A 57671-nucleotide genomic window follows, 5' to 3' on the forward strand; every position below is an offset into this window, starting at 1 on the left:
CGAAGAATTGCACGCTGGTAAATAACCCTGGCGCTGCCATTGAGTGGCTGGCAAGCCCCGCCATACCGGCAACCGCGCCGCAAATAAAACCGCTGATAAGACTGGCGATAAGCGGACGTTTCAGGCGGATCGCCACGCCGTATAACGCCGGTTCGGAAATCCCCGCCATAATGGCTGATGCCGCCGCAGCCAGCGCCGTCTGGCGCAGTTCCGGGTTTTTCGTTTTCCACGCCACCGCCAGTGATGAACCGCCCAGCGACAGGTTAGCGCCGATCTCTGACGGCATGACCATCCCTTCTTTGCCGGTTTCGGCAATGGTCTGAATGATGGTTGGCGTAAAGACGCGGTGCATCCCGGTCATTACCAGCAGAGGCCACAGCGCGCCCATAATGGCGACTGAAAGCCAGCCCAGATAACCATGAATGGTGTAAACCAGCGCCGAAATGGCGCTACCGATCCAGATACCAATCGGGCCAATCAGCAGGATTGCCAGCGGTGCGGCAATCAACACAATCAGCATTGGCTTGAGGAAGTTTTTGGTCACCGCCGGTGTAATGCGATCCACCCAGCGTTCGATATATGACAGGCACCAGGTCATCACCAGCGCCGGGATCACTGTGTAGGTGTATTTCACCGCGGTGACCGGAATCAGGGCAAATTCGACATGTTCACCCTGGGCCGCTTTCGCCATCAGTTCAATAAAACTCGGATGTACCAGCACACCCGCGATGGCAATCGCCAGCGACATATTGGTTTTAAATTTGATGGCGGCAGATGCCGCGACCATCAGCGGCAGGAAGAAGAAAGCACCGTCACCAATCACATTCAGAATGGTTAAGGTCGGCGATCCTTTTGTCAGCACGCCGCTCATCTCGAGGATCATCGCCAGCAGTTTGACCATCGATCCGCCGATAATCGCCGGGATCAGCGGTGACATGGTGCCGATCAGCGCATCGAGGATCCCCGCACCAATGCGACGCAGCGTGAGTTTGGGTTTACCCACGGGCTGTGCGGGCTGCATATCTCCCGGCAGCAGGCTGACGACTTCCTGAAAGGCTTGTGAAACGGTATTGCCGATAATCACCTGACACTGGTTGTCACTACGTACCACGCCGAGCACGCCGGGGATGGTTTTTAACGTCGGGCTGTCGATAAGCTGGTCATCTTTGATAACAACGCGCAAACGCGTCATACAGTGCGTGACCGCCGAGATGTTATCAACGCCGCCCAGTGCCGCTATCACCGAGCGTGCCAGCGCCGCATAATTTTTGGCCATCGGATTTTATCCTGTTATCAGTAGGGTAGATGTAGTTGTTATCAGTCGACGTAACGGAAAAATGCCGATGCTGAAACGGAATTAGGAAACCGGTTTCACAAAATCATGAATAGTTGTCACTAAATAAGCAAGAGAGTTAATTGTTCATTTTTTATATTTGTGAAACCGGTCACCTGAATATTTTTCCCGCCGATTGCGCAAGGACAATCGGCAAACGGTGCAGTACACTGCGTTGATTGCGTGTAAAGGGATGAAAATGATGACGACGATGCTGGAAGTGGCGAAGCGCGCCGGGGTTTCAAAAGCGACCGTTTCCCGCGTGCTTTCAGGTAATGGCTACGTCAGCCAGGAGACTAAAGATCGCGTGTTTCAGGCGGTAGAAGAGAGCGGTTACCGCCCAAACTTGCTGGCGCGCAATCTGTCGGCGAAGAGTACTCAGACGCTGGGGTTGGTAGTGACCAACACGCTTTACCACGGCATTTATTTTAGTGAATTACTCTTTCATGCCGCGCGAATGGCGGAAGAGAAAGGGCGGCAGTTGCTATTGGCAGATGGTAAACACAGCGCCGAAGAAGAGCGCCAGGCGATTCAGTATCTGCTGGATTTGCGCTGCGACGCCATTATGATTTACCCGCGTTTTTTAAGCGTGGATGAGATCGATGACATCATTGACGCGCACAGTCAGCCGATAATGGTGCTTAATCGCCGCCTGCGCAAAAACAGCAGCCATAGCGTCTGGTGCGATCATAAACAGACCAGCTTTAATGCCGTGGCAGAGTTGATAAACGCCGGACATCAGGAGATTGCTTTCCTTACCGGCTCGATGGATTCCCCCACCAGCATTGAACGTCTTGCTGGGTATAAAGACGCGCTGGCGCAGCATGGTATTGCGCTCAATGAAAAACTTATCGCTAACGGTAAATGGACGCCCGCCAGCGGGGCCGAAGGGGTAGAAACGTTGCTCGAACGTGGGGCTAAATTTAGCGCGTTAGTTGCCAGTAACGACGATATGGCGATAGGTGCGATGAAAGCGTTGCACGAGCGCGGCGTAGCGGTGCCAGAGCAGGTGTCAGTTATCGGATTCGATGATATCGCAATTGCCCCCTATATCGTTCCGGCGCTCTCCAGCGTAAAAATTCCGGTGACTGAGATGATTCAGGAAATTATTGGACGGCTGATTTTTATGCTCGATGGCGGGGATTTCTCACCGCCGAAAACCTTCAGCGGAAAACTGATCCGCCGCGACTCACTCATTGCTCTTTCGCGATAAACATTGTCATCACATGTCATCGTCACTAGTGTCGATGACATCTTTTTTCCTGCATTACAGAAATTAATTTCCTTAAATAACAGTGAATTAAAACTGGCATGATTTGTGAATGTATCGGCGCATTAACTGTCATTGCTGGAGAATTTGATGAACCGTTTCATCATTGCTGACGCGAGTAAATGTATTGGTTGCCGTACCTGTGAAGTGGCGTGCGTGGTTTCTCATCAGGAAAATCAGGACTGTGCATCGCTGACCCCGGAAACATTTTTACCGCGTATCCATGTCATTAAAGGTGTGAACATTTCCACGGCGACAGTTTGCCGTCAGTGTGAAGATGCACCGTGCGCTAACGTCTGCCCGAATGGTGCTATCAGCCGTGATAAAGGGTTTGTTCATGTGATGCAGGAACGTTGCATTGGTTGCAAAACCTGCGTTGTGGCTTGCCCGTATGGCGCGATGGAAGTGGTGGTACGTCCGGTGATTCGCAACAGCGGCGCGGGGCTGAATGTACGGGCTGACAAAGCCGAAGCCAATAAATGTGACCTGTGCAACCATCGTGAAGACGGCCCGGCGTGTATGGCGGCTTGCCCGACTCATGCGCTGATTTGTGTCGATCGTAATAAACTTGAACAACTGAGTGCAGAAAAACGCCGCCGTACGGCGCTGATGTTCTAAAAATCTTACAGAACTGTTCTGGCATCAAAGGAATTCCCGGAAATATTCGTAGAATACGGAGCTGGCGGTATCGCCGACCTGAGACTGCCGGATACGACGCAGTCGTGTCCGGCAGGACGGGTTACGCAATTCATGATGGCGGGAATAACTCAATGGCAAAAAACACATCTTGCGGTGTCCAACTGCGTATTCGTGGCAAAGTGCAGGGCGTCGGTTTTCGTCCGTTTGTCTGGCAGCTGGCACAGCAATTAAATCTTCACGGCGATGTCTGTAATGACGGCGATGGCGTAGAAGTCCGGCTGCGGGAAGACCCGGAAACGTTACTTGTTCAATTGCATCAGCACTGCCCGCCGCTGGCGCGTATTGATAGCGTCGAGCGTGAGCCGTACATCTGGTCACAACTGCCCACTGAGTTCACCATCCGCCAGAGCGCGGGAGGTGCCATGAATACGCAAATTGTCCCGGATGCCGCTACTTGCCCTGCTTGCCTTGCCGAAATGAATACCCCAGGCGAACGGCGTTATCGTTATCCGTTTATCAACTGTACCCACTGCGGCCCGCGTTTCACCATTATTCGCGCCATGCCTTACGACCGCCCGTTTACCGTGATGGCGGCGTTTCCGTTGTGTCCGGCTTGTGACAAAGAGTACCGTGACCCGCTCGATCGTCGCTTCCACGCCCAGCCGGTGGCCTGCCCGGAGTGTGGCCCACATCTTGAATGGGTAAGTCATGGTGAACATGCAGAACAAGAGGCGGCATTACAGGCGGCTATCGCACAGTTAAAAATGGGCAACATTGTCGCCATCAAAGGGATTGGCGGATTTCATCTTGCCTGCGATGCACGTAACAGTAACGCGGTGGCGACACTTCGGGCGCGCAAACATCGCCCGGCGAAACCGCTGGCGGTCATGTTGCCAGTGGCTGACGGTTTACCAGACGCTGCGCGCCAGTTGCTTACCACGCCCGCCGCGCCGATTGTGCTGGTGGATAAAAAATACGTTCCTGAGCTTTGTGATGATATCGCCCCTGACCTTAACGAAGTCGGGGTAATGTTGCCTGCGAACCCGCTCCAGCATTTGCTGTTACAGGAACTGCAATGCCCGCTGGTGATGACCTCCGGCAACCTGAGCGGTAAACCACCAGCTATCAGCAACGAACAGGCGCTGGCGGATTTGCAGGGCATTGCCGACGGATTCTTGATACATAACCGCGACATCGTGCAGCGGATGGATGATTCGGTGGTGCGCGAAAGCGGCGAAATGCTGCGCCGTTCGCGGGGGTATGTGCCGGATGCGCTGGCTTTGCCTCCGGGCTTTAAAAATGTTCCGCCTGTGCTGTGTCTCGGCGCGGATCTGAAAAATACCTTCTGCCTGGTGCGCGGTGAACAAGCGGTGTTGAGTCAGCATCTGGGCGATTTAAGTGACGATGGCATCCAGATGCAGTGGCGCGAAGCGTTACGCCTGATGCAAAACATCTACGATTTTACCCCGCAATACGTTGTGCATGACGCGCATCCGGGCTATGTCTCCAGCCAGTGGGCGCGTGAAATGAATCTGCCGACGCAAACGGTACTGCATCATCATGCCCATGCAGCGGCGTGTCTGGCAGAGCATCAGTGGCCGTTGGATGGCGGTGATGTCATTGCTTTGACGCTCGACGGTATCGGTATGGGGGAGAACGGCGCTTTGTGGGGCGGCGAGTGCCTGCGGGTGAACTATCGCGAATGTGAGCACCTGGGCGGCTTGCCTGCAGTGGCGCTTCCGGGTGGCGATTTGGCAGCGAAGCAGCCGTGGCGAAACCTGCTGGCGCAGTGCCTGCGCTTTGTGCCGGAGTGGCAGAATTACCCTGAAACAGCAAGTGTGCAACAGCAAAACTGGAGCGTGCTGGCGCGGGCCATTGAGCGTGGAATTAACGCGCCGCTGGCGTCATCGTGTGGGCGGTTGTTCGATGCAGTGGCGGCGGCACTGGGCTGTGCGCCAGCCACGTTAAGTTATGAAGGTGAAGCGGCTTGTGCTCTGGAGGCGCTCGCAGCCTCATGCCACGGAGTGACGCATCCGGTGACGATGCCGCTGGTGGACAATCAACTGGATCTCGCCGCTTTCTGGCAGCAGTGGCTGAACTGGCAGGCACCGGTTAATCAACGCGCGTGGGCGTTTCATGATGCGCTGGCGCAGGGTTTTGCCGCGTTGATGCGTGAGCAGGCCACGATGCGTGGTATCACTACGCTGGTATTTAGCGGCGGGGTTATTCATAACCGTTTGCTGCGTGCACGTCTGGCGCATTATCTCGCTGATTTCACATTGCTCTTTCCACAGAGTTTACCGGCGGGTGATGGCGGTTTGTCTCTGGGGCAGGGGGTTATTGCTGCGGCGCGTTGGTTAGCGGGTGAAGTCCAGAACGGATAAAACGTGTTGCATTTGGACACCATTGCCGGATGCGGCGTAAACGCCTTATCCGGCCTACACATGCGTCCCCGTAGGTCGGATAAGACGCGCCAGCGTCGCATCCGACATTTTAGGCACAGTAGCCCACCTACATCGGCAATGTTTTCAACAATCCAAATGCCTCTTTCATCCGATCCTCACTGACCACAAAGGCGCGAAGCTGGTCAGCATCGTCAACACCGCGAGCCACCATTCCCTGGCGTTCGGTATTAATTTGCCAGCGTAAATCCTGACGCTGGGTTTCGCCTGCCAGATGCAGCGGTAATTCCGGCGTTTTGATTTTCACCAGCATCGCCGGTAGTTTCAGCGGCGTGTTATTGCCGAGAAGATTTTTTGCCAGCACCATCGCGCTAAGTTGAATCGGCTGCAGGAATGGCAGTACCTGACCGTTGATTTCCGCGCAATCGCCCAGCGCATAAATATCGTCATTACTGGTTTGCAGATAACTATCGACGCAAACGCCGCGATTAATCGTCAGCCCGGCGCGTCGTGCCAGGGCTGTTTCCGGGCGCAGTCCGGTGGCGGCAATTACCGCATCCACTTCGATACTACGCTGGTGGTCCAGCGTTGCCAGAATGCCAGAATCCGTTTTTTCCAGCCCCTGCAACTGAGATTTCAACAGCAGATGAACGCCCATCTCCGTCAACCGATGCTGCAAGCGGCTGCTTACTTCTGGTGGCATTAATGACGCCAGAATACTGGCAGCGTTGTCGATTAGCGTGACCGCTTTGCCTGCACGACAAAAATCCATCGCCAGTTCGCTACCAATCAAACCACCGCCGACAATCAACACGCGTCGGGCATCCCGCAGTTGCGTTTCACAGGCGCGATACTCTTGCTGACTATTTAACGTCAGCATTAACTCACGCCCAGGCACTGGCGGGACAAAGGCACTGGCACCAGTTGCCAGCACCAGCTTGTCGTATTGCCACTGATTATTCTGGCTTTTCACCACATGGGCTTCGGCATCGATATCCGTCACCCAGGTGTGCGGAAACAGGTGCAGATTAAACTGCCCGGCAAATTCACCCGCCGTCTGGCGGGTAAGGTCGTCGGCACGTTGCCCCTGGCTGATAACATGGCTGAGGTCCGGTTTGTTGTACTCATCCATGCTGTCGGCGGCGATCAGGGTTAATGGAATACTGGCGTCCTGTTTGCGAATATTTTTCACCAGTTGGCGGGCGGCGAAGCCCGAACCAATGATCACAATGCCGTTGCTCATTTTGCCTCCGATGCCAGTTCGTCAAAGACGTCTTTGCCGAGAGAGCATTCCGGGCAGAGGAAGTTATCCGGAACTTCACTCCACGGCGTTCCTGGCGCAACGTCCTGCATTGGCTCGCCTTTTGCCGGATCGTAAATCCACTGGCAGACGCTGCACTGCATCCGTGGGCCGAGGTCGGACTTCGTGGTGGCAGAGGTTTCTTCTTTAACCACCGTATTCACCGTGCTCTGCGGCAGCGGCGCGAGCGCCCACTGACGGGCGATTTCGCGACCGTGTTCACGGCATAACTCCAGAGCGTCCTGGTCTGGTCGCCATTTGGCTTTCAGGCTAAGCGACATTTCGAAACCCGCATCCTGCAGGCGCGTGGAAAGACGATCCACCGCACCGCCGCTCCAGCCGTGAGAGCCGAAAGCACTGGCGCGTTTGTTACGGAAGCGTAATCCGGTCATCTCCTCCACCAGACCGGCGATTTTCGGCATCATCACGTTATTCATCGTCGAAGTGCCGACCAGCACGCCTTTTGAGCGGAAGACATTGGTCAGGATTTCGTTTTTATCGCTTCGGGCGACGTTGAAAATTTTCACCGCCACGCGTGGGTCGGTTTCCGCAATCCCCTGGGCGATAGCGTCAGCCATCATGCGGGTGTTATTCGACATGGTGTCGTAGAAAATGGTGATTCTGTCTTCCTGATAATCAGCCGCCCATTTCAGGTACAGCTCGACAATTTGCGTCGGGTTATCGCGCCATACCACGCCGTGAGAGGTCGCTATCATATCGACTGGTAAGTTAAAGCCCAGGATCTCGGTAATTTTCGGTGTTACCAGGCGGCTGAACGGCGTCAGGATATTGGCGTAGTAACGCTGGCACTGCTCGAAAAGCTCCGTCTGATCCACTTCATCGTTGAACAGATGCTCGTCGCAGTAGTGCTGACCGAAAGCATCGTTACTGAACAGCACCGCGTCGCCTGTCAGGTAAGTCATCATGCTGTCCGGCCAGTGCAGCATTGGCGTTTCGACAAAAATGAGCTGTTTGCCGTTGCCGATATCCAGCGTGTCACCAGTTTTCACCACATTAAAATTCCACTCCGGATGATGATGATGACCATTTATCGAGTCGATAGCGTTGGCAGTACAGTAAATCGGCGTATCGGGAATTTGCGCCATCAGTTCGGTCAGCGCCCCAGCGTGGTCCTCTTCTGCATGGTTAATCACGATGTAATCGATATCCGCCAGATCGATTTCATTACGCAGGTTCTGCACAAATTCGCGGCTGAATTTATGGTCGACGGTGTCGATCAGCACGTTTTTTTCTTCGCGGATGAGGTAGCTGTTGTAACTGCTGCCGCGTAGCGTTTTATATTCCGTACCGTGAAAATCACGCACTTCCCAGTCACGTTGACCAACCCAATGAATGTTATTTTTCACCACAATAGACATAGCAACCTCAATTTATTCAGCGTGTTCTAAAAAGATGTCTTGCTAATTGCAGATTACGTGCCAGTTTTTTATCTGATTGTTTTTACTCTATAAATAAAATTATGCTCATTAATGAGTAGTCAAAATGACTATCAATCAAATGGTCGATATGACAATATCTATAGTCAAATTGACAGTGAGGCAAAGATGAGTTTTTCCGTTGATGTGCTGGCGAATATCGCCATCGAATTGCAGCGTGGGATTGGTCATCAGGATCGTTTTCAGCGCCTGATCACCACGCTACGTCAGGTGCTGGAGTGCGATGCGTCTGCGTTGCTACGTTACGATTCGCGGCAGTTTATTCCGCTTGCCATCGACGGTCTGGCAAAGGATGTACTCGGTAGACGCTTTGCGCTGGAAGGGCATCCACGGCTGGAAGCGATTGCCCGCGCCGGGGATGTGGTGCGCTTTCCCGCAGACAGCGAATTGCCCGATCCCTATGACGGTTTGATTCCTGGGCAGGAGAGTCTGAAGGTTCACGCCTGCGTTGGTCTGCCATTGTTTGCCGGGCAAAACCTGATCGGCGCACTGACGCTCGACGGGATGCAGCCCGATCAGTTCGATGTTTTCAGCGACGAAGAGCTACGGCTGATTGCTGCGCTGGCGGCGGGAGCGTTAAGCAATGCGTTGCTGATTGAACAACTGGAAAGCCAGAATATGATGCCAGGCGATGCCACGCCGTTTGAAGCGGTGAAACAGACGCAGATGATTGGCTTGTCCCCTGGCATGACGCAACTGAAAAAAGAGATTGAGATTGTGGCGGCGTCCGATCTCAACGTCCTGATCAGCGGTGAGACGGGAACCGGTAAGGAGCTGGTGGCGAAAGCGATTCATGAAGCCTCGCCACGGGCGGTGAATCCGCTGGTCTATCTCAACTGTGCTGCACTGCCGGAAAGTGTGGCGGAAAGTGAGTTGTTCGGGCATGTGAAAGGAGCGTTTACTGGCGCTATCAGTAACCGCAGCGGGAAGTTTGAAATGGCGGATAACGGCACTCTGTTTCTGGATGAGATCGGCGAGTTGTCGTTGGCATTGCAGGCCAAGCTGCTGAGGGTGTTGCAGTATGGCGATATTCAGCGCGTTGGCGATGACCGTAGTTTGCGGGTCGATGTGCGCGTGCTGGCGGCGACTAACCGCGACTTACGCGAAGAGGTGATGGCAGGGCGATTTCGCGCTGACTTGTTTCATCGCCTGAGCGTGTTTCCACTTTCGGTGCCGCCGCTGCGTGAGCGGGGCGATGATGTCATTCTGCTGGCGGGGTATTTCTGCGAGCAGTGTCGTTTGCGGCTGGGGCTCTCCCGCGTGGTATTAAGTGCCGGAGCGCGAAATTTACTGCAACACTATCGTTTTCCGGGGAACGTGCGCGAACTGGAACATGCTATTCATCGGGCGGTAGTGCTGGCGAGAGCCACCCGCAACGGCGATGAAGTGATTCTTGAGGCGCAACATTTTGCTTTTCCTGAGGTGACGTTGCCGCCGCCAGAAGCGGCGGCGGTGCCCGTTGTTAAGCAAAACCTGCGTGAAGCGACAGAAGCGTTCCAGCGTGAAACTATTCGCCAGGCACTGGCACAAAATCATCATAACTGGGCTGCCTGCGCGCGGATGCTGGAAACCGACGTCGCCAACCTGCATCGGCTGGCGAAACGTCTGGGAATGAAGGATTAAATAATCCCGGCCTGATAGAAATCCTGCAGGTTAATTGCGCCGGTGAGTTTGCCGTTTTCATCCACCACCGGTGCGGCAGTGATTTTGCGCTTCATCAGGATCTCTTTGGCGTCGATGGCGCGACTTTGCGCCTGTAACGTGGTGCCGCCTGTCGTCATCGCTTCATTAACTGGCGTGGTGAGTGCGCCGCCGCCTACCAGCCAGCGACGTAAATCGCCGTCGGTAAAGACGCCTTGTACCTGTTGTTGAGCGTCACATACCGCCACCAGCCCCAGACCGGTGCGGCTGAGTTCCAGCATCGCATCCATCACGCTGGCGGTTAACGCCACCTGTGGGATGGCATCGTCACGGCGCATCAGATGATGCACTTTATTCAGCAAGCGAGCGCCCAGTGCCCCGGCTGGGTGGGAGCGGGCAAAATCTTCTTCATTAAATCCGCGCGCCTGCATGACCGCCATCGCCAGCGCGTCACCCATCATCAGGGTATTGACGGTGCTGGAGGTCGGCGCAAGGTGCATCGGGCAGGCTTCGCGTTCTACGGAGATATCCAGCACCGCTTTTGCCGCCAGGCCCAGCGGTGACGTCGGTTTGCCGGTCATCGCCAGCAGCGCGATAGATTTATCTTCCAGACGCGGAATAATCAGATCCAGTTCCTTCGCGCCACCGGAGTAAGAGATAAACAGCATCACATCGCGGCTTTCAATCATCCCCAGATCGCCGTGCAGTGCTTCTGCCGGATGGACAAAAAAAGCCGATGTGCCGGTACTGGCAAGTGTTGCGGCGATTTTCTTACCAATGTGGCCCGATTTGCCAATTCCCGAAACCACCACTTTGCCTTCGCAGTGCAGGATGATATTGGCGGCGCGAACAAAATCATCGCCCAGACGTTCCGGTAAACGGCTTGCTTCCTGCAACTCCAGCATTAACGTCTGACGTCCCGCGTTCAGTAGTGCTTCACTCATTGCTCTCTCCGGTTATGATCACATCGATCCCTTTCTCTTCCAGCGCCTGACGAAACGCCGGATCGATACCTGCGTCGGTAATCAGCTTATCGACGCTTTCAAGACTGCAAACTACGTTGGGGCTTTTACGGCCAAACTTTGATGAGTCCGCCATCAAAATCACTTCGCGCGCGGCATTGCACATTGCCTTACTGACGGTATAAACCTCGTTAAAGGTGGTTACGCCCGCATTGAGATCGATGCCGTCGGTGCCCATAAACAATTTATCGAAACTGAAATGTTCGAAGGCATTCTCTGCCAGCTGTCCGTGAAATGAGGCCGATTTTTTACGAAACGTTCCGCCTGGCATCAGGATAGTTTGTTCGTTATCCAGTTCAGATAGCGCATTGACGATATGCAGACTGTTGGTCATCACCGTGATGTTATTAAAGCGCGAGAGCAGGGGAACCATCTGCAAAACGGTACTGCCAGCATCAAGAATGATCGAATCGCCATCATGAATAAAACTAACGGCAGCTTCTGCTATCAGCTCTTTCTTGTGGGTGTTGATGAGTGTTTTATGATCGATAGGCGGATCGGATTCCTCTTTATTCAACACCACTCCGCCATAAGTACGAATGACGGTTCCTGCATGTTCCAGAATGACCAGATCTTTGCGAATGGTTGTGCCTGTGGTGTCAAAGTATTGCGCCAATTCTTCAACCGAGCATTTACCCTGCTTTTGCAGATACTCCAGAATGGCGGCCTGACGCTGACGAGGTTTCATGGGCGTGATTACCTGATTTAGGTTTCAAAATGATAACTTCGCAAGCAAGTAACATTCACAACGAAATTATCCACGTTTCAGTTTAAGCGCCAATGATAGAGCATTCTGTGATAGTGGATCATGGGGAAAGATCACATCGGGCTGTAAATCACCCGCATGCATACCGGTAATTGCGGGAATTTTTTGCGGTCGTGCGAAGACGGTCAGTCCTTTCATAAACAAGGTGTCGACGATGCGCTGCTGATCGTCCAGGGCGATGGCGACCACGACCCGTGGTTTAAAGCGCCCGCTGGAACGGCCCACGCCAACCCGCCCTTGCTGGCATAGTGTGTCGAAGGCACGGTTAAAACGAGAAATTTGCCAGCCGCCTAAGGCCAGTTGCGCACACCAGGCGATAACGGCGACGGTGATGAGTGCGGATACCATAACTTTTCCTTAATGTAGTGGCGGAAGTCCTGTATGCCTGATGAGCGTAGCGCATCAGGCATTCTATTAGTCTCACGGAGATCCTTAACGGATCTCCGCTGTTGATTAGAACATCACCTGACCGCCGGTGACATTGATCGACTGTCCGGTGCAGTACGACGCCTTAGGACTGGCATAGAGCAGCAGCATATTCAGCACATCCTGATAATCGCAGCCGCGTTTGAGCGGTACTTTGTCGATGTAATACTGCTCGACTTGATCCGGTTTGATACCCAGCTTGGTCGCGTATTGGGGTAACAGTGACTGGAACATAGGCGATTTCAGCAGGTTACCGAGCATCAGTGAATGCACCGTAATGCCGTACTCCGCCAGATCCAGCGCCAGTGATTGAGTCAGCCCGACGCCACCAAATTTCGCTGCGCTGTAGCCAGAGTTGTGTTTGCTGCCCACTTTGCCGGATTTCGAGTTGATCTGAATAATGCGACCCTGAATCCCGTCGCGGATCATCAAACGAGAAAATTCACGGGCACACAGGAAATAACCCACCAGATTCACGGTCAAAATCGCCGAGCTGGAAGTCGCTGATAAAGGCTGCTTTTGCTATTCCGGCGCTGTAGACCAGCAAATCCACGCGACCAAAGATTTCATCTACCCCACGAGAGAGCGCCAGGACGCTTTGCTCGCTGGTGGCGTCAGCACCAAAACTATACGCTGTTCCTTCACCATATTCGGCGTTAATTTCTTGTGCCACATTTGCGGCTTTGTCGCTCTGAATATCGACAACCGCGACGCGATACCCCTCGGCAGCCAGACCGTGGCACAGGAACGCGCCTAAGGTTTGCCCACCACCGATGACAACGGCAACCTGATTCATTTTTTACTCCTTAACAGATTCAAACTTCAAAACCGATCCCGGCGCGATATCGTCGGGTACAGGGCCTGCCACATGGACAGTGCCCGGAAATTCCGCTTCGTTTAAACCATCGAAGCGCAGGGTGACATGACCCAGTTCGCGAAGGTTGTCTTCCGCCACGCTGCCAACAGCGGTCACCGGATAGCGATGCTGCCCGAGCGTAAATTGCAAACCGGGATGGAGTGCACCTTTCAACTCGCCGTGGCAATGAATGAAGCAATACTCTTCGAGGTCCGCTGGCGCGCCTTCACGAAAGGTGATGAGCATCTGGTCGCTGAGGGCGTCAGTGGCACTCGCGCCGATACGGGTGATGGTGGTCTGATAAATAACGGTCATGTTTCAGCCTCTATTGATAGATAAAACCGGAGACAAACCAGGCGATCAGTACAGTCGGTGCGCCGGTTAAAAAGTGGCTCACCAGTACAGAAGGGACACCGACGCGAACCGTGTCCTGACGGGCTTCCGCCAGCGACAAACCGACCGGGATGAAGTCGCAGGCCGCCTGCGCGTTGATGGCAAACAGTGCCGGTAAAGCCAGATGCGGCGGAATATTGCCGAGACCAATCTGCACGCCAATCAATACGCCGATAACCTGTGCGATAACTGCGCCTGGGCCGAGGAAAGGTGAAAGCAGCGGGAAGGAGCAGATGAGCGCCAGCATGACCAGACCCAGTGGATGGCTCGCCAGCGGAGCAAGACCGTGGGCAATCCAGTCACCAAGGCCAGAAGCCATAATGATGCCAATGAGCGCCGAGACGAACGCCATAAACGGCAGAATGGTTTTTAATACAGTGTCGATGGTGTCACGACCAGATTGAAACAACACGGCAACGGCAGAACCCATACCCATTCCCACCTTCGCCAGTAAACCATCGCTTTGTTCGGTGATTTTCTTGCTGGTGTCATAGTCACGGCCCACGGAAGAGGGTTGTGGTGTCGCATCACCCACTACAGTGATGTTTTCTTCTTTTACGCCAGAGACATAAATATCTTCCACAATGTACTGCGCCAGCGGACTGGACTTGCCCGTCGAGTGGATATTAATGGTGGGAATACGTCGTTTCGGATAGATGCCGCAGCGTAATGTGCCGCCACAGTCGATTACCGCGACACCAATTTCCGCCTCCGCGGGTTCACCTTCTTTAAATCCGTCAATAGCCTGCCAGCCAGTAAGTTGTGCCAGTTTGTCAACAATCGCAGGCCGGGTACCGGCGGTGATATAGACGATTTTTTTGCCCGGCGTGGCTTCCAGCTCAAGCGGGCCGCCCCAGCCACCCGTTCCTTTTTCGATCCGAATACGCGTCATGATGTTGCTCCTGCCAGGTGAACTTTTTGTTCAAGTTGAATGCCCATCTTTTTCTCAAAAATGGCGGTGGTCAGATCGGTCACCCAGCCGCGAAAGAAGTTGGTGACCAGACCAACCAGCAGATAGCTCACCGCCAGTGGGCCAAGTGGCAGGTTCAGCGTTGTCAGACCGCTGGCAATGCCAAGATAAACAAACAGTTCGCCAGGGTTGATATGGGGAAAGAGGCCATTCATTGAGTGGCAGCTATAAGAGGCTGCCGCGTAGTAGCTGGGTTTGTACTTTTCCGGCATAAAGCGACCCAGGCTTAAGGTCATCGGATTGCAAAAGACAAACGTGCCAATGCACGGTAGCAGCAGGTAACGGGAAACAGGGTTACCGGCGCAACGTTGAGCAAAACGTTCAATACGATGCTGACCGATAAAATTAATCAGTGCGTTCATGATAACCAGCAGGCTAATCAACAGCGGAAGAATGCCGGTCACCATCCCGGTAAACACCTCTCCGCCCTTTTGGAACAGCCCGATAAACCACTCTGCACCATGAGTAATGGTTTCTATCATTGTTCTCTCCTTCAGGATTTATTGTTTTATTACCAAACGGCAACCTAATCTAATCAGATTGAAAGATTTAAAAGTGTTATTTTGATCGCAAAATGAAAGATAAATATTTTAATTTGAAAGTTTGAATAAAAGGATAGCGAGGGGAATGAGTTGAGTTATGTAAAGTCCGTATCGGGCAGTGACTACCGCTTCCTTGTGCGGGGCGTGATGCTTTACCATACTTGCCCCTGGTTGAATCTGTTAAATGGACCCCTCATGTTCAAGCGTCGTTATGTAACATTGCTTCCCCTTTTTGTGTTGCTTGCCGCCTGTAGCAGCAAGCCAAAACCTACTGAGACTGAAACGACCACCGGAACGCCGTCTGGCGGCTTCCTGCTTGAGCCTCAGCACAATGTGATGCAGATGGGCGGCGATTTCGCTAATAACCCGAATGCCCAGCAGTTCATCGACAGAATGGTGAACAAACACGGTTTCGATCGTCAGCAGTTGCAGGAAATTCTCTCCCAGGCGAAGCGTCTGGATTCGGTACTGCGGCTGATGGATAACCAGGCACCAACCACATCGGTGAAACCGCCATCAGGTCCGAACGGCGCATGGCTGCGTTATCGCAAAAAATTTATTACGCCGGACAACGTGCAGAACGGTGTGGTTTTCTGGAATCAGTATGAAGATGCGTTGAATCGCGCGTGGCAGGTGTATGGCGTACCGCCGGAAATTATCGTCGGGATTATCGGCGTTGAAACCCGCTGGGGGCGCGTGATGGGGAAAACTCGCATCCTCGATGCGCTGGCAACGCTGTCATTTAACTACCCACGCCGCGCGGAGTATTTCTCTGGCGAGCTGGAAACCTTCCTGTTGATGGCGCGCGACGAGCAGGACGATCCGCTCAATCTGAAAGGTTCCTTTGCCGGGGCGATGGGCTACGGACAGTTTATGCCGTCGTCTTACAAACAATATGCGGTAGATTTCAGCGGCGACGGGCATATCAACCTGTGGGATCCGGTTGATGCGATCGGTAGTGTGGCGAACTATTTCAAAGCGCACGGCTGGGTGAAAGGCGATCAGGTCGCGGTAATGGCAAACGGTCAGGCTCCAGGCTTGCCAAATGGCTTCAAAACCAGGTACAGCATTTCGCAGCTTGCCACGGCAGGTTTAACGCCACAGCAGCCGCTGGGCAACCATCAACAAGCCAGCCTGCTGCGTCTGGATGTCGGTACCGGTTACCAGTACTGGTACGGTCTGCCGAACTTCTACACCATTACCCGTTATAACCACAGCACCCATTACGCAATGGCGGTCTGGCAGTTAGGACAAGCCGTGGCGCTGGCGCGCGTGCAGTAACTATTTGCAAGAGGGGGGCGTGAGCTTCCCTCTGGCTAATCAGCTTTTTTCTGAATCCTCCTCGTAAAATTGCAACGCCAACACCATCTTCCTGACGAAAGTGCTATCTTGTCCGGCATAAATTTTTGACTGACTGAGGTTGTGATGACTGACAGTGAACTGATGCAGTTAAGCGAACAGGTTGGGCAGGCGCTGAAAGCCCGTGGCGCAACCGTAACAACTGCCGAGTCTTGTACCGGTGGTTGGGTAGCGAAAGTGATTACCGATATTGCCGGTAGCTCCGCCTGGTTTGAACGCGGATTTGTCACCTACAGTAACGAAGCCAAAGCGCAGATGATCGGCGTACGCGAAGAGACGCTGGCGCAGCATGGCGCGGTGAGTGAACCCGTCGTGGTGGAAATGGCGATAGGTGCACTGAAAGCGGCTCGTGCTGATTATGCCGTGTCTATTAGTGGTATCGCCGGGCCGGATGGCGGCAGTGAAGAGAAGCCTGTCGGCACCGTCTGGTTTGCTTTTGCCACTGCCCGCGGTGAAGGCATTACCCGGCGGGAATGCTTCAGCGGCGACCGTGATGCGGTGCGTCGTCAGGCTACTGCGTATGCATTGCAGACCTTGTGGCAACAATTTCTACAAAACACTTGATACTGTATGAGTATACAGTATAATTGCTTCAACAGAACATATTGACTATCCGGTATTACCCGGCATGACAGGAGTAAAAATGGCTATCGACGAAAACAAACAGAAAGCGTTGGCGGCAGCACTGGGCCAGATTGAGAAACAATTTGGTAAAGGCTCCATCATGCGCCTGGGTGAAGACCGTTCCATGGATGTGGAAACCATCTCTACCGGTTCGCTTTCACTGGATATCGCGCTTGGGGCAGGTGGTCTGCCGATGGGCCGTATCGTCGAAATCTACGGACCGGAATCTTCCGGTAAAACCACGCTGACGCTGCAGGTGATCGCCGCAGCGCAGCGTGAAGGTAAAACCTGTGCGTTTATCGATGCTGAACACGCGCTGGACCCAATCTACGCACGTAAACTGGGCGTCGATATCGATAACCTGCTGTGCTCCCAGCCGGACACCGGCGAGCAGGCACTGGAAATCTGTGACGCCCTGGCGCGTTCTGGCGCAGTAGACGTTATCGTCGTTGACTCCGTGGCGGCACTGACGCCGAAAGCGGAAATCGAAGGCGAAATCGGCGACTCTCACATGGGCCTTGCGGCACGTATGATGAGCCAGGCGATGCGTAAGCTGGCGGGTAACCTGAAGCAGTCCAACACGCTGCTGATCTTCATCAACCAGATCCGTATGAAAATTGGTGTGATGTTCGGTAACCCGGAAACCACTACCGGTGGTAACGCGCTGAAATTCTACGCCTCTGTTCGTCTCGACATCCGTCGTATCGGCGCGGTGAAAGAGGGCGAAAACGTGGTGGGTAGCGAAACCCGCGTGAAAGTGGTGAAGAACAAAATCGCTGCACCGTTTAAACAGGCTGAATTTCAGATCCTCTACGGCGAAGGTATCAACTTCTACGGCGAACTGGTTGACCTGGGCGTAAAAGAGAAGCTGATCGAGAAAGCAGGCGCGTGGTACAGCTACAAAGGTGAGAAGATCGGTCAGGGTAAAGCGAATGCAACTGCCTGGCTGAAAGATAACCCGGAAACCGCGAAAGAGATCGAGAAGAAAGTACGTGAGTTGCTGCTGAGCAACCCGAACTCAACGCCGGATTTCTCTGTAGATGACAGCGAAGGCGTAGCAGAAACTAACGAAGATTTTTAATCGTTCGTTATTGATGATAATAGATAATGTGTGCACGGACGGTCCCCTCGCCCCTTTGGGGAGAGGGTTAGGGTGAGGGGAACAGGCCAACACTGGCGTGAAAAATTACTCTCACCTCGATCCTCTAACGAATTGGCTGCACACTCATTGACTATTAAATCTGTTTATCAGCAAAACCTGGGTCGCATCTGCGGCCCTTTTGCTTTTTTAAGTTGTAAGGATATGCCATGACAGAATCAACATCCCGTCGCCCGGCATATGCTCGCCTGTTGGATCGTGCGGTACGCATTCTGGCGGTGCGCGATCACAGTGAGCAAGAACTGCGACGTAAACTCGCGGCACCGATTATGGGCAAAAATGGCCCAGAAGAGATTGATGCTACGGCAGAAGATTACGAGCGCGTTATTGCCTGGTGCCATGAACATGGCTATCTCGATGACAGCCGATTTGTTGCGCGCTTTATCGCCAGCCGTAGCCGCAAAGGTTATGGACCTGCACGTATTCGTCAGGAACTGAATCAGAAAGGTATTTCCCGCGAAGCGACAGAAAAAGCGATGCGTGAATGTGACATCGACTGGTGCGCACTGGTGCGCGATCAGGCGACGCGAAAATATGGTGAACCTTTGCCAACTGTCTTTTCAGAAAAAGTTAAGATCCAGCGTTTTCTGCTCTATCGTGGCTATCTGATGGAAGATATCCAGGATATTTGGCGAAATTTTGCCGACTGAACGCATACGGTATTTTACTTCCCACTCAAGAAAACTTATCTTATTCCCACTTTTCAGTTACCAGCCCGGCGGTTAAGACACGCTGGAGCTGGTGGCGATATTTCGTTAGCTTGATTTCAGGATAATTATGAGCAAGAGCACCGCTGAGATCCGTCAGGCGTTTCTCGACTTTTTCCATAGTAAGGGACATCAGGTAGTTGCCAGCAGCTCCCTGGTACCCCATAACGACCCAACTTTGTTGTTTACCAACGCCGGGATGAACCAGTTCAAGGATGTGTTCCTTGGGCTCGACAAGCGTAATTATTCCCGCGCTACCACTTCCCAACGCTGCGTGCGTGCGGGTGGTAAACACAACGACCTGGAAAACGTCGGTTACACCGCGCGTCACCATACCTTCTTCGAAATGCTGGGCAACTTCAGCTTCGGCGACTATTTCAAACACGATGCCATTCAGTTTGCATGGGAACTGCTGACCAGCGAAAAATGGTTTGCCCTGCCGAAAGAGCGTCTGTGGGTTACCGTCTATGAAAGCGACGACGAAGCCTACGAAATCTGGGAAAAAGAAGTAGGGATCCCGCGCGAACGTATTATTCGCATCGGCGATAACAAAGGTGCGCCATACGCATCTGACAACTTCTGGCAGATGGGTGACACTGGTCCGTGCGGCCCGTGCACCGAAATCTTCTACGATCACGGCGACCACATTTGGGGTGGCCCTCCGGGAAGTCCGGAAGAAGACGGCGACCGCTACATTGAGATCTGGAACATCGTCTTCATGCAGTTCAACCGCCAGGCAGATGGCACGATGGAACCGCTGCCGAAGCCGTCTGTAGATACCGGTATGGGTCTGGAGCGTATTGCTGCGGTGCTGCAACACGTTAACTCTAACTATGACATCGACCTGTTCCGCACGTTGATCCAGGCGGTAGCGAAAGTCACTGGCGCGACCGATCTGAGCAATAAATCGCTGCGCGTAATCGCTGACCACATTCGTTCTTGTGCGTTCCTGATCGCGGATGGCGTAATGCCGTCCAATGAAAACCGTGGTTATGTACTGCGTCGTATCATTCGTCGCGCAGTGCGTCACGGCAATATGCTCGGCGCGAAAGAAACCTTCTTCTACAAACTGGTTGGTCCGCTGATCGACGTTATGGGCTCTGCGGGTGAAGACCTGAAACGCCAGCAGGCGCAGGTTGAGCAGGTGCTGAAGACTGAAGAAGAGCAGTTTGCCCGTACTCTGGAGCGCGGTCTGGCGTTGCTGGATGAAGAGCTGGCAAAACTTTCTGGTGATACGCTGGATGGTGAAACGGCTTTCCGTCTGTACGACACCTATGGCTTCCCGGTTGACCTGACGGCTGATGTTTGTCGTGAGCGCAACATCAAAGTTGACGAAGCTGGTTTTGAAGCAGCAATGGAAGAGCAGCGTCGTCGCGCGCGCGAAGCCAGCGGCTTTGGTGCCGATTACAACGCAATGATCCGTGTTGATAGTGCATCTGAATTTAAAGGCTATGACCATCTGGAACTGAACGGCAAAGTGACCGCGCTGTTTGTTGATGGTAAAGCGGTTGATGCCATCAATGCAGGCCAGGAAGCTGTGGTCGTGCTGGATCAAACGCCATTCTATGCGGAATCCGGCGGTCAGGTTGGTGATAAAGGCGAACTGAAAGGCGCTAACTTCTCCTTCGCGGTGGAAGATACGCAGAAATACGGCCAGGCGATTGGTCACATCGGTAAACTTGCTGCGGGTTCTCTGAAAGTGGGCGACGCTGTGCAGGCTGATGTTGATGAGGCTCGTCGCGCCCGTATTCGTCTGAATCACTCCGCAACGCACCTGATGCACGCTGCGCTGCGCCAGGTTCTGGGGACTCATGTATCGCAGAAAGGTTCACTGGTTAACGACAAGGTGCTGCGCTTCGACTTCTCACACAACGAAGCGATGAAACCGGAAGAGATTCGTGCGGTCGAAGACCTGGTGAACGCACAGATTCGTCGCAATTTGCCGATCGAAACCAACATCATGGATCTCGAAGCGGCGAAAGCGAAAGGTGCGATGGCGCTGTTCGGCGAGAAGTATGATGAGCGTGTACGCGTGCTGAGCATGGGCGATTTCTCCACCGAGCTGTGTGGCGGTACTCACGCCAGCCGCACTGGTGATATTGGTCTGTTCCGCATCATCTCTGAATCGGGTACTGCTGCAGGCGTTCGTCGTATCGAAGCGGTAACCGGAGAAGGCGCTATCACCACCGTTCATGCAGACAGCGATCGCTTAAGCGAAGTCGCGCATCTGCTGAAAGGCGATAGCAATAATCTGGCGGATAAAGTGCGCTCAGTACTGGAACGTACGCGTCAGTTAGAAAAAGAACTACAACAGCTTAAAGAACAAGCTGCCGCACAGGAGAGCGCAAATCTTTCCAGTAAGGCAATTGATGTTAATGGTGTTAAGCTGTTGGTTAGCGAGCTTAGCGGTGTTGAGCCGAAAATGTTGCGTACCATGGTTGACGATTTAAAAAATCAGCTGGGGTCGACAATTATCGTGCTGGCAACGGTAGCCGAAGGTAAGGTTTCTCTGATTGCAGGCGTATCTAAGGACGTCACAGATCGTGTGAAAGCAGGGGAACTGATTGGTATGGTCGCTCAGCAGGTGGGCGGCAAGGGTGGTGGACGTCCTGACATGGCGCAAGCCGGTGGTACGGATGCTGCGGCCTTACCTGCAGCGTTAGCCAGTGTGAAAGGCTGGGTCAGCGCGAAATTGCAATAATATAAGCGTCAGGCAATGCCGTGGACTCGCTTCACGGCATTCGCATTAACGCTATCGACAACGATAAAGTCAGGTTGAAGTTGTGTATATCGGCTAAACTTAGGTTTAACAGAATGTAATGCCATGACTGCTTACATGTAATGTGTTTGTCATTGCTTACTTTTTGGCGTTATATGATGGATAATGCCGGGATACAGAGAGACCCGACTCTTTTAATCTTTCAAGGAGCAAAGAATGCTGATTCTGACTCGTCGAGTTGGTGAGACCCTCATGATTGGGGATGAGGTCACCGTGACAGTTTTAGGGGTAAAGGGCAACCAGGTACGTATTGGCGTAAATGCCCCGAAGGAAGTTTCTGTTCACCGTGAAGAGATCTACCAGCGTATCCAGGCTGAAAAATCCCAGCAGTCCAGTTACTAATCTTTCCGCGTCTCATCTTTATCGGTGAGACGCACCCTCAAAATTTCTCCTTCACTCTATAGTCTTTTCGCTTTACTCCCGTTCATTCAACTTAAGTCTCCATTTTTTTGCATTACTGCTATCTGCCAGACCTCCGTTTTTCTGTAGATAAAACACTCTTTTTGACGTTTTTACAGACTAATTGAGCGTGAAGTGTGCAAACGATAAAAGTGTGGGAAAAATTGTTTGACTTATAAGTCTCAGAAAGTAATATGTGCGCCACGCAGCGACGATGAGCGATAAACAAGTTCTTCGAAGCACTCGTAAGAGGCGTGTGGTGAGGTGGCCGAGAGGCTGAAGGCGCTCCCCTGCTAAGGGAGTATGCGGTCAAAAGCTGCATCCGGGGTTCGAATCCCCGCCTCACCGCCATTTGCATCCGTAGCTCAGCTGGATAGAGTACTCGGCTACGAACCGAGCGGTCGGAGGTTCGAATCCTCCCGGATGCACCATCTCTTACTTGATATGGCTTTAGTAGCGGTATCAATATCAGCAGTAAAATAAATTTTCCCGATGCATCCGTAGCTCAGCTGGATAGAGTACTCGGCTACGAACCGAGCGGTCGGAGGTTCGAATCCTCCCGGATGCACCATCTCTTACTTGATATGGCTTTAGTAGCGGTATCAATATCAGCAGTAAAATAAATTTTCCCGATGCATCCGTAGCTCAGCTGGATAGAGTACTCGGCTACGAACCGAGCGGTCGGAGGTTCGAATCCTCCCGGATGCACCATATTCTCCGAAATCTTCAGCAATGAAGGTATCGAAGAGGTAGCGGAATTAACCGCAGGCACCAGGGATGATAACGTTGCTTTAGCAACGGCCCGAAGGGCGAGCCGCAAGGCGAGTAATCCTCCCGGATGCACCATCTCTTAATTGATATGGCTTTAGTAGCGGTATCAATATCAGCAGTAGAATAAGTTTTCCCGATGCATCCGTAGCTCAGCTGGATAGAGTACTCGGCTACGAACCGAGCGGTCGGAGGTTCGAATCCTCCCGGATGCACCATATTCTCCGTAACCTTCAGCAATGAAGGTATCGAAGAGATAGCGGTATTAACCGCAGGCACCAGGAAGGATAACGTTGCGCCAGCAACGGCCCGAAGGGCGAACGTCAGTGAGTCATCCTCCCGGATGCACCATCTTCTCCAAAAAATTTCCTTCAAAAATATCTCATTTCTAAATAACTCCTTTATCCATTTCCTGAATTTTCTTCTCCTTCGCCATCAGCGACAAAATCAAGCAATTACGCTAAAGTAGCGTCATATTTTTCGACTTGCGAGAAGACCATGTACGAGCGTTATGCAGGTTTAATTTTTGATATGGATGGCACAATCCTGGATACGGAGCCTACGCACCGTAAAGCGTGGCGCGAAGTATTAGGGCACTACGGTCTTCAGTACGATATTCAGGCGATGATTGCGCTTAATGGATCGCCCACCTGGCGTATTGCTCAGGCAATTATTGAGCTGAATCAGGCCGATCTCGACCCGCATGCGTTAGCGCGTGAAAAAACAGAAGCAGTAAGAAGTATGCTGCTGGATAGCGTCGAACCGCTTCCTCTTGTTGATGTGGTGAAAAGTTGGCATGGTCGTCGCCCAATGGCTGTAGGAACGGGGAGTGAAAGCGCCATCGCTGAGGCATTGCTGGCGCACCTGGGATTACGCCATTATTTTGACGCCGTCGTCGCTGCCGATCACGTCAAACACCATAAACCCGCGCCAGACACATTTTTGTTGTGCGCGCAGCGTATGGGCGTGCAACCGACGCAGTGTGTGGTCTTTGAAGATGCCGATTTCGGTATTCAGGCGGCCCGTGCCGCAGGTATGGACGCTGTGGACGTTCGCTTGCTGTGAGTGAAGCGTTATCGCTTTTCTCGTTGTTTGCCAGTAGTTTTCTCAGCGCTACACTATTACCCGGCAACTCCGAAGTCGTGCTGGTGGCAATGTTGCTTTCCGGGATCAGTCATCCCTGGGTTTTAGTTTTAACAGCAACAATGGGTAATAGCCTTGGAGGGTTAACTAACGTTATCCTTGGGCGTTTCTTTCCATTGCGTAAAACATCGCGCTGGCAAGAGAAAGCTATCGGCTGGCTGAAACGCTATGGTGCAGTCACGCTATTATTAAGCTGGATGCCCGTGGTTGGCGATTTACTGTGTCTGTTAGCGGGATGGATGCGCATCTCGTGGGGACCGGTAATCTTTTTTTTGTGCCTTGGTAAAGCGTTACGCTATGTTGCAGTTGCAGCAGCGACCGTTCAGGGCATGATGTGGTGGCACTAATTGTAGGCCTGCACATATGGTCACCATTACAGTTATGCTAATTAAAACGATTTTGACAGGCGGGAGGTCAATTTGATCCCGGACGTATCACAGGCGCTGGCCTGGCTGGAAAAACATCCTCAGGCGTTAAAGGGGATACAGCGTGGGCTGGAGCGCGAAACTTTGCGTGTTAATGCTGATGGCACACTGGCAACAACAGGTCATCCTGAAGCATTAGGTTCCGCACTGACGCACAAATGGATTACTACCGATTTTGCGGAAGCATTGCTGGAATTCATTACACCAGTGGATGGTGATATTGAACATATGCTGACCTTTATGCGCGATCTGCATCGTTATACGGCGCGCAATATGGGCGATGAGCGGATGTGGCCGTTAAGTATGCCATGCTACATCGCAGAAGGTCAGGACATCGAACTGGCACAGTACGGCACTTCTAACACCGGACGCTTTAAAACGCTGTATCGTGAAGGGCTGAAAAATCGCTACGGCGCGCTGATGCAAACCATTTCCGGCGTGCACTACAATTTCTCTTTGCCAATGGCATTCTGGCAAGCGAAGTGCGGTGATATCTCGGGCGCTGATGCCAAAGAGAAAATTTCTGCGGGCTATTTCCGCGTTATCCGCAATTACTATCGTTTCGGTTGGGTCATTCCTTATCTGTTTGGTGCATCTCCGGCGATTTGTTCTTCTTTCCTGCAAGGAAAACCAACGTCGCTGCCGTTTGAGAAAACCGAGTGCGGTATGTATTACCTGCCGTATGCGACCTCTCTTCGTTTGAGCGATCTCGGCTATACCAATAAATCGCAAAGCAATCTTGGTATTACCTTCAACGATCTTTACGAGTACGTAGCGGGCCTTAAACAGGCAATCAAAACGCCATCGGAAGAGTACGCGAAGATTGGTATTGAGAAAGACGGTAAGAGGCTGCAAATCAATAGCAACGTGCTGCAGATTGAAAACGAACTGTATGCGCCGATTCGTCCAAAACGCGTTACCCGCAGCGGCGAGTCACCTTCTGATGCGCTGTTACGTGGCGGCATTGAATATATTGAAGTGCGTTCGCTGGACATCAACCCGTTCTCGCCGATTGGTGTAGATGAACAGCAGGTGCGATTCCTCGACCTGTTTATGGTCTGGTGTGCGCTGGCTGATGCACCGGAAATGAGCAGTAGCGAACTTGCCTGTACGCGCGTTAACTGGAACCGGGTGATCCTTGAAGGTCGCAAACCGGGCCTGACGCTGGGTATCGGCTGCGAAACCGCGCAGTTCCCGTTACTGCAGGTGGGTAAAGATCTGTTCCGCGATCTGAAACGCGTCGCGCAAACGCTGGATAGCATTAACGGCGGCGACGCGTATCAGAAAGTGTGTGATGAACTGGTTGCCTGCTTCGATAATCCCGATCTGACTTTCTCTGCCCGTATCTTAAGGTCTATGATTGATACTGGTATTGGCGGAACAGGCAAAGCGTTTGCAGAAGCCTACCGTAATCTGCTGCGTGAAGAGCCGCTGGAAATTCTGCGCGAAGAGGATTTTGTAGCCGAGCGCGAGGCATCTGAACGCCGTCAGCAGGAAATGGAAACCGCTGATACCGAACCGTTTGCGGTGTGGCTGGAAAAACACACCTGACAGAAAAGAAAAAGGCCACTCGTGAGTGGCCAAAATTTCATCTCTGAATTCAGGGATGATGATAACAAATGCGCGTCTTTCATATACTCAGACTCGCCTGGGAAGAAAGAGTTCAGAAAATTTTTAAAAAAATTACCGGAGGTGGCTAAATGCCGTTGTTAGATAGCTTCACAGTCGATCATACCCGGATGGAAGCGCCTGCAGTTCGGGTGGCGAAAACAATGAACACCCCGCATGGCGACGCAATCACCGTGTTCGATCTGCGCTTCTGCGTGCCGAACAAAGAAGTGATGCCAGAAAGAGGGATCCATACCCTGGAGCACCTGTTTGCTGGTTTTATGCGTAACCATCTTAACGGTAATGGTGTAGAGATTATCGATATCTCGCCAATGGGCTGCCGCACCGGTTTTTATATGAGTCTGATTGGTACGCCAGATGAGCAGCGTGTTGCTGATGCCTGGAAAGCGGCAATGGAAGACGTGCTGAAAGTGCAGGATCAGAATCAGATCCCGGAACTGAACGTCTACCAGTGTGGCACTTACCAGATGCACTCGTTGCAGGAAGCGCAGGATATTGCGCGTAGCATTCTGGAACGTGACGTACGCATCAACAGCAACGAAGAACTGGCACTGCCGAAAGAGAAGTTGCAGGAACTGCACATCTAGTCAGTAAACTATCTTCACAATTAATTGAAAAAAGCCAGTTCAAATGAACTGGCTTAGTTGTACTTAGTGCGCACCGCCGCCACCGCCACCTGCGCCAAATGGCGGTTTAGCAAACCACACCAGCCCCAGCAGTACGAGGAATATCCCGGCTGACATCCAGAAGATCTCATTGGCGGAAATAATCAGCCCCTGATTGGTGATCTGCTGGGCAATCCAGCCTGATGCCTGCTGTTGCGTCATCCCAAGCCCTTCCAGTTGACTGTACATCGCCTGGGCATTCGGGTTGAACGGGTTTACCGACTCAGTCAACTGCGCATGGTGCATCGACTCGCGGTTGGTCCACATGGTCGTGGTTATCGACGTGCCGATAGACCCCGCCAGCGTTCGCGTAAAGTTAGAGAGGCTCGATGCCGCCGCCAGTCGTTCCGGTGGCAAACCAGACAGCGTAATGGTGGTCAGCGGCATAAAGAAGCAGGCCACCGCAAACCCCTGGATAAACTGCGGCCAGGCCGACGCGCCAAAATCCATACCTGGTTCAAAGGTATAGGCACGCCAGTAGAAGCAGACGGCATACATAATAAAGCTGAAGGTTACCAGCCGCCGCATATCCAGTTTATGCGCGAAGCGGCCGATAATCGGCGACAGGATCACCGGAATAATCCCTACCGGCGCAGAGGCCAAACCTGCCCAGGTCGCCGTGTAACCGTAGACCTCCTGCAACAACTGCGGCAGCAGAACAATAGCGCCGAAGTAGAGCATATACGCGAGGCTGATACACAAGCAGCCGATGGTGAAGTTGCGCGACTTAAACAACGACAGATCGACTATCGGGTTATCGTCGGTCAGCTCCCAGACAATCAGGAAGCAGATAGCCACCACCGCCACCACGGTAAGGATGATAATTTCCTGTGATGAAAACCAGTCCAGCTCTTTACCGCGGTCGAGCATAATCTGCAGGCTGCCGATACCAATAACCAGCAGTGCCAGCCCCACGGCATCAATCCGCCGCCGTTCGGTGCGGGTTTCACGTCCGCGCAGAGTTTGCAGTGTCATCAACACCACCGCCACGCCAATCGGCACGTTGATGAAGAATATCCAGCCCCAGTGGTAATTATCGCTGATATAACCGCCGAGGATCGGGCCGCAAATTGGCGCGACAATCACCGTCATCGACCACAACGCCAGCGCGATCGAGCGTTTGGCTGGCGGGTAGTTATTCAGCAATAGACTTTGCGAAAGCGGGATCAACGGCCCGGCGACAATCCCCTGAATCACGCGGAAGAAGATCAGCATATTCAGGCTGCTGGAGACACCACACGCCCACGACGCAATAGCAAAGGCGATGGTGGACCAAAGGAACAGTTTCACTTCCCCGACGCGCTTTGCCAGCCAGCCGGTAAGCGGGATCGAGATGGCATTCGCCACCCCGAAAGAAGTGATTACCCACGTTCCCTGGCTGAGCGATGAGCCCAGATTCCCGGCGATAGTGGGGATCGCCACGTTAGCAATGGTGGAGTCCAGCACCTGCATGAATGTCGCCAGTGACAGCGCAATCGTCATAATGACCAGTTGCGCGCCTTCCAGCGGTTTTTGCTGTTGCATCACACGCACCTCTGGATTAGCCAGCGTTAGCTTTTACGATATCGTCGATCAGTTTATTGACAGGTGCCAGGCTGATTTCACGCGCGGTACTTACCGCGACCGGTGTTGAACGTACTTTATTTGCCAGTACCTGACCGTCACGGTTAGTGGTATTGACGCTCACCAGTGTGGACAAACCAATGCGCAGCGGGTATTGCTCCAGCTGTTTCTGGTCCAGTTCGATACGCACAGGTAGACGCTGAACGACTTTGATCCAGTTACCGGTCGCATTTTGCGCCGGAAGCAGTGAGAATGCGCTACCTGTGCCCATATCCAGACCAACCACTTTACCGGTGTATTTCACATCATCGCCGTAAATATCCGTGGTGATAGTGACCGGCTGACCGATACGCATATTGGCAATCTGCGTCTCTTTAAAGTTGGCATCCACCCACATATTGGTGGCTGGAACGACCGCCATCAGCGGCGTCGTTGGGCTAATTTGCGCCCCAGGCTGTACCGCGCGGCGGGAGACATAACCGGTCATCGGACTGACAATACGGGTACGCTCCAGCGCCAGCCAGGCGTTACGTACTTCGGTGGCAGCCTGTTGCACGGCAGGCTGATCTTCCAGTTTAGTCCCCAGAATCATCGCCTGATTGGCATTGTATTGTTGAATAGCGACGTCCAGTTGCGCCTGGGCACTGGTGACGGCGTCGCGGGCGTGTTGCAGCTCTTCGCGACCAATCAGGTTGGCATTGCCCAGCGGCACACGGCGGTTGTAGTCGCTTTGTGCTTTTGCGAGGGCGATTTTCTGCACCTCAATATTCGCCTGCAACTGTTTGCTGTTAATCATCAGCTGGTGGGTTTGGCGAACGCTGGAAGCCAGTGCAGTTTTGGCTTTTTCAAACGCCTGGCGAGCATCTGTCGGGTCGAGAGTGACCAGCACGTCGCCTTCTTTTACAAAATCGGTGTTATCGGCCCAGACTTTCGTCACGCTGCCAGACACCTGAGACATAATTTGAATCTGATTCCCTGCCACGTATGCGTCATCGGTTTCTTCGAAATGACGCAGTACCAAAAAACAATAAATCCCTATCGCTACGGCAATAATTATAAAGAGCAAGGTGAGAAGGAGGAGCAGACGCTTACGTTTGCCGCTCTTCTTTACCGGTTGCTGCGGGGTTTGAGTCTCCGCATTTGCGCTCATATTGTTCTCCACGATCTTCTTAACTCATCGGCTGAGCCGACCTGCTTGCCAAAAAGGCCAGCATGTTGCGATGCTGGCCGGTCATTTTTTCTTTTATAAATCTGGATTTTTGAGCGAGATGACGCGTTAGCTCATCGCTTCGAGAACCACACCGTCTTGTTCCATCTGGTCGAGACGGGAGAGCAATTTGCGGGTGATTTGCTCGAGCTGATCTTTTTCTGTTGTGCTGAGCGCGGACCAGAGTTGATGCAGGCAGTTATGCTGCGGTGGTAAAACCTCGCGCAAAAACTCGTGACCTTTTTCCGTTAATTGCAGATGCAGGCAGCGGCGATCGTTATCGCTTTCACGACGTTCGATCCAACCGCGTTTTTCCAGTTCATCGGCAATACGCGTCGCGTTGGTACGGGATGATCCAAGAGCACAACTTAATTCAGAAGGCTGAATACTGTGGTTTTCCTGAGACTCCAGCGTAATCAACGCCATAAACAACGTCTCGTTAATCCCCTGAGCCTTCAGCATTTTATTGCGGTTCTCCAGCAGCTTGCTTTGCATGTGCATGCAAAGACGAGTCAGAAGGATCTCCTGATAAGGAAAATCTTCGTGGCGGCTGGCGCGAAATTTTAGCATTTGTTCAATGGGCGTAAACGAACTATCCATTTGGGTATGACCTCATTAATTTCAGCCGATATAGTAACGACAGTGACAAATAAAGTAAATGTATTGTTTTAGAAAAATGATTCTTGTGGGTTATATAATCGCCATCACTTTCCAGGCGAGCCCATAGGCCAGCGCACTAAGCAGTGTTGGGATGATAATGCTGCGTGTTTTATAGAAACTGGCACCCAGTACCGCGAAGCCGACCAGCGTGGGCACGAAACGGCGTGTATCGTGCATCACTTCTGGTGCGGTAGAGACAACCAGCAGAGCGCATATCGAGGCGATGCCAATGGTGTCGAGCAAAATACCTACCGCGCCACGTTTGGTTGGGCGGGCATTACCCACACGCAGGCGCAGCGGCAAATAGCGGAAGCAATAATTCGCCGCGCCAACCAGTAACCCAAGCAGCAGAACCTCATAGCTCATCGGGCGCTCCTTGCCAGAATGCCTGGATTAACGCAGTGAGGCAGCCACAGACAATGCCTGCCAGAATGGCGACGGGAATAGAAAATAGCGTTACGCCTGCAAGGGCACCAACTAACGCTGCGGTAACGCAAAGAGATTGTTTGCGCTGGAAAGAGGCGAGCAGGAAACTCATAAAGAGTGCCGGAAGCATAAAACCTAATGCTGCTTCAACGGCGGGATAACCTTGCAGCAAGCCGCTGCCGGAGAATGCCCCTATTACCGTACCAAATACCCACGATGACCATGAACTGAAGGCAATGCCGATCATCCAGTTCTCGCTCCAGCGGCGATTATTGCGTACCAGTTTTGCTGTTGCGGCGGCAAAAACCTCATCCGTCAGGCCAAACGCCCACAGGGCGGTTTTCGATTTTTGCAGACGCTGAATAATACGGCTACGCAGTGACGGGCCATACAACACATGGCGAACATCCATTGCCATGACGGTCAGTGCAGCAACCCACAAACTACTCCCGGCTGCCAGCATCGCGGTAATGACGAACTGGCTCGCGCCTGCATAAATGATGCAGGAGAAAAAAACGCTTTCGAGAGGAGAGAATCCCAGACGGGTCGCATTCAGACCGAACGCAAAGGCCACCGGAATATAACTAATAACAATCGGTAAACTGTCTTTGCATCCTTCCATGAAGGTCGCCGAACCAGGAGCAGGCTGTGGAGTAGGGCTTTCCATAGAGTGTACGCTTAACGATTGTTAATATTATAAATAGACTGAATGAATATCTTAACCTTATCAGACTGATGGGCTTCTTAACACCCTTATAAGTGTAAAGCCACGAAAACGGTTGCTGATTGCTTAATTTGCGGCTTCCTGACGATGAAAACCTCGCCACCAGACCAGTAAGTTAACTAGGGCAATCGTCGCGCCAGCCAGACAAACGCCAGCCCAACCGCCATGTTGCCAGGCTGAGGCTGAAATTAGCGAACCGGCGGCACCGCCAATAAAGTAGCTGGTCATGTAACCTGCGGTCAGGCGATTACGCGCATCAGGGTGTATTCGATAAATTACCGTCTGGTTAGTGATATGCACGCCCTGTACGGTGAGATCCAGCACCAGGATGCCGATAATCAGCGCCAGTACGGAAGTGTGACCAAACCAGATCGCCAGCCATGAAAGTAATAGCAGCAGCAGACCGAAAGTTGTGGTGTGGTGCGATTTACCCTTATCGGCAAAACCGCCCGCCGGACGAGCGCCCAACGCTCCGGCAGCTCCCGCAAGTCCAAACAGACCAATGACACCATCGCTGTAGTTAAAAGGTGGAGCGGCAAGCAAAAAGGCCATTGAGGTCCAGAGAATGCTGAAGTTGGCAAAGGTCAGGCAGCCCAGCAATGCGCGGGTGCGGAGGATCTTATCGCTGATAAACATGCTGAAAACGGAACCTAACAACTGTGGGTAGTTGAGGTGGGTTTCTGATTTCATTTGTGGCAGACCACGCCATAATGCTAGCGCCATCAGTGCCATTAACACCGAGGCAACCCAAAAGACGGTGCGCCAGCCGCCGAGGTTTGCCAGTAACCCGGCAACGGTTCGTGCCAGCAAGATCCCCAACAGCAGACCGCTCATAATGGTGCCAACCACTTTGCCGCGTTTATCCGGTGAAGCCAGCGTCGCTGCCAGCGGAACCAGAATTTGTGCCACGACTGAGAATAAACCGGTTAATGCCGTACCGAGGATCATCATCGCCAGCGACTGACTGCTGGCAGTGATTAACATGCCGCCTGCCGCCAGTAAGGTCATCGAGACAATCAGGCGGCGGCGTTCAAACATATCACCGAGGGGAACAAGAAACAGCAGACCTGCTGCATAGCCCAACTGCGCGGCGGTAACAATAAAGCCTGCCGAACTGGCGGAAAGGGAAAAGTTACGCGCGATGGTGTCGAGCAATGGCTGGGCGTAATAGTTACTGGCTACCGCCTGACCGGTGGCGATAGACATCAGCACGATCAGCGCCGGGCTAAGCTCATGATTAGGTTTAGTCATTATTTTTGTTCATCAGGTGATGATTAAGCTGGAAATCAATAATAGCGGATGTTGATGAATGGGGGCGAAAGATAGCTTGTTGAAATGTGCGATGTGGTTTGTAGGCATGATAAGACGCGCCAGCGTCGCATCAGGCATTGTGCACAGAACGGCGGATGCGGCGAAAACGCCTTATCCGCCATACGGAATGAGTGTATTTTGTAGGCATGATAAGACGCGCCAGCGTCGCATCAGGCATTGTGCACAGAATGGCGGATGAGGCAAAAACGACTTATCCGCCCGAATAAAAATTACTTCTGCGCTGCCAGCGCCTCATTCACCCAGCCATCGAACTGCTGCTGGTGGGCTTTGATCCAACCATCAACATGGCCCTGAATATCGCCTTCTGAGGCTTTGCCGTCATGCATAATGGCGTTCTGGGCGTTAATATCTGCCACTGGCAACTGCATAATGGCAAAAAGTTTCGCTGCTGCCGGGTTTTTCTCGGCCCAGGCTTTGTTGGCAACGATATGCATGGTGCTGACCGGGAAGCCATAATTCGCACCATTCGGCAGTTTGGTATCGGCGTTTTTATCGCCCGGCAGTGCGGAGAACGGCACCTGCAACCAGACCACATCTTTCCCTGGCTTCAGCTCATTACTCACCCAGTACGGCGTCCAGGTGTAATAAAACACCGGTTTGCCCTCTTTGTAGCGACTGATGGTGTCGGCCATCATCGCTGCGTAGTTCCCCTGATTATGCGTCACGGTGTTGGTCAGTTCATACGCGGCAAGCTGGTGGTTGATCGCACCTTCGCAGCCCCAGCCTGGGTTACAGCCGGTTAAATCCGCTTTACCGTCGCCGTTGGTATCGAACAGTTTGGCGATCTTCGGATCTTTCAGTTGTGCGATGTTGGTGATTTTGTACTGGTCGGCGGTTTTCTTATCGATCAGGTAACCCTGTGCCGCGCCGTTAACGAATACCCCTTCACAATAAAATTTCTTATCGCCACCGGCAGCTTCGTACATGTTGTCATGCAGCGGCGTCCAGTTCACGGCGGTGAAGGTTGCATCGCCGGAAGCAAGTGAGGTGTAGCCAACGTTGTAATCCACTTCGCTGGGTTTATTGACGGTATAACCTAATTTCTCCAGTGCACGACTGACCAGCAGCGTCTGGAAGGTTTCTTCAGTGATGGTGCTCTGAACTGGATTAACAGTAATGCCTTTGCCCGGCAGATCGGCTGCAAAAGTTTGTGTAGAGATAAGCGTGGCAAACGCTGTCGCAAAAAGTACGCTATGTCGCATTGTTATTCCTTTTTTTGGCAGGGTGATAATGCCCGGCGTTACCGGGCAAGTGCAGAGTTACTTAATGAATGGGCGGGTCAGCAGACCGACAGGGCCAGTGGTGTACCAGCGACGGTTGCCGCGACTGCGTGAGTCGCGCCCAACGGCCTGCGTCAGGCGGTCGAGGATAATGGCGAGGATCACAATCCCGACGCCGCCAACGGTGGCAAGGCCCATATCCAGACGACCGATACCGCGAAGTACCATCTGACCCAGCCCGCCGACGGCAATCATCGAGGCGATGACCACCATAGAAAGAGCCAGCATCAGCGTCTGGTTAACGCCCGCCATAATGGTCGGCATCGCCAGCGGTAACTGAACTTTGAACAGCATCTGGCGCGGGCTGGCACCGAATGAGCGCGAGGCTTCAATCAGATCCGCCGGAACCTGGTTAATCCCCAGAATCGTCAGACGGATAATCGGCGGCAGAGCAAAGATGATCGTCACCACTACGCCCGGCACGTTACCGATACCAAACAGCATGACGATTGGTACCAGATAAACAAACGCTGGCGTGGTCTGCATGGCATCAAGCAGTGGACGAATAATTTTCGCCGCTCGCGGACTTCTCGCCAGCCATATCCCCAACGGCAAACCGATGACGATACAGAACAGCAGGGCGGTTAACACCAGCGCCAGAGTCACCATTGCCTGCGACCAGGCACCGATTGCGCCGATGGCAATCAGCGAAACCAGCGTCGCCACGCCCATTCCGACCCCGGAAATCTGCCAGGCGATGAGAGCGAAAACGATAATCGCCACTGGCGCTGGCATACCCAGCAGCAATTGCTGGAAACTGTTGAGGATATAATCAACCGGAACGCGCACGCCCTGGAAGACGGGACGGAAATGGGTAACAACCCAGTCGATCCCTTCAGTGACCCAACTGTCGAGCGGGATCAGCGTTTTATGGAACGGATCGAGAATATTAAAATGCTCGACGTTTGGCGCAGGCGTACTGGTCAGCCAGTCAGCACCACCGCCGTCAGTCGGTGCAGTCGTCGGTGTACCCCAGGCGTCTGCGGATTGCGCGGCACTGTCCGCCGCTGGCGTGGTATCCCACGGATTATTTTGATCAGCCATTATTTACCCCCTCACGATCTAAAGCGCGCAGCAGCATTCCTTTCGAAATGATGCCGACATACTGTTGGTCCTCGTCGACCACGGGCACCGCACAGGGTGCCTGTCCGACATGAGAGAGCAACTCGCTAAGAGGCGTTTGTGCATCGACTGCTAACGGCGCATCAATCAGCGCCGCATCAAGACCTTGCTGCTGCGTTAACGCGGTTTTAAGCGAATCGATGGAGACTGCGCCGACAAACTTATTACCGCGTTCGATAACGTAGCCATATTCGCGATCTTCATCCTGCAATAATTTCAGTGCCGAACGTGGGCCGAAGCCAGGGGTTTTACGAATTAAGCCATTCGGTGTCCGGCGGGCAATATCTTTCGCACTGAATACCTGACTAATATCAACGCCACGGAAGAAGGTACGGACATAATCATTCGCCGGATTATTGAGAATTTCATCCGGTGTGCCGACCTGTACCACTTCACCATTTTGCATAATGGCAATTCGGTCGCCAATACGCATGGCTTCATCGAGATCGTGGGAAATAAAGACAATGGTGCGCTGATGTTTCGCCTGTAATTTTACCAGCTCATCCTGCATCTCGGTGCGAATTAATGGATCGAGCGCCGAGAAGGCTTCGTCCATTAATAAAATATCCGGATTAATCGCTAACGCGCGGGCTAATCCCACACGTTGACGCATCCCGCCAGAGAGTTCATCCGGGTAGCTGTGGGCATAATTTTCCAGCCCGACCTGACGCAGTGCATCAAGGGCTTTTTCCCGGCGTTCTTCGGCATTAATTCCGGCCAATTCCATACCGAACGCAGTATTGTCCAGCACGGTCATATGCGGCATTAAGGCAAAGGACTGGAAGACCATCGCAATCTTTTTTCTGCGCACCTCACGGAGTTTGGCATCGGATATTTTGGCAATATCCACACCATCAATCAGCACTTGCCCGCGGGTGGGTTCAATCAGGCGATTGAGAAGGCGTACCATTGTGGATTTACCCGAGCCGGATAATCCCATGATGACAAATATCTCGCCTTCTTCAATGGCCAGACTGGCGTCTTTTACGCCAAGCGATAGCCCAGTTTTTTCCAGAATTTGTTCTTTTGAAAGTCCTTGTTCGATATATTTGAATGCTCGCTGTGGATGCTCACCAAATATTTTATAAAGGTTTTTAATTTCTAATTTAATTGCCATGCAATAGAAAGATTCCTGTTATTTGTTTATGTCGATATATTACCCAATGGAAATAGTTACTTTTTTCTACCCTAACATACTGAGAATCTGAGGCAACCCCTGATGGCAAATGTGGCATGAATATTGATGCGAGCAAATCGCCGGAATTTCCCGTGATATAAGGGCTGAGAGCAAATCGAGAAAAGTTGATATTTTTTGTCAAAGATAGCGAAAAAACGCCTGAATATTGTGGTTTCAGGCGAATAATGCAACAGAGTATCAGTGTAGATCACCACAAAATATTTGCGTGATAAAAAGCTATTTGGCGGGAATTATTTCCCTGTCGCGGGTAGTGATATTTTTGAAAATAACACCCTCAGAAATTCCAGTCTTCATCTTCTGTTTCAACCGCTTTCCCCATCACATAAGAGGAGCCTGAACCGGAAAAGAAATCGTGATTTTCATCGGCATTCGGCGAAAGCGCGGCGAGGATTGCCGGATTCACTTCCGCCATTTCTGCGGGAAATAAAGGTTCGTAGCCCAGATTCATCAAAGCCTTATTGGCGTTGTAACAGAGAAACGCTTTCACATCGTCAGCCCACGGGGTTTCGGCGTACAGCTCATCGGTGTATTGCAGCTCGTTGTCGTAGAGTTCCAGCAACAAATCGAAGGCGAAACTCTTCAACTCTTCACGTTGTCCCAGAGATATCTTTTCCATGTTTTTCTGATATTTATAGCCTATGTAGTAACCGTGGACTGCTTCATCACGGATAATCAGACGGATCAGGTCTGCGGTATTGGTCAGCTTTCCGCGGCTGGAAAAATACATCGGCAGCCAGAAACCGGAATAGAACAAAAAAGATTCAAGAAACACACTGGCGATTTTCTTTTTCAGCGGATCATCACCGCGATAATGTTGCTGAATAATCTGAGCTTTTCGCTGCAACGGTGCGTTTTCTTCACTCCAGGCGTAGGCGGCATCGACATCTTTGGTCTGGCACAGCGTCGAGAAAATCGAACTGTAAGAGCGGGCATGAACCGCTTCCATAAAGCTGATATTCGATAATACCGCTTCTTCATGAGGCGTGAGTGCATCGGGCATCAGCGAAGGCGCGCCGATAACATTTTGCAGCGTGTCGAGCAGCGTCAGGCCAGTAAAAACGCGCATCGTCAGTTGTTGTTCTACGACAGTTAATGTCTGCCAGGCAGGAATATCGTTCGACAGCGGCACCTTTTCTGGTAGCCAGAAATTGCTGGTCAGGCGATTCCACACCTCCAGATCTTTATCGTCAGATATCTTGTTCCAGTTGATGGCGCTGATACGTGAGAGTTTCATAGATATTCCTTAAAGTGCACAGGAGACGCAGCCTTCAATTTCAGTGCCTTCCAGCGCCATCTGACGCAGGCGAATGTAATAGAGCGTTTTGATACCTTTGCGCCAGGCGTAAATCTGCGCTTTGTTGATATCGCGAGTGGTGGCGGTATCGGGGAAAAACAGCGTCAGCGACAAACCCTGATCGACATGGCGAGTCGCTTCCGCGTAGGTGTCGATGATCTTTTCTGCGCCGATTTCGTAAGCATCCTGATACAGCGCCAGATTTTCGTTAGTCATAAACGGGGCAGGGTAGTAAACGCGTCCTGTTTTGCCCTCTTTGCGTATCTCTACTTTCGCCACAATCGGATGAATACTCGACGTAGCATGGTTGATATAAGAGATAGAACCGGTTGGCGGCACCGCCTGAAGATTCTGGTTGTAAATGCCGTAGCGCATCACGTCGTCGCGCAGTTGCGCCCACATCTCACGGGTAGGTAACGTAATACCGCTGCGGGCAAACAGTTCGCCAACTTTCGCCGTTTTCGGCTGCCAGTTACCTTGCAGATATTGGCTAAAATATTCACCACTGGCATAACGTGACTGTTTGAACCCGGCGAAGGTTTCACCGCGTTCGCGCGCCAGCAACATCGAGGTACGCAGTGCGTGCCAGGTGATGGCATAGAAATAGAGATTGGTGAAATCCAGTGCTTCCGGCGAACCATAAGCGATGCCTTCTCGCGCCAGATAGCCGTGTAAATTCATCTGCCCCAGTCCGATGGCGTGTGAGGCGGCATTTCCGGCTTCGATGGACGGCACGCTGCGGATATGACTCATATCTGACACCGCCGTTAAACCGCGCACGGCAGTCTCTACCGTGCGGGCAAAATCGGGGGAATCCATGGTGTGCGCAATATTCAACGAACCTAAATTGCAGGAGATATCATGGCCTGTGCGGGCATAGTCGAGATTCTCGTCATACTCTGAGGCACAGTTGACCTGCAAAATCTCTGAGCAGAGATTACTCATATTTATGCGCCCGGCGACAGGGTTAGCACGGTTTACCGTGTCTTCATACATGATGTAGGGATAGCCGGACTCAAACTGGATTTCTGCCAGCCGCTGGAAGAAATCACGGGCGTTGAGGTATTTTTTGCGGATGCGTTCATCGGCAACCAGTTCGTCATAGTGTTCGCTGATGGCGATATCGGCAAACGGCTTGCCATAAACTCGCTCAACGTCATAGGGCGAAAACAGCGCCATCTGCGCATTCTCTTTTGCCAGATGGAAAGTGATATCCGGGATCACCACGCCCAGCGACAGTGTTTTAATGCGGATTTTTTCGTCGGCATTTTCCCGTTTTGTATCGAGAAAACGCAGAATATCGGGATGATGAGCATGTAAATAGACTGCACCTGCCCCCTGACGCGCGCCGAGTTGGTTGGCATAGGAAAATGCGTCTTCCAGCATTTTCATCACCGGAATTACGCCAGAAGATTGATTTTCAATACGTTTAATTGGCGCGCCCGCTTCTCGCAGATTCGACAGCAAAAATGCCACGCCGCCGCCGCGTTTCGACAGTTGCAGTGCGGAATTTACCGCCCGGCCAATCGACTCCATATTGTCTTCAATACGCAGCAGAAAACAGGAAACCAGTTCGCCGCGCTGCTGCTTACCGCAGTTGAGGAATGTCGGCGTGGCTGGCTGAAAGCGTCCTGACAGCATTTCATCGGTCAGTTGCAACGCCAGCGTCGCATCGCCTTGTGCCAGCGTCAGCGCCACCATCGTGACTCGATCGGCAAAATCTTCCAGATAACGTTTACCGTCGAATGTCTTCAACGTATAGCTGGTGTAAAACTTCCATGCCCCGAGGAATGTCTGGAAACGAAAACCGCTGGTGTGTGCGTGGGCAAACAGCGTAATGACAAAGTCGCGAGAGTAGCGATTAAGAACGCTTTCATCATAGTAACCTTCGTTGACCAGCCAGTTCAGGCGCTGCTGCTGGCTACTGAAGGTCACACTGTTCGGACGCACATGCGTCGCCATAAAGGCGTCAACGGCCTGGCGGTCTTTATCGAACTGAATGCGACCTGCGCTATCGTAGAGGTTAAGCATCGCATTCAGCGCGTGGTAATCCATCGTTTCCTGCGTCAGGCATTCTGCGGTTGTCGTTGCCAAAATTCGGTTACTCCTTTACGAACGTTTTCGATATCGCTTTGCGTACCCATGAGTTCAAAACGGTACAGCCACGGCACGCCGCATTTCCGGGCAATCACATCTCCGGCGCGGCCATACGCCTCACCAAAGTTGCGATTACCAGAAGCAATAACGCCGCGAAGCAACGCCCGGTTGTGCTCGTCGTTTAAAAAGCGAATTACCTATCGTGGCACCGCGCCAGCCGTACCGCCGCCGCCGTAAGAGGGCACGATCAGGATGTAAGGCTCGTCTACCTGAATCCGTTCCCGCTCATTGAGCGGGATGCGCACCGCGGGCAGACCTAAACGTTCGATAAAACGCTGCGTGTTTTCGGAGCTGCTGGAGAAGTAGACGAGCTGGCTCATGCACTGGCCGCGTGTGGCGCTGGATGCAGACGGTTAATCATGTCCGGACGGAAACCAGACCAGCTAAGATCGCCAGCAATCACTACCGGCAACTGACGAAAGCCCTGAGCACGCAACGCTTCCGCTGCTTCAGGAACGCGATCGACATTAATCATTTCAAAATCAAAGCCCCGGTTTTCCATCGCCCGTTTGGTGGCGTGGCACTGAACGCAATCGTTACGAGTGTAAATAGTTATGCGCATGATTCGTATTTCCGTTTAAAATGAAGATACGGCGCGATGATACGCGTCGGGTTGTCTCTCTGTTGATACAGAGATACTAGATGTAGTTGAAAAAAAGATTCAACCACACAATATATAGCAAATAGTGATCGAAATTACCCTAGATATGAGCGTGACGGGGGAGGGGGATTTTTGTGATTCACCAGGCAAAAAGAAACCCCGAAGACAGGCTTCGGGGTTAAAGACGCGTATTTATTATCATTTTTGCACTACGATTTGCGCATGCTTAACAGTGCGCCGATAAAAATACCTACCGCAGCTGCTGTACCCACGCTACACCAGGGTCTTTCACGAACAAAAGAATCCGCGCAGCCAACGGCATCGCGTGCGGCTTGCTGGACGCGAGTACGACCATGCATTCGCGCCCTGGTTTCTTTCAGCAATGCCTGAGCTTTACTGCGTGCGGCTTCAGCTTCCCCTTTGGCGTCGCTGCCCCAGGACTTCAATACAGATTCGAGGCTGTCAGCTAATTGATTGACATCATTCTGGATATCCTGCACGCCATCATCAACGTCGTTGCGGTTCGGTCGGTTAAACATATGATCCCCCATTAGAATTCGATGTAATTTTCAGTGTAGACCATAATTTTCTTAACTGAGGTTCATCGCGGCTTTATGGACTTTTCTGAAAGCGTTGTGAATGCGCAATCAGGTAAGGTAGGCCCGCGGTTGATAATAACGAGGATCAAATATGTATTTACGACCAGACGAGGTGGCGCGCGTACTTGAAAAAGTCGGTTTTACTGTCGATGTGGTAACCCAGAAAGCTTATGGTTACCGCCGTGGGGAAAATTATGTCTATGTTAATCGCGAAGCGCGAATGGGACGTACCGCACTGGTAATTCATCCAACATTAAAAGAACGTAGTTCGACACTGGCTGAACCCGCTTCCGATATTAAAACTTGCGATCATTATCAACAATTTCCGCTCTATTTAGCAGGCGAGCGACACGAGCATTACGGTATCCCGCATGGCTTCAGTTCGCGTGTTGCGCTTGAACGTTATTTGAATGGTTTATTTGGCGAAGCCAGTTAAAGACGCGACTGGCGATGCCAGTCGCGAAAAGAAGAGTCAGGCTTTTACCTGCTGGTAATGGCTGACTTTAAACAGTCGGCGGCAATAATCGAGGAAGTAGCCATAAACCGCCCCCATCAACATCGAAACAACGATGTTTGAACTGACCGCCGCCATAATCTGATGCCAGTCTGCGCCCACCACTAACAAGATCGCCACATACACCGGTGACTGGAACGTCACATAAGCCAGGATATCAGCCAGATTTTTTATCCAGCCCGACGGGCTAACTTTGCGTGCCGCGCGCATAAATAGATCGCGGTACATACCGTATGGCCATGCAATTAAGATGTTCACCGGAATCGCTACCAATCTGGAATAAAAAGACTGTTCGAAGCTCATTCCGGAGAGGAAAACTTCAATACACATGTTCACGACAGAACAGTAAACAACCATCGCGAACGTATCTGCAACTGCATGACGCAAGCGTGACTGCGGTGAGAACATGCTAATGCTCCTTAATAAAAGCGTAATGGGATGTTAATGGAGATGAAAGCAGTGGATCTCATTGCCATCTGCATTTTCGCATAGCGTATATCGCTGGCTATGACTATTCAATTAGTGAAAAATTTTTATTTAGTCAGTTTTTGTAGATAAAATATTCCGTAACGGCTCGTTTTTTGTACATTGTGGATTTTTACATGCCGATATGATTTATTTTCAATTAAATCAATTAGATATGACCTTGCCTTTAATTTCACTAATGAAAGTTTGGGGGTGAGGTAACGCTATAAGCGTAGAGAATTCGGTGTATGTCGTGACCGTGTCATTTACAGCATTTTTGATGCCAGAAAATGTACATTAACAGCAGAAAGCACCAGTGAGGGGGGTGCCCCTATTAAGTTGTCAAGCATGTTATGACCCCTGCGGGGTATAAAAAGTCCCGTCGCGCATCATGGCGAACAGAACGTCGCAGCGTCGTCTCGCTAGGGCGATAAGCGCCTGATTGTGTCGTTTTCCCTGACTCATTTTGCGGGTGTAGTAAGCCCTGGAGAGCGGATCCCTGAGCGCGGCGAAGGCCGACAGGAACAACGCCCGTTTGAGAGCTTTATTACCCCGTCGCGAGGGATGCTCACCGCGTATTGACGAGCCGGATCGCCGAGTTACCGGCGCAAGGCCAGCATAAGCAGCGAGATGTGCGGCAGAGGCGAAGGCGCGGCAGGCGACCTCGGTGAGGAGTCTGGCTGCGGTCCTGACACCGACTCCGGGCATACTGGTCAGGACCGGGTAAAGAGGGTGAGCAAGAACTCGCTGTTCTACCTCAAGCGCCACCTCGTCTCTTTGCTTACGCAGCGTGATGAGCTGGAGTGCCAGACGTGGCAGTACTACGGCAGCGGCATTCGTGCCGGGAACGACGACGGTTTGTTCGGCCAGTGCCTGAGCTATGTCTGCTGCAAGGCGTTTACCCAGACGAGGCGCAAGTTTGCAGAGCTGGGCTGCCAGCTTCTTCTCACCCAGCGAAGCCCAGCGAAGCGAGTTTTTCTGGTGAGGGATATCGCTGGAGAAGATCGAGTACCGCCGGGTGCTCAAGTCTCGGACCGAGAACGCGCTCCAGTGCCGGATGTATCTGGGTCAGAAGGCCGCGGATACGGTTGCTGGCCTGCGTTGTCTGTGCGGCAAGATCATCATCGAAGCCGCAGAGCATGGAGAGTTCGGCGATTTGCTCGTCAGCCAGTTTCAGCGTGCGTAGCGCGTGAGGCAGGGTACGGGCAGCTTCGGCAATGATGGCAGCGTCACGAGCATCAGTTTTAGCTTCACCGGCGTGTAAGTCGGCTATGCGGCGCATGGCCAGTCCAGGGAGGTATCCGACAAGGACTCCTTCTGAGCGGGCAACGGCGACAGGTAACGCACCGATGGTAGCTGGCTGATCAACAACCAGCAGTATCTGACCATGTTGTTTCAGGTCAGATATTAGCGACCTGAGTTTGTTTTCGTCGTTGGGTAATGCTTTATCGAACAGGCGTTTACCTGAACGATTAATGGCAACAGCGTGATGCGTATCTTTACCGACATCAACGCCGATAAAGACCTGGACGGATTCGTAATCGCTGGATTCGGTCATTCTGTCTCCCTTGTATATGGGTTAACCAGATAACCACGGGGAGCAGGTACCAGCATCCACGTTACAGACGGTCCCGGCAAAAGTGCCTGACCTGACCCCTATTAGCGGTTACCAGCGCCCCACCAGACCCGGTGACATCACCCCCCGGATCATGGACGACTGGGGCAGTAATCATGCCGGGTCTGGCTGGCTAACACCCCATTATAAGGGGTACGAATAAAGTAACGGGGGTTCTTTTATTCTGTTATATTGCATTTTTATTCACTTCGGTTTTGTCAGGCTTGCGGAATTAGCGAGCAGAGAGCGCCGTTCTGTTCACCAATAATCTAAATTACTCATCAAAATGGCTAATATATAATCTTGAAATTATTCTGAGAGTTTCAGAAAATAACAGCTGAAATAATCTCGCGCAAGACTGTAAATAGATTAAATTTTGTGGAAATATAATAAGTGATCGCTTACACTACGCGACGAAATACTTTTTTGTTTTGGCGTTAAAAGGTTTTCTTTATTATGTCCGTAATGTTACAAAGTTTAAATAACATTCGCACCCTCCGTGCGATGGCTCGCGAATTCTCCATTGACGTTCTTGAAGAAATGCTCGAAAAATTCAGGGTTGTCACTAAAGAAAGACGTGAAGAAGAAGAACAGCAGCAGCGTGAACTGGCTGAGCGTCAGGAAAAAATTAGCACCTGGCTGGAGCTGATGAAGGCTGACGGAATTAACCCGGAAGAGTTATTGGGTAATAGCTCTGCTGCTGCACCACGCGCTGGTAAAAAACGCCAGCCGCGTCCGGCGAAATATAAATTCACCGATGTTAACGGTGAAACTAAAACCTGGACCGGTCAGGGCCGTACACCGAAGCCAATTGCTCAGGCGCTGGCAGAAGGTAAATCTCTCGACGATTTCCTGATCTAATTACTGAGGCCGGATGTCGCTGCTAAATAGCTGCGCTTAATACCGCTACACTTTTGCCAGCCCATGTTTGCCTCCGGGGAATGGGCTGACGGTTTCCATAAAATGGCGAACTTTTTTCAACAGTTGCCACATTGAGCTGCACTGATGATTACGCGTTATTGTGTCGTGAAGTGCCTGCCATAGCCGTTCAACATGATTCACCCATGGCGAGTAAACCGGCTGATAAATGACCCTGAACTTCGGGTTCTCCTTCAGCCAGCTCTGTGTTTCCCGGCTTTTGTGGATAATGTAGTTGTCCACGATCAGCGTGATGGTTTTCGCCCGACGGTATGTCGCTTTAAGCCGCTTCAGCAGGCTGATGAACAGCGCCGAACTTTTGCTGTTGCCGCCCACACAGCTGACTTTACCTGTCCCGCTGTGCAGCGCTCCGGCCAGATAATATTTTTCATTCTGTCCCGGCGTGACCACCCGTTTTTGCTGTCCGCGCAGTTGCCAGTCCGCACCGATTTTGGGATTAAGATGGATATCCACTTCATCTTCATAAAAGACCGGATGCTCTGCGCTGCATTCGTCCAGTGCTTTATGGATTGCTGCCATCTTTTCATCTTTATGCGGGTCACGGATACGCAGAGTTGGCGCAGCCCTTCGCCACACAATCCCCGCAGACGGCAACCAGCGGCGAACGGTTCCGGCATTTAACTGGCAACCGGTTATCTCATTGATTTTTATTGCCAGCAGTTCTGTACTCCAGCGTGAACGCTGGTAGCCAAAGTCGCCGGGAGAATGTTTTACCAGCTCACGTAACAGTGTGCAGATATGCTCAAACGGCCAGCGACGGGCACGCCCGGCAGGTAATGATTTCAGTCCCTCAACACCCGACTGCGTGAACCAGTTAATCCAGCGTCCAACAGAGGAACGGGCGCAGCAGAGCGTTCTGGCAACGTCGCTGACACGGTCGCCCCGGTGCAGCATCAGCATGGCAGTCAGTCTGCGGGCATAATTTTTATCGTGTGTTTTATGGATGGCTTTCTGCATCAGGCGTCGTTCGTCACGGGAAATTGGTGCTATGATCGGCATTGCTCAGTCCGGTTGGTGATTTGTTTTGATTTGGCGATTGATCAGATCGCACAATCCGGGCTAAGTTCCCTCAAAGTGATCTACTATTCCGCGCAGCTATTTAGGGCGCGTCCGGCGTCGCTTCTCAAGCTCGTTGGTTCCACGGCATCTTATCTAACAACCTTGCCATTCCACAAAAACCGCTGATTCCTGCAAACAGTAACCCGGCACCAACAAAGCCACTTAATAAGAAGAAACCGCTATTTACGGTATAACCCAGTACAACGCCGATTAATATTAAACCACCCGCAGCGATCTGCACCTGGCGCATTAACGGCAAGGGTTGAGATTTATTTACCGCTACTGGCAATCCAGCTCTTTTCCAGCCATCAATCCCATCTTCGAGTAAAAATATTTCTGCGGGGGCGGCAATCGCTGCTAATTTATCGGCGTTATTACTGGTGCGTTTACCTGCCTGGCAGTGGAATATAATTTGCTCGCGACGTAATTTAGGTGGAAGACCTGACTGTTCCAGCACGGATAATGGAGCCAGATCTGCTTCAGGAATATGTTCACGAAGATATTCATCAGCGTCACGAATATCGATTAACTTTGCGCCGCGTGCGATTAATTCTTGTGCATCATGCGGCGAAATGGTTGTCAAAGCCATAGTGACTCCTTACGGACAATAGACATTTTTCAGGGTGGCGATAATGGCATTTACCGCCTCATTTTTAATGGAATATAGAATGCGTTGGGCATCCCGTTGGCTGTCGATAAGCCCTTCGTCCCGCATACGAGCGAGATGCTGTGATGTCGCAGAGGCACTCAGTCCGGTAATGCGCGTCAGCTCTCCCGCGCTGGTGCCGGGGGAACCGCTAAGCATGCACAGAATCAGCAATCGTTTAGGATGGCTCATTGCTTTCAATAAGGCCGCTGCCTGTTCGGCACTGGCCTGTAATTGCGCGAGTTCAGTCATATTTATTTAAGTATTTTCTAAATTAAGTAAGCTCTAAACTAAAAATGCAACATATACCAGCCTCAGCAGCGTAAATGAGAGTAAAAGCGTAAGCTGAAACTGGCAGGCTCCGCTAAAATTACTACGCTTAAGAGATAAAATCTCTTTTTAAACAATGAGTAATTTTCTTATAGGGAGTACATATGGGTTTCTGGAGAATCGTCATCACCATCATTCTACCGCCGCTCGGCGTGCTGCTCGGTAAAGGGTTCGGTTGGGCGTTCATTATTAATATTCTGCTGACACTGCTTGGGTATATCCCCGGTTTGATTCACGCGTTCTGGGTGCAAACCCGCGATTAAACCTGTGCTCACCCCCGCGGCGTTAACGCGCCGCGTTCCTCTGCTACACTTTCTGAGTGTTTCCGTTAACGAATGAGGTAGCTATGGGTCTGTTCAATTTTGTGAAAGATGCCGGAGAAAAACTCTGGGACGCGGTTACAGGTCAGCACGATAAAGACGATCAGGCGAAGAAGGTGCAGGAGCATCTGAGCAAAACCGGTATACCTGATGCTGATAAAGTGAACATTCAAATTGCCGACGGCAAAGCGACGGTCACTGGTGACGGCCTGAGTCAGGAGGCGAAGGAGAAAATCCTTGTTGCGGTGGGGAATATTTCCGGTATTGCCAGTGTTGATGATCAGGTGAAAACGGCGACACCAGCCACTGCCAGCCAGTTTTATACCGTTAAGTCTGGCGACACTCTGAGTGCCATTTCCAAACAGGTCTACGGTAACGCTAATCTGTACAATAAAATCTTCGAAGCGAATAAACCGATGCTAAAAAGCCCGGATAAAATTTATCCGGGGCAAGTGTTGCGTATTCCGGAAGAGTAGTTAATTGCCAGCCATCGCCTGCTGGATAATGGGAATTGGCGTCAGTAAATGCTGGCGCATTAACTCACTGGCGCGCGCGGTATCTCGCGCCAGTACCGCCGCAGTCAGGGTCTGGTGCTGATCGTGTTTATCCTCCAGCATTTCTACCGAAAGCACCGTTCGCCGCAGCCAGATAAATCGATAGCGCGCCGCCAGATCAAACAACCGTTCACGCATTTGCAGCAAATAGTGAGAACCACAGCCCGCCACAATTGCTGTATGAAACGCCTGATGACGCAGATCCCACTCATCAAGCATTTTCTCGCTGGCGTCACAGGCTTCCAGCTTACTGAGCAGATGCGCTTTTGCGAGAACGTCTGCCTCCCACTCATCGCCACCGCGGGCAATCGCCAGACTCACTAACATCGCTTCCATATTGGCGCGGGCATCGAAAATATCGAGCAGCTCCTGCTCTGACATAGACGCCACCCGATACCCTTTTTGATTCACCACCGTGACCAGCCGTTCCGCCACCAGTTGAGAAAGTGCTTCCCGCAACGGCCCAACGCCAAGTGCATAACGCGATGTCAGCAAACTCATCCGTAATTTTTCATCCGGTTGAAAATTACCGCGAATAATATCGTTCTTCAGCCAGCGATAGCCATCCAGAGACGTAATGGTCATGGTGTGACTCCTGATCATTATCAGCGCGTATTATGAACGGGTGTTTTTTGCCACAATACCAGCTTTTTCCAGCGAGCCATAATTGGCACGGTACAGATAATCCCTATCGCTAATAAGCCGGTGGAGATCACTTCTAACTGTTGCGCCGGACGGAATAGCATCACTACCAACACAAAGGTAATAAAGCCGATGACCAGCCAGGTGAGCCAGGGATAAAGCCACATTCGCAAGCGAATTTCGCTTCCTTCCGCTCGCAGAATTTTGCGCATCCGCAACTGTGAAACGGCGATGACTAAATAAACCAGCAGGGCGATAGCGCCGGAGCTGTCGATCAGAAATTTAAATACCTTCGCAGGCGCGTAATAGTTCACCACCACCGTTAAGAATGCCGCGCCGGTGGAGAGTAACACCGCCACGTACGGGGTTTTACTGCGGTTGATTTTACCCATTACCGCGGGAGCATCACCGCGACGGCTTAAGGAGTAGAGCATCCTTGAGGCGGTATACAGGGCCGAGTTCAGGCAACTGGTTACGGAAAGTAATATCACACAGTCCATGATTAATTTCGCATGGGGAATATTGAGCAATTCCAGAACCGAGCGATAAGATCCAACGGCTTTCAGCCCCGGCATATTCCACGGTATTAATGCCACGACGACAAAAATAGAGCACAAATAGAAGATAGAAATACGCCAGATAACCGAGTTGGTGGCGCGGACAATATGTTTTTCCGGCGTGTCGGATTCCGCGGCGGCAATGGTGACAATTTCTGCGCCCATAAACGAGAACATGGTGATCAACATCGCGCTTAATACCGCACCGAAACCGTTGGGCATAAAGCCGCCGCTATCCCACAATCTTGAGATCCCGCTCACTTCGGCATAAGGGTAAAAACCGCTAATTGCGACTGCACCAAGGAAAATAAAGGCCAGGATAGCGATGACTTTGCACAGCGCCAGCCAGAACTCAAATTCGCCGTAGTTTTTAACGCTTAATAAATTACTGCCAGTTAAGGCAAGGGTAATGACGAGGGAAAATAACCAGATGGGAATGCCTGGAACCCACGAGTGCAGGATCATAGCGGCGATATTGGCTTCCAGCGGGATAACCAGTACCCAAAACCACCAGTACAACCAGCCGATGGTATAGCCCGCCCAGCGACCAATGGCTTTATCGGCATAGGTGGAAAACGAACCGGTATCGGGCGTGGCAACCGCCATTTCCGCCAACATCCGCATAATCATAACCACCAGTAGCCCGGCGAACAGATAGGCCAGTAATACCGCCGGGCCCGCTTCGGCGATGGCGACGCTGGAACCGACAAACAGACTTGCGCCGATAACACCGGCAATAGACAACATGGTGACGTGGCGTGATTTCAGCCCGCCGCCTAACTCATGTGGTTGCGATGATTGCCCCATCCTGAATCCTCTCGAAAGTGTGTCACTTGGGAGAGCGCCCCGACATTTCCCGCGCCGGGTCACGCGTTTAATTGAGACGGTCAACAAAATCTTAAAAACGAAAGCGGGAGGGTTTTCTCCCTCTCCCTTAGGGAGAGGGCCAGGGGAGGGTTTAGCCGCGTGTTTTACCCCTCACCCTAACCCTCTCTCCAGAGGGGCGAGGGGACTGTCCGCAGTCGTTTTTAACTTTGTCGTTCGCCTCATCGTTATTATTTTTTACTGCATCGTTATCATTCCCTTAGCAACGGTTAACTCTTACAAACGGACATAGCTACTGCTTCGCCTCAGCAAAACACTGGCTGATGATCTCCAGACCCTGACGGATCTGAGCGTCTTCAATGGTGAGCGGTACAAGGATGCGCAGCACGTTGTAATACGGGCCGCAGGAGAGAAGAATCAGGCCCTTATCGCGGGCGCGTGCCACGATCTCGGCGGTGAGTTTTGCGTCCGGTTTGCTGTGATCGCCATCTTCAAACAGCTCGATGGCAATCATCGCTCCCAGCCCGCGTACGTCGCCGATCTCCGGGTGTTTTTCGGCTATCGCCAGCAATCCGTCTTTTAGCTTCTGCCCCAGATCGTTGGCTTTTTGCAGCAGATTTTCATGCTCGAACACCTTCAACACTTCCAGCGCAGCCACGCAGGCAATCGGGTTACCGGCATAGGTGCCGCCCAGACCGCCCGGTGCAACAGCGTCCATCACTTCCGCGCGCCCGGTGACGCCCGCCAGCGGGAAACCGCCTGCGATCGATTTCGCAAAGGTGGTAAGATCCGGCGCCACGCCCATCTGCTCCATCGCAAACAGCGTGCCGGTACGCCCCGCGCCGCTCTGCACTTCATCGGCAATCAGCATGATCCCGTGCTCGTCACACAGAGCGCGTAAACGCTGCATAAAGGCTGGCGACGCGGCGTAGAAACCGCCTTCGCCCTGAACCGGCTCAATCACGATGGCGGCGATATCTTCCGGCGCGGCATCATTTTTGAAGATCCGGTGGATGCTGGCGATAGCGTCATCCTCGCTTATGCCGTGCAGCGGGCAAGGATAAAGCGCGCGATAAACATGACCCGGCATCAGCCCCATGCCCGCAGAGTACGGATTCACCTTGCCGGTCAGCGCCAGCGTGTAATGCGTGCGCCCGTGATACGCGCCGCTAAAAGCGATGGTGCCGCTACGTTTGGTGGCGGCGCGGGCGATTTTTACCGCGTTTTCCACCGCTTCGGAACCGGTCGTAACCAGCAGCGTTTTCTTGGCGAAATCGCCCGGCACCTTCTGATTCATAATCTCGCACAGCTCCAGATACGGCTCGTAAGCCAGCACCTGGAAGCAGGTGTGCGACAGTTTTTTCAACTGCGCTTCCACTGCGGCCACCACCTTCGGATGCAGGTGCCCGGTATTGAGCACCGCAATCCCGCCCGCGAAATCAAGATACTCACGGCCTTCAACGTCCCACACCCGGCAGTTTTCCGCGCGGTCAGCGAAAATCGGGTGAATTTGCCCAACGCCACGGGGAATCGCCTGACTGCGGCGCTGCATTAACTCTTTATTGCTGTTCATTCGCATTCTCCAGTTAAAGACCGATGCACATATATTTGATTTCTAAGTAATCTTCGATGCCATACTTCGAACCTTCACGACCCAGACCCGAGGCTTTGATGCCGCCGAACGGGGCCACTTCATTGGAAATAATGCCGGTATTGATGCCGACGATGCCGTACTCCAGCGCTTCGCCCACGCGGAAGACGCGGCTTAAATCACGGGCGTAGAAATAGGCGGCAAGGCCAAACTCGGTGTCATTGGCTTGCGCAATCACATCGGCTTCATCTTTAAAGCGGAACAGCGGGGCGAGGGGGCCGAACGTCTCTTCTTTCGACACTTTGGCGTTGGCCGGCACGTCCACCAGAATGGTCGGCTGGAAGAAGTTGCCGCCGCGTTCATCCGCTTTACCGCCGCAAACCACACGCGCACCTTTCTCCAGCGCATCGGCAATATGCTCTTCCACTTTTGCTACCGCTTTTTCATCGATCAGCGGCCCGATGGTGACGCCTTTATCCAGCCCGTCGCCGATGTGCAGTTTGCTCACCGCCTGCTGCAATTTTTCGGCAAAGCGGTCATACACGCCGTCCTGCACGTATAAACGGTTGGCGCAGACGCAGGTTTGCCCGGCGTTGCGGAATTTCGAGGCCAGCGCGCCTTCCACGGCTTTATCGAGATCGGCATCGTCAAAGACGATAAACGGCGCGTTGCCGCCCAGCTCCAGCGACACTTTTTTGATGTCTTTCGCGCACTGTTCCATTAACTGGCGGCCAATTTCGGTCGAACCGGTAAACGACAGTTTGCGTACCAGCGGGTTGCTGGTCAGTTCATTACCGACCGCGCCTGCCGAACCGGTGACTACGTTAAACACGCCAGCCGGAATGCCCGCGCGAATCGCCAGCTCCGCCAGCGCCAGCGCAGAGAACGGTGTCTGACTGGCGGGCTTCAGCACCATGGTGCAGCCTGCCGCCAGCGCCGGACCGGCTTTACGGGTAATCATCGCCGCCGGGAAGTTCCACGGCGTGATAGCTGCGGTAACGCCAATCGGCTGCTTGATAACAATCAGGCGCTTATCGGCCTGATGACCGGGAATGGTATCGCCATAAATACGTTTGCCTTCTTCGGCAAACCACTCAATAAAAGAGGCAGCGTAGCTGATTTCGCCTTTCGCTTCGGCCAGTGGTTTGCCCTGTTCGAGGGTCATCAGGCGCGCTAAATCGTCCTGATGCTCCATCATCAAATTGAACCAGTTGCGCAGAATGTTGGCGCGTTCTTTGGCGGTGAGCGCACGCCAGGCGGGCAGGGCGCGGTTGGCGGCGTCGATAGCGGCGCGGGTTTCATCAGCGCCCATTTTCGGCACGCTACCCAGCTTGTCGCCGTTCGCCGGATTGGTGACGTCGATGATCCCGCCATTGTTGGCGTCCAGCCATTCCCCGTTAATCAACGCCTGCTGGCGGAATAAGTTACTGTCGTTAAGTTTCATTGTTACGTCCTGTTTTCAAAGGTTATTGATTAAATGCGGCGTGTAAGGCATCCACACTACGTGCCGCTCGCAGCGTGCGTCCGGGGTTACTCTGGCTTGCCAACAGCGTTTGTACCTTGCTGACAATATGCGCACCAATAGGAATTGCTGATGTCGCTGCCGGGGAGGGCGCATTGCAGGTGTGGATCGTGCGTGGGGTGGTGACAAACAGAAAATCGTCAATCAGCTTGCCGTCCGGCGATACTGCCTGCGCCCGCACACCGGCGGGCCAGGGCTGGAGATCGCTTAACGAAAGCCGGGGACAATACTTTTGCACCAGCCGCAGGTAGCCGCTTTTGCACAGCGAGTTTTTCATCTCGCCCAGTCCTGAGCGTAGATGGTTTTGCAGCACCCGGCGAATCCCCGACGAGCTCAAAATCTCCAGCGTGTCACTAAATGAGAAGTCGCGCTTGCGATAGCCTTCGCGTTTGAAAGCCAGCACCGCGTTTGGCCCGACGGTCACGCTGCCGTCGATCATGCGGGTGAGATGCACGCCCAAAAATGGCATCGCGGGGTCGGGAATGGGGTAAATCAGGTGGTTAACAATCTGGTTATGCTCCGGCGCAAGGCGGAAATACTCACCACGGAACGGGCAGATGATAAAGCCCGGTTCGAGGCCGAGCATTTTCACCAGCCGGTCAGCCATCAGCCCGGAACAGCTAATCAGCGTCGATGCTTCATATTCACCGCCCTGACGGGTGCGTATCACCACGCCGTTTTTATGCTCACTGAGGGCGCTGACTTCGGCGTTATAAATAATCTCGCCGCCTCTGGCCTGGAAGATTTTTGCCATTGCCGCTGTGACTTCGCGGTAGCTGACAATGCCGCTGGACGGCACAAAAATGCCACCAAGCCCGGTGATATTCGGTTCGCGCTCGCGCAGTTCCACGGCGTTTATCCACTCGCGCTCGATACCGTTCGCCGCTGTGCGTTCCCATAAGGCGCGCATCCGTTCCATTTCGAGCTGAGACGTGGCGACCAGCATCTTGCCGCAGTTGTCATAGCGAATGCCGTTTTGATCGCAAAAGGCTTTGGTGGCGCGGTTCCCCGCCAGGCAAAACTGCGCCTTCAGGCTGCCGGGCGTGTAATAGACCCCGGCATGGATCACGCCGCTGTTGTGGCCCGTCTGGTGACAGGCCGGGCCGGACTCTTTTTCCAGCAACGCAATGCGGGCATCCGGATAAACATCAATCAGTTGCATGGCGGTCGACATGCCGATGATGCCGCCGCCAATAATCACAAAATCATACATCCGCTCAATTCCTTTGCGCTTACTGATGCGTCTGGTAGTGGTGAGTGGCGTAAGCGAAATAGCCACGCTGACGCATCAGTTCACGGCGCAGATCCGGGTGCGGAGTAAAGCGGTCGCGACCGTGCAGCCAGAACAGGTTGTTTATCAACAGGAATTTGCCAACGGGAACGGGTACAGAAAGAATGCCTTTGCTGGTTTCAATGGCATCGGAAAGCTCGCTCAACCACACGCCTTCTTCAAAATCTTTTGGCTGGACGAACTGGTCGATATAGCGCATCACCGGGCGACCCTGTTGATCAACGTCGAACACTGGATGGAAAACATCTTTGCTGACGTTTTTGCTCGGCGGCGCGGCAAAGCGCATCGGGCGACGCGCCAGTGGATGGCGGAAATAGTGGTCCAGATGTTCCCAGTCATCGAGATGCAGCAGCAACGAATTTCCACCCTGCATGTTTTGCTCATCGATTTTCATCATCAGCACGTAATCGGTGATCTCTTCGACATACGTGCCGTCGTTGTGCAGTTCCATCACGCGGTGCGGCTGACGCAGATAGCTGTCTGAGTTATCGACATTTTTCACCACGAAACGCGCGTAATACTGACCGCTCATCGCATCGAAATTTGAGCGACCAATCAGATGCGCTACCGCCGTTGCCAGCTTCACCATCTCATCTGCCTGCGCCACATCATCGATACCCACCGCATTGATCAACAGCGCACCTTCAGCACGGTTTAGCAGGGTCTTCAACAGCAATGGTTGCAGCTGATTCGCACACAGATCGTCAAGAATTTTGCCTACCCGAAAACGCAGAAACGATTTGTACTCCAGCGCCTGTACGGGCCATTCGGCAACCTGCTCGAGAAACTGTTTGGTCGTCTGTTCGGTGAAGGTGAGTTCCAGCAGACGCGGGGATTGCGCCGACGGGATGAGAGTGAATCCGCTATAGTCCTGGCCTGAATCGACAGCGTTATTTTGTACGGCGGTCAGTGCATTCATCAGAAGCGATCCTCTTATGAGATGTAGGGTGACATGGCGATGCTCATTTCGTAGCCATAATCTAAAAATATCTACATTTCTGAAAAATGCGCACAAAAGCGACATATTGTTTTCTTATTGTGATCAAAAGCAACAAATTAGTAACATTTAACGTAGAGTATTAAGGCAAAGTGAGACAGGAAATGAATAACTAAAGCAACAGGTTAGGGGGAGTTAACATTAGAGAACAGATTATCTGGTCGATAAAAAACAGTAAATGGCTTCACTGCAAAATGACCGTTAGTAAACTAAACATATTATCTGCCCCGTTTTATCGGGGCAGATATAACATTAAATTATAAATAGAGATAGTTCGGCGGTTCTCCTGTTTTCCCTAAAAGAAGAGCGCTACGCCCAGGAATATTGATATTTAGAGTTCCGCCTCTAAGCGTAAATACTTTACCAGGGGGGATAATTTTTCGGGTATTATTAATAATAATGTTAACGCTATTACTCCCCATGTTTTTATATATTCCAGGTTGCAATTTGTTAGGCCAGGTACCTTCAACTTCTTCGTTTCCTTTATTTATTATAACTAGTCCATCATGAGGAGAGTGATTAATGTTCACAGAATCCCCACGACTAAAGGCCAGAACGTTTTTAGTTGCAAATACACCCTCAAATGCGCTCCATATTCCTGCTTTATCTATATATAATGCGTGGAATTCATTGTAGAGCTGCTGATAGGTAGAGCAACCTTTATTAAGCCACGCCTCACCACCGACACGCGTGGACCCATCATAATTTTTAATTTCAGTCGTTGATTTTAATACCTGGCCATCCCAGTAAACTAAAGGTCTGCTGAACGGGAGAGCGGCCATATATGCCATTGCTAATTGTTCATCTTGTTGATGGTTAAATAGAAAGTCATTGAAAAGATTGCCATTGTTAGGAAAATCGTGGTTAATGTTAATCAATATCCGTCTTTCTGATGGGATGCTTGAGATTGTGGAACCCGGTTTTGATGCAAGGGTTAGGAGATCTCCCCCGAATGAAAAGGCTTTTATCGTCTTCATGAGCAATGAAAAATCAATGGCGCTTAAATCATCTCTTTCATAAAGCAGTGATGACATTTGTTGTTCATCCAACTGACAAGTTACCAGATATTCCATGTAATTCATAACGGCTTTTTTATGATATTTTGGGTTAAATAAGTTAGTATTGTGTAACCGCTCATTATAATTTTTAAGCGGTGGGGTTATTGATCTTTCTATTTGTTCATGTTTTGAGTGTTTTGCCGCATCATAACGTAAACCTCGTACGCCATATTTTCGCATTTCACGAACGTATTGATTTTGCAACATAATAACCTGGTCACTTTTGGGTGTTGTTTTAGGAATTCCATTTAAACGCTTTTCTTTTAATGCATGGAGGTTTTCCCATTCATCCTTAGAGATGTTATCTTTACTTGCTTCGAAGTCTTTTGCAGTGAGATGTATATCTTCTGGATGGATTTGTTTACGTTCTTTTGTTACTGGATCTTTAATGAATGGAATCAAAACCTGACCTTGCCAATAGCCAGGGATACCACCTTCTATATCTTTACTGATCTTCGCTCGTATATCAGCAGAGGGATAATCCAGGTCATTTTTACCACTACCCCCAATTCCCATAAAGTTAAAGGTATAATCAGGAATGATATCGATACCAAATTTTTTAGCATCTTTAACCAATGCAATAAAATCCTGCAAATCTCCCATTGGATTATGGATGGTACAAAGATCTTCGGGTTGATAAGCATGAAACCAGTAACCCTTTTCTTCTTCGGGAGTTTCTGGTCCGTCGGCGCGGAAAGTTGTCACTGGAGGGATTTGTATATACCCATAATGGCAACGTGCAAACTCAGACATATTTTCCCTGATTTGCTGGTAGGTGGCATTAAAAGCATGAAGAATCGCTTCGCCGGGTTTTTTAGGGGTGATGATTTCACATTGTGATTTCTGAACAGCAGTAAGAGATTTACGCTCAAGTGTCTGCCGTAGATGTTCTGGATTGATTAGTATTTTAAATGTTTCTTGCTGTCCGGAAGGTGACGTAACGTTAATATTATATACATCGGCGGTGATGCTGCCAACTTACTGATTTAGTGTATGATGGTGTTTTTGAGGTGCTCCAGTGGCTTCTGTTTCTATCAGCTGTCCCTCCTGTTCAGCTACTGACGGGGTGGTGCGTAACGGCAAAAGCACTGCCGGACATCAGCGCTATCTCTGCTCTCACTGCCGTAAAACATGGCAACTGCAGTTCACTTACACCGCTTCTCAACCCGGTACGCACCAGAAAATCATTGATATGGCCATGAATGGCGTTGGATGCCGGGCAACTGCACGCATTATGGGCGTTGGCCTCAACACGATTTTACGTCACTTAAAAAACTCAGGCCGCAGTCGGTAACCTCGCGCATACAGCCGGGCAGTGACGTCATCGTCTGCGCGGAAATGGACGAACAGTGGGGCTATGTCGGGGCTAAATCGCGCCAGCGCTGGCTGTTTTACGCGTATGACAGTCTCCGGAAGACGGTTGTTGCGCACGTATTCGGTGAACGCACTATGGCGACGCTGGGGCGTCTTATGAGCCTGCTGTCACCCTTTGACGTGGTGATATGGATGACGGATGGCTGGCCGCTGTATGAATCCCGCCTGAAGGGAAAGCTGCACGTAATCAGCAAGCGATATACGCAGCGAATTGAGCGGCATAACCTGAATTTGAGGCAGCACCTGGCACGGCTGGGACGGAAGTCGCTGTCGTTCTCAAAATCGGTGGAGCTGCATGACAAAGTCATCGGGCATTATCTGAACATAAAACACTATCAATAAGTTGGAGTCATTACCTACATCGGGGTGATGCTGCCAACTTACTGATTTAGTGTATGATGGTGTTTTTGAGGTGCTCCAGTGGCTTCTGTTTCTATCAGCTGTCCCTCCTGTTCAGCTACTGACGGGGTGGTGCGTAACGGCAAAAGCACTGCCGGACATCAGCGCTATCTCTGCTCTCACTGCCGTAAAACAT

52 protein-coding genes, 5 tRNA genes and 4 pseudogenes (2 of these 61 only partly in view) are annotated in these 57671 nt (G+C 52.0%); 25 read left to right on the plus strand and 36 right to left on the minus strand.

The annotated features are described in order from the left end of the window. A protein-coding gene (ascF, locus tag C1P89_RS25220) for a PTS cellobiose/arbutin/salicin transporter subunit IIBC (RefSeq protein WP_001107890.1) crosses the window boundary here: on the minus strand, positions 1-1276 show its 5' portion. It extends 182 nt beyond the left edge of the window; the window shows 1276 of its 1458 coding nt (coding positions 1-1276); its start codon is at positions 1274-1276; its stop codon lies beyond the left edge, outside the window. A 259-nt stretch (positions 1277-1535) separates the two neighbouring features. Between ascF and ascG the strand changes: the two genes are divergently transcribed. The 3 genes from ascG to hypF all read left to right on the plus strand — a co-directional run bounded on the left by ascG (position 1536) and on the right by hypF (position 5626). Continuing rightward, positions 1536-2546, plus strand: a complete 1011-nt coding sequence (gene ascG, locus C1P89_RS25225) for a DNA-binding transcriptional regulator AscG (RefSeq protein WP_001402444.1) — start codon at positions 1536-1538, stop codon at positions 2544-2546. A gap of 147 nt (positions 2547-2693) precedes the next feature. Further along, a complete protein-coding gene (hydN, locus tag C1P89_RS25230) occupies positions 2694-3221 on the plus strand; it encodes an electron transport protein HydN (RefSeq protein WP_001078777.1) in 528 nt (175 codons plus the stop codon). Positions 3222-3373: 152 nt separating this feature from the next. Next, the gene (gene hypF, locus C1P89_RS25235) at positions 3374-5626 is read left to right on the plus strand and encodes a carbamoyltransferase HypF (protein ID WP_001107713.1); all 2253 of its coding nucleotides are present in this window, start codon (positions 3374-3376) and stop codon (positions 5624-5626) included. Positions 5627-5753: 127 nt separating this feature from the next. On the opposite strand, the gene norW is transcribed toward hypF, so the two are convergent. Further along, a complete protein-coding gene (gene norW / locus C1P89_RS25240) occupies positions 5754-6887 on the minus strand; it encodes an NADH:flavorubredoxin reductase NorW (protein WP_000064724.1) in 1134 nt (377 codons plus the stop codon). Beyond that, complete coding sequence (gene norV, locus C1P89_RS25245) at positions 6884-8323, minus strand: anaerobic nitric oxide reductase flavorubredoxin (protein ID WP_000029618.1); 1440 nt, start codon at positions 8321-8323, stop codon at positions 6884-6886. The genes norW and norV overlap by 4 nt, the downstream gene beginning before the upstream one ends. Positions 8324-8509: 186 nt before the next feature. On the opposite strand from norV, the gene norR reads away from it, so the two are divergent. Then, complete coding sequence (norR, locus tag C1P89_RS25250; RefSeq protein ID WP_000010780.1) at positions 8510-10024, plus strand: nitric oxide reductase transcriptional regulator NorR; 1515 nt, start codon at positions 8510-8512, stop codon at positions 10022-10024. Here norR and gutQ read toward each other — a convergent pair. From gutQ to srlA, 7 genes and pseudogenes are all read right to left on the minus strand, one after another. Continuing rightward, positions 10021-10986, minus strand: a complete 966-nt coding sequence (gene gutQ / locus C1P89_RS25255) for an arabinose-5-phosphate isomerase GutQ (RefSeq protein WP_001287439.1) — start codon at positions 10984-10986, stop codon at positions 10021-10023. The two genes, norR and gutQ, sit on opposite strands and share 4 nt — an antisense overlap. After that, complete coding sequence (gene srlR, locus C1P89_RS25260; RefSeq protein ID WP_000804546.1) at positions 10979-11752, minus strand: glucitol operon DNA-binding transcriptional repressor SrlR; 774 nt, start codon at positions 11750-11752, stop codon at positions 10979-10981. The genes gutQ and srlR overlap by 8 nt, the downstream gene beginning before the upstream one ends. Before the next feature lie 66 nt (positions 11753-11818). Further along, positions 11819-12178, minus strand: coding sequence for a transcriptional regulator GutM (gene gutM / locus C1P89_RS25265; protein ID WP_000252908.1), 360 nt, complete (start codon positions 12176-12178; stop codon positions 11819-11821). 105 nt (positions 12179-12283) lie between these two features. Continuing rightward, a pseudogene (gene srlD / locus C1P89_RS25270) lies at positions 12284-13052 on the minus strand (sorbitol-6-phosphate dehydrogenase). 3 nt (positions 13053-13055) lie between these two features. Continuing rightward, the gene (srlB, locus tag C1P89_RS25275) at positions 13056-13427 is read right to left on the minus strand and encodes a PTS glucitol/sorbitol transporter subunit IIA (protein ID WP_000216210.1); all 372 of its coding nucleotides are present in this window, start codon (positions 13425-13427) and stop codon (positions 13056-13058) included. 10 nt (positions 13428-13437) lie between these two features. Next, positions 13438-14397 carry a PTS glucitol/sorbitol transporter subunit IIB gene (gene srlE / locus C1P89_RS25280; protein WP_000196938.1) on the minus strand — a complete coding sequence of 320 codons (960 nt, stop codon included), beginning with the start codon at positions 14395-14397 and terminating at the stop codon, positions 13438-13440. Beyond that, positions 14394-14957 (minus strand): PTS glucitol/sorbitol transporter subunit IIC, encoded by a 564-nt coding sequence (gene srlA / locus C1P89_RS25285; protein WP_000573321.1) that lies wholly within the window; start codon positions 14955-14957, stop codon positions 14394-14396. Before srlA ends, srlE begins: the two co-directional genes overlap by 4 nt. Positions 14958-15212: 255 nt before the next feature. Between srlA and mltB the strand changes: the two genes are divergently transcribed. The 15 genes from mltB to luxS all read left to right on the plus strand — a co-directional run bounded on the left by mltB (position 15213) and on the right by luxS (position 26596). Next, positions 15213-16298, plus strand: coding sequence for a lytic murein transglycosylase B (mltB, locus tag C1P89_RS25290; protein ID WP_001396003.1), 1086 nt, complete (start codon positions 15213-15215; stop codon positions 16296-16298). A gap of 144 nt (positions 16299-16442) precedes the next feature. Continuing rightward, complete coding sequence (pncC, locus tag C1P89_RS25295; protein WP_000132231.1) at positions 16443-16940, plus strand: nicotinamide-nucleotide amidase; 498 nt, start codon at positions 16443-16445, stop codon at positions 16938-16940. Between the two features lie 79 nt (positions 16941-17019). Next, positions 17020-18081, plus strand: a complete 1062-nt coding sequence (gene recA / locus C1P89_RS25300; RefSeq protein ID WP_000963143.1) for a recombinase RecA — start codon at positions 17020-17022, stop codon at positions 18079-18081. Positions 18082-18308: 227 nt separating this feature from the next. Then, a complete protein-coding gene (gene recX, locus C1P89_RS25305; RefSeq protein ID WP_000140511.1) occupies positions 18309-18809 on the plus strand; it encodes a recombination regulator RecX in 501 nt (166 codons plus the stop codon). Between the two features lie 127 nt (positions 18810-18936). Then, the gene (gene alaS / locus C1P89_RS25310; RefSeq protein WP_000047176.1) at positions 18937-21567 is read left to right on the plus strand and encodes an alanine--tRNA ligase; all 2631 of its coding nucleotides are present in this window, start codon (positions 18937-18939) and stop codon (positions 21565-21567) included. A 234-nt stretch (positions 21568-21801) separates the two neighbouring features. Then, the gene (gene csrA / locus C1P89_RS25315) at positions 21802-21987 is read left to right on the plus strand and encodes a carbon storage regulator CsrA (RefSeq protein ID WP_000906486.1); all 186 of its coding nucleotides are present in this window, start codon (positions 21802-21804) and stop codon (positions 21985-21987) included. A gap of 315 nt (positions 21988-22302) precedes the next feature. After that, positions 22303-22395: transfer RNA gene (locus C1P89_RS25320), tRNA-Ser, on the plus strand. Between the two features lie 3 nt (positions 22396-22398). Next, positions 22399-22475, plus strand: a tRNA-Arg gene (locus C1P89_RS25325). A gap of 63 nt (positions 22476-22538) precedes the next feature. Continuing rightward, positions 22539-22615, plus strand: a tRNA-Arg gene (locus C1P89_RS25330). Between the two features lie 63 nt (positions 22616-22678). Continuing rightward, positions 22679-22755, plus strand: a tRNA-Arg gene (locus C1P89_RS25335). Positions 22756-22953: 198 nt separating this feature from the next. Then, positions 22954-23030: transfer RNA gene (locus C1P89_RS25340), tRNA-Arg, on the plus strand. Between the two features lie 280 nt (positions 23031-23310). Next, positions 23311-23877 carry a fructose-1-phosphate/6-phosphogluconate phosphatase gene (gene yqaB / locus C1P89_RS25345; protein WP_000273290.1) on the plus strand — a complete coding sequence of 189 codons (567 nt, stop codon included), beginning with the start codon at positions 23311-23313 and terminating at the stop codon, positions 23875-23877. Continuing rightward, complete coding sequence (locus C1P89_RS25350; protein WP_001287451.1) at positions 23874-24302, plus strand: YqaA family protein; 429 nt, start codon at positions 23874-23876, stop codon at positions 24300-24302. Before yqaB ends, C1P89_RS25350 begins: the two co-directional genes overlap by 4 nt. A 72-nt stretch (positions 24303-24374) precedes the next feature. Then, positions 24375-25931: a glutamate--cysteine ligase gene (gene gshA, locus C1P89_RS25355; protein WP_000611798.1), complete on the plus strand. Its 1557-nt coding sequence runs from the start codon at positions 24375-24377 to the stop codon at positions 25929-25931. Positions 25932-26080: 149 nt separating this feature from the next. After that, positions 26081-26596 carry an S-ribosylhomocysteine lyase gene (gene luxS, locus C1P89_RS25360; protein WP_001130211.1) on the plus strand — a complete coding sequence of 172 codons (516 nt, stop codon included), beginning with the start codon at positions 26081-26083 and terminating at the stop codon, positions 26594-26596. 63 nt (positions 26597-26659) lie between these two features. Here luxS and emrB read toward each other — a convergent pair whose 3' ends face one another. The 14 genes and pseudogenes from emrB to C1P89_RS25430 form a co-directional block, all read right to left on the minus strand. Next, positions 26660-28198 (minus strand): multidrug efflux MFS transporter permease subunit EmrB, encoded by a 1539-nt coding sequence (emrB, locus tag C1P89_RS25365; RefSeq protein WP_001295176.1) that lies wholly within the window; start codon positions 28196-28198, stop codon positions 26660-26662. Positions 28199-28214: 16 nt separating this feature from the next. Beyond that, positions 28215-29387 carry a multidrug efflux MFS transporter periplasmic adaptor subunit EmrA gene (gene emrA / locus C1P89_RS25370; RefSeq protein WP_014334056.1) on the minus strand — a complete coding sequence of 391 codons (1173 nt, stop codon included), beginning with the start codon at positions 29385-29387 and terminating at the stop codon, positions 28215-28217. Between the two features lie 126 nt (positions 29388-29513). Beyond that, positions 29514-30044, minus strand: coding sequence for a multidrug efflux transporter EmrAB transcriptional repressor EmrR (gene emrR / locus C1P89_RS25375; protein WP_000378442.1), 531 nt, complete (start codon positions 30042-30044; stop codon positions 29514-29516). A gap of 90 nt (positions 30045-30134) precedes the next feature. Further along, the gene (gene ygaH, locus C1P89_RS25380; RefSeq protein WP_000119749.1) at positions 30135-30470 is read right to left on the minus strand and encodes an L-valine transporter subunit YgaH; all 336 of its coding nucleotides are present in this window, start codon (positions 30468-30470) and stop codon (positions 30135-30137) included. Further along, a complete protein-coding gene (gene ygaZ / locus C1P89_RS25385) occupies positions 30460-31197 on the minus strand; it encodes an L-valine exporter subunit YgaZ (protein WP_000445658.1) in 738 nt (245 codons plus the stop codon). Before ygaZ ends, ygaH begins: the two co-directional genes overlap by 11 nt. Positions 31198-31320: 123 nt before the next feature. Continuing rightward, positions 31321-32505, minus strand: coding sequence for an MFS transporter (locus C1P89_RS25390; RefSeq protein WP_000165729.1), 1185 nt, complete (start codon positions 32503-32505; stop codon positions 31321-31323). A 290-nt stretch (positions 32506-32795) separates the two neighbouring features. Continuing rightward, the gene (gene proX, locus C1P89_RS25395; RefSeq protein ID WP_001216515.1) at positions 32796-33788 is read right to left on the minus strand and encodes a glycine betaine/L-proline ABC transporter substrate-binding protein ProX; all 993 of its coding nucleotides are present in this window, start codon (positions 33786-33788) and stop codon (positions 32796-32798) included. 57 nt (positions 33789-33845) lie between these two features. Continuing rightward, entirely contained in the window at positions 33846-34910 is a 1065-nt protein-coding gene (gene proW, locus C1P89_RS25400) for a glycine betaine/L-proline ABC transporter permease ProW (protein WP_000774989.1), read from the minus strand. Then, on the minus strand, positions 34903-36105 hold the full coding sequence (gene proV, locus C1P89_RS25405) for a glycine betaine/L-proline ABC transporter ATP-binding protein ProV (RefSeq protein WP_000985508.1): 1203 nt from the start codon (positions 36103-36105) through the stop codon (positions 34903-34905). Before proV ends, proW begins: the two co-directional genes overlap by 8 nt. A 355-nt stretch (positions 36106-36460) precedes the next feature. After that, positions 36461-37420 carry a class 1b ribonucleoside-diphosphate reductase subunit beta gene (gene nrdF / locus C1P89_RS25410; protein WP_000777969.1) on the minus strand — a complete coding sequence of 320 codons (960 nt, stop codon included), beginning with the start codon at positions 37418-37420 and terminating at the stop codon, positions 36461-36463. Between the two features lie 9 nt (positions 37421-37429). After that, entirely contained in the window at positions 37430-39574 is a 2145-nt protein-coding gene (gene nrdE / locus C1P89_RS25415; RefSeq protein ID WP_000246541.1) for a class 1b ribonucleoside-diphosphate reductase subunit alpha, read from the minus strand. Next, positions 39547-39957, minus strand: a pseudogene (gene nrdI / locus C1P89_RS25420) (class Ib ribonucleoside-diphosphate reductase assembly flavoprotein NrdI). The gene nrdE and the pseudogene nrdI overlap by 28 nt, the downstream one beginning before the upstream one ends. Continuing rightward, on the minus strand, positions 39954-40199 hold the full coding sequence (gene nrdH, locus C1P89_RS25425; protein WP_001223227.1) for a glutaredoxin-like protein NrdH: 246 nt from the start codon (positions 40197-40199) through the stop codon (positions 39954-39956). The pseudogene nrdI and the gene nrdH overlap by 4 nt, the downstream one beginning before the upstream one ends. 248 nt (positions 40200-40447) lie before the next feature. Then, positions 40448-40777 carry an ElaB/YgaM/YqjD family protein gene (locus C1P89_RS25430; RefSeq protein WP_001295174.1) on the minus strand — a complete coding sequence of 110 codons (330 nt, stop codon included), beginning with the start codon at positions 40775-40777 and terminating at the stop codon, positions 40448-40450. Between the two features lie 151 nt (positions 40778-40928). Here C1P89_RS25430 and C1P89_RS25435 point away from each other — a divergent pair, with 151 nt between their 5' ends. Then, positions 40929-41273 (plus strand): DUF2002 family protein, encoded by a 345-nt coding sequence (locus C1P89_RS25435; protein ID WP_000281320.1) that lies wholly within the window; start codon positions 40929-40931, stop codon positions 41271-41273. Positions 41274-41309: 36 nt separating this feature from the next. Here the strand turns inward: C1P89_RS25435 and alaE are convergent, their stop codons facing one another. Both alaE and C1P89_RS25445 read right to left on the minus strand, forming a co-directional pair. Further along, on the minus strand, positions 41310-41759 hold the full coding sequence (alaE, locus tag C1P89_RS25440) for an L-alanine exporter AlaE (protein WP_000492655.1): 450 nt from the start codon (positions 41757-41759) through the stop codon (positions 41310-41312). A 408-nt stretch (positions 41760-42167) separates the two neighbouring features. After that, positions 42168-43374: pseudogene (locus tag C1P89_RS25445) on the minus strand (IS110-like element ISEc20 family transposase). 513 nt (positions 43375-43887) lie between these two features. Here C1P89_RS25445 and stpA point away from each other — a divergent pair. Further along, positions 43888-44292 (plus strand): DNA-binding protein StpA, encoded by a 405-nt coding sequence (gene stpA / locus C1P89_RS25450; RefSeq protein ID WP_000115383.1) that lies wholly within the window; start codon positions 43888-43890, stop codon positions 44290-44292. Positions 44293-44337: 45 nt separating this feature from the next. Here the strand turns inward: stpA and C1P89_RS25455 are convergent, their stop codons facing one another. The 3 genes from C1P89_RS25455 to C1P89_RS25465 all read right to left on the minus strand — a co-directional run bounded on the left by C1P89_RS25455 (position 44338) and on the right by C1P89_RS25465 (position 46327). Further along, positions 44338-45369 (minus strand): IS630-like element IS630 family transposase, encoded by a 1032-nt coding sequence (locus tag C1P89_RS25455; RefSeq protein ID WP_005136263.1) that lies wholly within the window; start codon positions 45367-45369, stop codon positions 44338-44340. Between the two features lie 124 nt (positions 45370-45493). Then, positions 45494-46018 (minus strand): thiosulfate sulfurtransferase YgaP, encoded by a 525-nt coding sequence (ygaP, locus tag C1P89_RS25460; protein ID WP_001229467.1) that lies wholly within the window; start codon positions 46016-46018, stop codon positions 45494-45496. Between the two features lie 9 nt (positions 46019-46027). Next, the gene (locus tag C1P89_RS25465) at positions 46028-46327 is read right to left on the minus strand and encodes an ArsR/SmtB family transcription factor (RefSeq protein ID WP_000137280.1); all 300 of its coding nucleotides are present in this window, start codon (positions 46325-46327) and stop codon (positions 46028-46030) included. A gap of 182 nt (positions 46328-46509) precedes the next feature. Between C1P89_RS25465 and C1P89_RS25470 the strand changes: the two genes are divergently transcribed. Next, positions 46510-46668: a YqaE/Pmp3 family membrane protein gene (locus C1P89_RS25470; RefSeq protein WP_000508177.1), complete on the plus strand. Its 159-nt coding sequence runs from the start codon at positions 46510-46512 to the stop codon at positions 46666-46668. Between the two features lie 83 nt (positions 46669-46751). Next, positions 46752-47201 (plus strand): potassium binding protein Kbp, encoded by a 450-nt coding sequence (kbp, locus tag C1P89_RS25475; protein WP_000522424.1) that lies wholly within the window; start codon positions 46752-46754, stop codon positions 47199-47201. Here the strand turns inward: kbp and csiR are convergent, their stop codons facing one another. The 7 genes and pseudogenes from csiR to C1P89_RS25510 all read right to left on the minus strand — a co-directional run. Next, entirely contained in the window at positions 47202-47864 is a 663-nt protein-coding gene (csiR, locus tag C1P89_RS25480; RefSeq protein ID WP_000156811.1) for a DNA-binding transcriptional regulator CsiR, read from the minus strand. 20 nt (positions 47865-47884) lie between these two features. Continuing rightward, positions 47885-49285, minus strand: a complete 1401-nt coding sequence (gene gabP / locus C1P89_RS25485) for a GABA permease (protein ID WP_001295173.1) — start codon at positions 49283-49285, stop codon at positions 47885-47887. 310 nt (positions 49286-49595) lie between these two features. Further along, complete coding sequence (gene gabT, locus C1P89_RS25490) at positions 49596-50876, minus strand: 4-aminobutyrate--2-oxoglutarate transaminase (protein WP_001087604.1); 1281 nt, start codon at positions 50874-50876, stop codon at positions 49596-49598. 13 nt (positions 50877-50889) lie between these two features. Next, positions 50890-52338, minus strand: a complete 1449-nt coding sequence (gene gabD, locus C1P89_RS25495) for an NADP-dependent succinate-semialdehyde dehydrogenase (protein WP_000772897.1) — start codon at positions 52336-52338, stop codon at positions 50890-50892. A gap of 22 nt (positions 52339-52360) precedes the next feature. After that, positions 52361-53629: an L-2-hydroxyglutarate oxidase gene (gene lhgO / locus C1P89_RS25500; RefSeq protein WP_000271990.1), complete on the minus strand. Its 1269-nt coding sequence runs from the start codon at positions 53627-53629 to the stop codon at positions 52361-52363. A 19-nt stretch (positions 53630-53648) separates the two neighbouring features. Continuing rightward, the gene (glaH, locus tag C1P89_RS25505; RefSeq protein ID WP_001315804.1) at positions 53649-54626 is read right to left on the minus strand and encodes a glutarate dioxygenase GlaH; all 978 of its coding nucleotides are present in this window, start codon (positions 54624-54626) and stop codon (positions 53649-53651) included. A gap of 335 nt (positions 54627-54961) precedes the next feature. Continuing rightward, positions 54962-56731 (minus strand): annotated as a pseudogene (locus C1P89_RS25510) (alpha amylase C-terminal domain-containing protein); the annotation flags it as partial. A gap of 49 nt (positions 56732-56780) precedes the next feature. Between C1P89_RS25510 and C1P89_RS25515 the strand changes: the two are divergent. Continuing rightward, a protein-coding gene (locus C1P89_RS25515) for an IS1-like element IS1A family transposase (RefSeq protein ID WP_094096600.1) occupies positions 56781-57478 on the plus strand; the annotation gives its coding sequence in 2 pieces (ribosomal slippage) (positions 56781-57030 and positions 57030-57478; 699 coding nt in all). A gap of 78 nt (positions 57479-57556) precedes the next feature. After that, the gene (locus tag C1P89_RS25520) for an IS1-like element IS1A family transposase (protein WP_094096600.1) occupies positions 57557-57671 on the plus strand; it runs 583 nt beyond the window's last position. Within the gene, positions 57557-57671 belong to an annotated coding region that runs on past the window's edge; the region does not span the whole gene.

Origin of the sequence: Shigella sonnei (genome assembly GCF_002950395.1) — a bacterium.
Classification (GTDB): domain Bacteria; phylum Pseudomonadota; class Gammaproteobacteria; order Enterobacterales; family Enterobacteriaceae; genus ECMA0423.

Bases quoted from the DNA above. Each gene is read 5' to 3' on its own strand.
- ascG (WP_001402444.1), top strand. From the start codon at position 1,536: ATGACGACGATGCTGGAAGTGGCGAAGCGCGCCGGGGTTTCAAAAGCG.
- hydN (WP_001078777.1), top strand. From the start codon at position 2,694: ATGAACCGTTTCATCATTGCTGACGCGAGTAAATGTATTGGTTGCCGT.
- hypF (WP_001107713.1), top strand. From the start codon at position 3,374: ATGGCAAAAAACACATCTTGCGGTGTCCAACTGCGTATTCGTGGCAAA.
- norW (WP_000064724.1), bottom strand. From the start codon at position 6,887: ATGAGCAACGGCATTGTGATCATTGGTTCGGGCTTCGCCGCCCGCCAA.
- norV (WP_000029618.1), bottom strand. From the start codon at position 8,323: ATGTCTATTGTGGTGAAAAATAACATTCATTGGGTTGGTCAACGTGAC.
- norR (WP_000010780.1), top strand. From the start codon at position 8,510: ATGAGTTTTTCCGTTGATGTGCTGGCGAATATCGCCATCGAATTGCAG.
- gutQ (WP_001287439.1), bottom strand. From the start codon at position 10,986: ATGAGTGAAGCACTACTGAACGCGGGACGTCAGACGTTAATGCTGGAG.
- srlR (WP_000804546.1), bottom strand. From the start codon at position 11,752: ATGAAACCTCGTCAGCGTCAGGCCGCCATTCTGGAGTATCTGCAAAAG.
- gutM (WP_000252908.1), bottom strand. From the start codon at position 12,178: ATGGTATCCGCACTCATCACCGTCGCCGTTATCGCCTGGTGTGCGCAA.
- srlB (WP_000216210.1), bottom strand. From the start codon at position 13,427: ATGACCGTTATTTATCAGACCACCATCACCCGTATCGGCGCGAGTGCC.
- srlE (WP_000196938.1), bottom strand. From the start codon at position 14,397: ATGACGCGTATTCGGATCGAAAAAGGAACGGGTGGCTGGGGCGGCCCG.
- srlA (WP_000573321.1), bottom strand. From the start codon at position 14,957: ATGATAGAAACCATTACTCATGGTGCAGAGTGGTTTATCGGGCTGTTC.
- mltB (WP_001396003.1), top strand. From the start codon at position 15,213: ATGTTCAAGCGTCGTTATGTAACATTGCTTCCCCTTTTTGTGTTGCTT.
- pncC (WP_000132231.1), top strand. From the start codon at position 16,443: ATGACTGACAGTGAACTGATGCAGTTAAGCGAACAGGTTGGGCAGGCG.
- recA (WP_000963143.1), top strand. From the start codon at position 17,020: ATGGCTATCGACGAAAACAAACAGAAAGCGTTGGCGGCAGCACTGGGC.
- recX (WP_000140511.1), top strand. From the start codon at position 18,309: ATGACAGAATCAACATCCCGTCGCCCGGCATATGCTCGCCTGTTGGAT.
- alaS (WP_000047176.1), top strand. From the start codon at position 18,937: ATGAGCAAGAGCACCGCTGAGATCCGTCAGGCGTTTCTCGACTTTTTC.
- csrA (WP_000906486.1), top strand. From the start codon at position 21,802: ATGCTGATTCTGACTCGTCGAGTTGGTGAGACCCTCATGATTGGGGAT.
- yqaB (WP_000273290.1), top strand. From the start codon at position 23,311: ATGTACGAGCGTTATGCAGGTTTAATTTTTGATATGGATGGCACAATC.
- luxS (WP_001130211.1), top strand. From the start codon at position 26,081: ATGCCGTTGTTAGATAGCTTCACAGTCGATCATACCCGGATGGAAGCG.
- emrB (WP_001295176.1), bottom strand. From the start codon at position 28,198: ATGCAACAGCAAAAACCGCTGGAAGGCGCGCAACTGGTCATTATGACG.
- emrA (WP_014334056.1), bottom strand. From the start codon at position 29,387: ATGAGCGCAAATGCGGAGACTCAAACCCCGCAGCAACCGGTAAAGAAG.
- emrR (WP_000378442.1), bottom strand. From the start codon at position 30,044: ATGGATAGTTCGTTTACGCCCATTGAACAAATGCTAAAATTTCGCGCC.
- ygaH (WP_000119749.1), bottom strand. From the start codon at position 30,470: ATGAGCTATGAGGTTCTGCTGCTTGGGTTACTGGTTGGCGCGGCGAAT.
- ygaZ (WP_000445658.1), bottom strand. From the start codon at position 31,197: ATGGAAAGCCCTACTCCACAGCCTGCTCCTGGTTCGGCGACCTTCATG.
- C1P89_RS25390 (WP_000165729.1), bottom strand. From the start codon at position 32,505: ATGACTAAACCTAATCATGAGCTTAGCCCGGCGCTGATCGTGCTGATG.
- proX (WP_001216515.1), bottom strand. From the start codon at position 33,788: ATGCGACATAGCGTACTTTTTGCGACAGCGTTTGCCACGCTTATCTCT.
- proW (WP_000774989.1), bottom strand. From the start codon at position 34,910: ATGGCTGATCAAAATAATCCGTGGGATACCACGCCAGCGGCGGACAGT.
- proV (WP_000985508.1), bottom strand. From the start codon at position 36,105: ATGGCAATTAAATTAGAAATTAAAAACCTTTATAAAATATTTGGTGAG.
- nrdF (WP_000777969.1), bottom strand. From the start codon at position 37,420: ATGAAACTCTCACGTATCAGCGCCATCAACTGGAACAAGATATCTGAC.
- nrdH (WP_001223227.1), bottom strand. From the start codon at position 40,199: ATGCGCATAACTATTTACACTCGTAACGATTGCGTTCAGTGCCACGCC.
- C1P89_RS25430 (WP_001295174.1), bottom strand. From the start codon at position 40,777: ATGTTTAACCGACCGAACCGCAACGACGTTGATGATGGCGTGCAGGAT.
- C1P89_RS25435 (WP_000281320.1), top strand. From the start codon at position 40,929: ATGTATTTACGACCAGACGAGGTGGCGCGCGTACTTGAAAAAGTCGGT.
- alaE (WP_000492655.1), bottom strand. From the start codon at position 41,759: ATGTTCTCACCGCAGTCACGCTTGCGTCATGCAGTTGCAGATACGTTC.
- stpA (WP_000115383.1), top strand. From the start codon at position 43,888: ATGTCCGTAATGTTACAAAGTTTAAATAACATTCGCACCCTCCGTGCG.
- C1P89_RS25455 (WP_005136263.1), bottom strand. From the start codon at position 45,369: ATGCCGATCATAGCACCAATTTCCCGTGACGAACGACGCCTGATGCAG.
- ygaP (WP_001229467.1), bottom strand. From the start codon at position 46,018: ATGGCTTTGACAACCATTTCGCCGCATGATGCACAAGAATTAATCGCA.
- C1P89_RS25465 (WP_000137280.1), bottom strand. From the start codon at position 46,327: ATGACTGAACTCGCGCAATTACAGGCCAGTGCCGAACAGGCAGCGGCC.
- C1P89_RS25470 (WP_000508177.1), top strand. From the start codon at position 46,510: ATGGGTTTCTGGAGAATCGTCATCACCATCATTCTACCGCCGCTCGGC.
- kbp (WP_000522424.1), top strand. From the start codon at position 46,752: ATGGGTCTGTTCAATTTTGTGAAAGATGCCGGAGAAAAACTCTGGGAC.
- csiR (WP_000156811.1), bottom strand. From the start codon at position 47,864: ATGACCATTACGTCTCTGGATGGCTATCGCTGGCTGAAGAACGATATT.
- gabP (WP_001295173.1), bottom strand. From the start codon at position 49,285: ATGGGGCAATCATCGCAACCACATGAGTTAGGCGGCGGGCTGAAATCA.
- gabT (WP_001087604.1), bottom strand. From the start codon at position 50,876: ATGAACAGCAATAAAGAGTTAATGCAGCGCCGCAGTCAGGCGATTCCC.
- gabD (WP_000772897.1), bottom strand. From the start codon at position 52,338: ATGAAACTTAACGACAGTAACTTATTCCGCCAGCAGGCGTTGATTAAC.
- lhgO (WP_000271990.1), bottom strand. From the start codon at position 53,629: ATGTATGATTTTGTGATTATTGGCGGCGGCATCATCGGCATGTCGACC.
- glaH (WP_001315804.1), bottom strand. From the start codon at position 54,626: ATGAATGCACTGACCGCCGTACAAAATAACGCTGTCGATTCAGGCCAG.